Annotated in this window: 53 protein-coding genes and 1 pseudogene (2 of these 54 running past the window's edge); 28 read left to right on the top strand and 26 right to left on the bottom strand. The window is 64.5% G+C overall.

The genetic code is table 11. The annotated features are described in order from the left end of the window. On the bottom strand, positions 1–820 hold the 5' portion of the coding sequence (locus tag GONAM_RS01270; RefSeq protein WP_245548547.1) for a cytochrome c oxidase assembly protein. 56 nt of this gene lie to the left of the window's left edge; only the first 820 of its 876 coding nucleotides appear in the window; it begins with the start codon at positions 818–820; its stop codon lies beyond the left edge, outside the window. Further along, complete coding sequence (locus GONAM_RS01265; protein ID WP_006864960.1) at positions 748–1,302, bottom strand: DUF2243 domain-containing protein; 555 nt, start codon at positions 1,300–1,302, stop codon at positions 748–750. The genes GONAM_RS01270 and GONAM_RS01265 overlap by 73 nt, the downstream gene beginning before the upstream one ends. Before the next feature lie 158 nt (positions 1,303–1,460). Between GONAM_RS01265 and GONAM_RS01260 the strand changes: the two genes are divergently transcribed. Both GONAM_RS01260 and GONAM_RS01255 read left to right on the top strand, forming a co-directional pair. Further along, positions 1,461–1,736: a hypothetical protein gene (locus tag GONAM_RS01260; RefSeq protein WP_006864959.1), complete on the top strand. Its 276-nt coding sequence runs from the start codon at positions 1,461–1,463 to the stop codon at positions 1,734–1,736. 208 nt (positions 1,737–1,944) lie between these two features. Beyond that, positions 1,945–5,088 (top strand): ATP-binding protein, encoded by a 3,144-nt coding sequence (locus GONAM_RS01255; RefSeq protein WP_006864958.1) that lies wholly within the window; start codon positions 1,945–1,947, stop codon positions 5,086–5,088. 31 nt (positions 5,089–5,119) lie between these two features. Here the strand turns inward: GONAM_RS01255 and GONAM_RS01250 are convergent, their stop codons facing one another. Beyond that, positions 5,120–5,998: an alpha/beta hydrolase gene (locus tag GONAM_RS01250; protein WP_006864957.1), complete on the bottom strand. Its 879-nt coding sequence runs from the start codon at positions 5,996–5,998 to the stop codon at positions 5,120–5,122. A gap of 281 nt (positions 5,999–6,279) precedes the next feature. Between GONAM_RS01250 and arr the strand changes: the two genes are divergently transcribed. Beyond that, entirely contained in the window at positions 6,280–6,708 is a 429-nt protein-coding gene (gene arr / locus GONAM_RS01245) for an NAD(+)--rifampin ADP-ribosyltransferase (RefSeq protein WP_040535037.1), read from the top strand. A 22-nt stretch (positions 6,709–6,730) separates the two neighbouring features. Here the strand turns inward: arr and GONAM_RS01240 are convergent, their stop codons facing one another. Then, complete coding sequence (locus GONAM_RS01240) at positions 6,731–8,239, bottom strand: APC family permease (protein WP_006864955.1); 1,509 nt, start codon at positions 8,237–8,239, stop codon at positions 6,731–6,733. A gap of 210 nt (positions 8,240–8,449) precedes the next feature. On the opposite strand from GONAM_RS01240, the gene GONAM_RS01235 reads away from it, so the two are divergent. From GONAM_RS01235 to GONAM_RS01220, 4 genes are all read left to right on the top strand, one after another. Then, the gene (locus GONAM_RS01235) at positions 8,450–9,082 is read left to right on the top strand and encodes an LGFP repeat-containing protein (RefSeq protein WP_006864954.1); all 633 of its coding nucleotides are present in this window, start codon (positions 8,450–8,452) and stop codon (positions 9,080–9,082) included. Positions 9,083–9,103: 21 nt separating this feature from the next. Further along, complete coding sequence (locus GONAM_RS01230; RefSeq protein WP_006864953.1) at positions 9,104–9,712, top strand: AMIN-like domain-containing (lipo)protein; 609 nt, start codon at positions 9,104–9,106, stop codon at positions 9,710–9,712. 74 nt (positions 9,713–9,786) lie between these two features. Beyond that, entirely contained in the window at positions 9,787–10,242 is a 456-nt protein-coding gene (locus GONAM_RS01225; RefSeq protein ID WP_006864952.1) for a nitroreductase/quinone reductase family protein, read from the top strand. Between the two features lie 117 nt (positions 10,243–10,359). Further along, positions 10,360–10,560, top strand: coding sequence for a hypothetical protein (locus GONAM_RS01220; RefSeq protein ID WP_245548546.1), 201 nt, complete (start codon positions 10,360–10,362; stop codon positions 10,558–10,560). Positions 10,561–10,614: 54 nt separating this feature from the next. On the opposite strand, the gene GONAM_RS01215 is transcribed toward GONAM_RS01220, so the two are convergent. From GONAM_RS01215 to mdlC, 11 genes are all read right to left on the bottom strand, one after another. After that, complete coding sequence (locus GONAM_RS01215) at positions 10,615–11,943, bottom strand: oxygenase MpaB family protein (protein ID WP_006864950.1); 1,329 nt, start codon at positions 11,941–11,943, stop codon at positions 10,615–10,617. Between the two features lie 199 nt (positions 11,944–12,142). Further along, positions 12,143–12,721, bottom strand: coding sequence for an MBL fold metallo-hydrolase (locus GONAM_RS01210; RefSeq protein ID WP_006864949.1), 579 nt, complete (start codon positions 12,719–12,721; stop codon positions 12,143–12,145). Positions 12,722–12,745: 24 nt separating this feature from the next. Continuing rightward, complete coding sequence (locus GONAM_RS01205) at positions 12,746–13,681, bottom strand: ACP S-malonyltransferase (protein ID WP_006864948.1); 936 nt, start codon at positions 13,679–13,681, stop codon at positions 12,746–12,748. Then, positions 13,678–14,283, bottom strand: coding sequence for a malonate decarboxylase holo-ACP synthase (locus GONAM_RS22285; RefSeq protein WP_040534931.1), 606 nt, complete (start codon positions 14,281–14,283; stop codon positions 13,678–13,680). The genes GONAM_RS01205 and GONAM_RS22285 overlap by 4 nt, the downstream gene beginning before the upstream one ends. A 5-nt stretch (positions 14,284–14,288) precedes the next feature. Then, positions 14,289–16,019, bottom strand: coding sequence for a biotin-independent malonate decarboxylase subunit beta (gene mdcD / locus GONAM_RS01195; protein WP_051992429.1), 1,731 nt, complete (start codon positions 16,017–16,019; stop codon positions 14,289–14,291). After that, on the bottom strand, positions 16,016–16,336 hold the full coding sequence (gene mdcC, locus GONAM_RS01190) for a malonate decarboxylase acyl carrier protein (protein WP_006864945.1): 321 nt from the start codon (positions 16,334–16,336) through the stop codon (positions 16,016–16,018). Before mdcC ends, mdcD begins: the two co-directional genes overlap by 4 nt. Beyond that, positions 16,324–17,172 carry a triphosphoribosyl-dephospho-CoA synthase gene (locus GONAM_RS01185; RefSeq protein ID WP_006864944.1) on the bottom strand — a complete coding sequence of 283 codons (849 nt, stop codon included), beginning with the start codon at positions 17,170–17,172 and terminating at the stop codon, positions 16,324–16,326. The genes mdcC and GONAM_RS01185 overlap by 13 nt, the downstream gene beginning before the upstream one ends. A gap of 2 nt (positions 17,173–17,174) precedes the next feature. Next, entirely contained in the window at positions 17,175–18,824 is a 1,650-nt protein-coding gene (gene mdcA / locus GONAM_RS01180; protein WP_006864943.1) for a malonate decarboxylase subunit alpha, read from the bottom strand. Positions 18,825–18,834: 10 nt separating this feature from the next. Then, positions 18,835–19,680, bottom strand: a complete 846-nt coding sequence (locus GONAM_RS01175; RefSeq protein WP_006864942.1) for an alpha/beta fold hydrolase — start codon at positions 19,678–19,680, stop codon at positions 18,835–18,837. 1 nt (position 19,681) lies between these two features. Beyond that, positions 19,682–20,101, bottom strand: coding sequence for a tautomerase family protein (locus tag GONAM_RS01170; RefSeq protein WP_006864941.1), 420 nt, complete (start codon positions 20,099–20,101; stop codon positions 19,682–19,684). Positions 20,102–20,104: 3 nt separating this feature from the next. Further along, positions 20,105–21,721 carry a benzoylformate decarboxylase gene (gene mdlC / locus GONAM_RS01165; protein WP_006864940.1) on the bottom strand — a complete coding sequence of 539 codons (1,617 nt, stop codon included), beginning with the start codon at positions 21,719–21,721 and terminating at the stop codon, positions 20,105–20,107. A 178-nt stretch (positions 21,722–21,899) separates the two neighbouring features. On the opposite strand from mdlC, the gene GONAM_RS01160 reads away from it, so the two are divergent. From GONAM_RS01160 to arsB, 5 genes are all read left to right on the top strand, one after another. Continuing rightward, entirely contained in the window at positions 21,900–24,695 is a 2,796-nt protein-coding gene (locus GONAM_RS01160) for a helix-turn-helix transcriptional regulator (RefSeq protein ID WP_157159115.1), read from the top strand. A gap of 11 nt (positions 24,696–24,706) precedes the next feature. Then, positions 24,707–25,135, top strand: coding sequence for a cupin domain-containing protein (locus tag GONAM_RS01155; protein WP_006864938.1), 429 nt, complete (start codon positions 24,707–24,709; stop codon positions 25,133–25,135). A gap of 230 nt (positions 25,136–25,365) precedes the next feature. Next, positions 25,366–25,743, top strand: coding sequence for an SRPBCC family protein (locus GONAM_RS01150; protein WP_006864937.1), 378 nt, complete (start codon positions 25,366–25,368; stop codon positions 25,741–25,743). Between the two features lie 137 nt (positions 25,744–25,880). After that, complete coding sequence (locus GONAM_RS01145; RefSeq protein WP_083876362.1) at positions 25,881–26,168, top strand: ArsR/SmtB family transcription factor; 288 nt, start codon at positions 25,881–25,883, stop codon at positions 26,166–26,168. Further along, positions 26,165–27,271, top strand: coding sequence for an ACR3 family arsenite efflux transporter (arsB, locus tag GONAM_RS01140; protein ID WP_040534925.1), 1,107 nt, complete (start codon positions 26,165–26,167; stop codon positions 27,269–27,271). Before GONAM_RS01145 ends, arsB begins: the two co-directional genes overlap by 4 nt. 83 nt (positions 27,272–27,354) lie before the next feature. On the opposite strand, the gene GONAM_RS01135 is transcribed toward arsB, so the two are convergent. Beyond that, complete coding sequence (locus GONAM_RS01135) at positions 27,355–27,837, bottom strand: ArsI/CadI family heavy metal resistance metalloenzyme (RefSeq protein WP_006864934.1); 483 nt, start codon at positions 27,835–27,837, stop codon at positions 27,355–27,357. Between the two features lie 101 nt (positions 27,838–27,938). On the opposite strand from GONAM_RS01135, the gene GONAM_RS01130 reads away from it, so the two are divergent. After that, the gene (locus GONAM_RS01130) at positions 27,939–28,304 is read left to right on the top strand and encodes an Rv2640c family ArsR-like transcriptional regulator (RefSeq protein WP_006864933.1); all 366 of its coding nucleotides are present in this window, start codon (positions 27,939–27,941) and stop codon (positions 28,302–28,304) included. Positions 28,305–28,335: 31 nt separating this feature from the next. Here the strand turns inward: GONAM_RS01130 and GONAM_RS01125 are convergent, their stop codons facing one another. Next, positions 28,336–28,938, bottom strand: a complete 603-nt coding sequence (locus GONAM_RS01125; RefSeq protein ID WP_006864932.1) for a TetR/AcrR family transcriptional regulator — start codon at positions 28,936–28,938, stop codon at positions 28,336–28,338. Between the two features lie 107 nt (positions 28,939–29,045). Here GONAM_RS01125 and GONAM_RS01120 point away from each other — a divergent pair, with 107 nt between their 5' ends. Beyond that, the gene (locus GONAM_RS01120; RefSeq protein WP_006864931.1) at positions 29,046–29,759 is read left to right on the top strand and encodes an SDR family NAD(P)-dependent oxidoreductase; all 714 of its coding nucleotides are present in this window, start codon (positions 29,046–29,048) and stop codon (positions 29,757–29,759) included. Positions 29,760–30,520: 761 nt separating this feature from the next. Here GONAM_RS01120 and GONAM_RS22610 read toward each other — a convergent pair. The 3 genes from GONAM_RS22610 to GONAM_RS01105 all read right to left on the bottom strand — a co-directional run bounded on the left by GONAM_RS22610 (position 30,521) and on the right by GONAM_RS01105 (position 37,340). Then, entirely contained in the window at positions 30,521–34,105 is a 3,585-nt protein-coding gene (locus tag GONAM_RS22610) for a hypothetical protein (protein WP_157159114.1), read from the bottom strand. A 1,793-nt stretch (positions 34,106–35,898) separates the two neighbouring features. Then, on the bottom strand, positions 35,899–36,234 hold the full coding sequence (locus GONAM_RS01110; protein ID WP_006864928.1) for a helix-turn-helix domain-containing protein: 336 nt from the start codon (positions 36,232–36,234) through the stop codon (positions 35,899–35,901). After that, complete coding sequence (locus GONAM_RS01105; RefSeq protein ID WP_006864927.1) at positions 36,231–37,340, bottom strand: tyrosine-type recombinase/integrase; 1,110 nt, start codon at positions 37,338–37,340, stop codon at positions 36,231–36,233. Before GONAM_RS01105 ends, GONAM_RS01110 begins: the two co-directional genes overlap by 4 nt. Before the next feature lie 629 nt (positions 37,341–37,969). On the opposite strand from GONAM_RS01105, the pseudogene GONAM_RS01100 reads away from it, so the two are divergent. From GONAM_RS01100 to GONAM_RS01070, 7 genes and pseudogenes are all read left to right on the top strand, one after another. Continuing rightward, positions 37,970–38,698, top strand: a pseudogene (locus GONAM_RS01100) (alpha/beta fold hydrolase); the annotation flags it as partial. A 135-nt stretch (positions 38,699–38,833) separates the two neighbouring features. Further along, positions 38,834–39,727, top strand: coding sequence for an SGNH/GDSL hydrolase family protein (locus GONAM_RS01095; RefSeq protein WP_006864925.1), 894 nt, complete (start codon positions 38,834–38,836; stop codon positions 39,725–39,727). A 209-nt stretch (positions 39,728–39,936) separates the two neighbouring features. Then, on the top strand, positions 39,937–41,382 hold the full coding sequence (eat, locus tag GONAM_RS01090; protein WP_006864924.1) for an ethanolamine permease: 1,446 nt from the start codon (positions 39,937–39,939) through the stop codon (positions 41,380–41,382). Continuing rightward, on the top strand, positions 41,379–42,788 hold the full coding sequence (locus GONAM_RS01085) for an ethanolamine ammonia-lyase subunit EutB (protein ID WP_006864923.1): 1,410 nt from the start codon (positions 41,379–41,381) through the stop codon (positions 42,786–42,788). The genes eat and GONAM_RS01085 overlap by 4 nt, the downstream gene beginning before the upstream one ends. After that, a complete protein-coding gene (eutC, locus tag GONAM_RS01080; protein WP_006864922.1) occupies positions 42,785–43,558 on the top strand; it encodes an ethanolamine ammonia-lyase subunit EutC in 774 nt (257 codons plus the stop codon). The genes GONAM_RS01085 and eutC overlap by 4 nt, the downstream gene beginning before the upstream one ends. Positions 43,559–43,774: 216 nt before the next feature. After that, positions 43,775–44,350: a hypothetical protein gene (locus tag GONAM_RS01075; protein ID WP_006864921.1), complete on the top strand. Its 576-nt coding sequence runs from the start codon at positions 43,775–43,777 to the stop codon at positions 44,348–44,350. A gap of 232 nt (positions 44,351–44,582) precedes the next feature. Continuing rightward, positions 44,583–45,455 carry a formate/nitrite transporter family protein gene (locus tag GONAM_RS01070; RefSeq protein WP_006864920.1) on the top strand — a complete coding sequence of 291 codons (873 nt, stop codon included), beginning with the start codon at positions 44,583–44,585 and terminating at the stop codon, positions 45,453–45,455. On the opposite strand, the gene GONAM_RS01065 is transcribed toward GONAM_RS01070, so the two are convergent. From GONAM_RS01065 to GONAM_RS01055, 3 genes are all read right to left on the bottom strand, one after another. After that, positions 45,452–45,733 (bottom strand): MoaD/ThiS family protein, encoded by a 282-nt coding sequence (locus GONAM_RS01065; protein WP_006864919.1) that lies wholly within the window; start codon positions 45,731–45,733, stop codon positions 45,452–45,454. The genes GONAM_RS01070 and GONAM_RS01065 overlap by 4 nt on opposite strands. Next, positions 45,730–46,284, bottom strand: a complete 555-nt coding sequence (locus GONAM_RS22180; RefSeq protein WP_157159113.1) for a substrate-binding domain-containing protein — start codon at positions 46,282–46,284, stop codon at positions 45,730–45,732. The genes GONAM_RS01065 and GONAM_RS22180 overlap by 4 nt, the downstream gene beginning before the upstream one ends. 435 nt (positions 46,285–46,719) lie before the next feature. Further along, positions 46,720–47,355, bottom strand: coding sequence for a TetR/AcrR family transcriptional regulator (locus tag GONAM_RS01055; RefSeq protein ID WP_040534919.1), 636 nt, complete (start codon positions 47,353–47,355; stop codon positions 46,720–46,722). A gap of 172 nt (positions 47,356–47,527) precedes the next feature. Here GONAM_RS01055 and GONAM_RS01050 point away from each other — a divergent pair, with 172 nt between their 5' ends. From GONAM_RS01050 to GONAM_RS01040, 3 genes are read left to right on the top strand one after another with little or no spacing between them, the layout of a single operon-like run. Beyond that, positions 47,528–47,848 (top strand): 2Fe-2S iron-sulfur cluster-binding protein, encoded by a 321-nt coding sequence (locus GONAM_RS01050; protein ID WP_006864916.1) that lies wholly within the window; start codon positions 47,528–47,530, stop codon positions 47,846–47,848. A gap of 19 nt (positions 47,849–47,867) precedes the next feature. Continuing rightward, positions 47,868–49,256, top strand: a complete 1,389-nt coding sequence (locus GONAM_RS01045) for a cytochrome P450 (protein ID WP_006864915.1) — start codon at positions 47,868–47,870, stop codon at positions 49,254–49,256. Continuing rightward, complete coding sequence (locus GONAM_RS01040; RefSeq protein ID WP_006864914.1) at positions 49,253–50,491, top strand: NAD(P)/FAD-dependent oxidoreductase; 1,239 nt, start codon at positions 49,253–49,255, stop codon at positions 50,489–50,491. Before GONAM_RS01045 ends, GONAM_RS01040 begins: the two co-directional genes overlap by 4 nt. Before the next feature lie 40 nt (positions 50,492–50,531). Here the strand turns inward: GONAM_RS01040 and GONAM_RS01035 are convergent, their stop codons facing one another. Beyond that, a complete protein-coding gene (locus tag GONAM_RS01035; RefSeq protein ID WP_006864913.1) occupies positions 50,532–51,737 on the bottom strand; it encodes a thiolase family protein in 1,206 nt (401 codons plus the stop codon). Further along, positions 51,738–53,255, bottom strand: coding sequence for a carotenoid oxygenase family protein (locus GONAM_RS01030; RefSeq protein WP_006864912.1), 1,518 nt, complete (start codon positions 53,253–53,255; stop codon positions 51,738–51,740). It abuts the gene before it with no gap. A gap of 140 nt (positions 53,256–53,395) precedes the next feature. On the opposite strand from GONAM_RS01030, the gene GONAM_RS01025 reads away from it, so the two are divergent. From GONAM_RS01025 to GONAM_RS01010, 4 genes are all read left to right on the top strand, one after another. Continuing rightward, positions 53,396–54,649, top strand: coding sequence for an acetyl-CoA acetyltransferase (locus GONAM_RS01025; RefSeq protein ID WP_006864911.1), 1,254 nt, complete (start codon positions 53,396–53,398; stop codon positions 54,647–54,649). A gap of 10 nt (positions 54,650–54,659) precedes the next feature. Then, positions 54,660–55,607, top strand: a complete 948-nt coding sequence (locus GONAM_RS01020) for a winged helix-turn-helix transcriptional regulator (protein WP_006864910.1) — start codon at positions 54,660–54,662, stop codon at positions 55,605–55,607. A 206-nt stretch (positions 55,608–55,813) separates the two neighbouring features. Then, the gene (locus GONAM_RS01015; RefSeq protein ID WP_006864909.1) at positions 55,814–57,001 is read left to right on the top strand and encodes a cytochrome P450; all 1,188 of its coding nucleotides are present in this window, start codon (positions 55,814–55,816) and stop codon (positions 56,999–57,001) included. Then, on the top strand, positions 57,001–57,432 hold the full coding sequence (locus GONAM_RS01010; protein ID WP_006864908.1) for a nuclear transport factor 2 family protein: 432 nt from the start codon (positions 57,001–57,003) through the stop codon (positions 57,430–57,432). Before GONAM_RS01015 ends, GONAM_RS01010 begins: the two co-directional genes overlap by 1 nt. Positions 57,433–57,547: 115 nt before the next feature. Here the strand turns inward: GONAM_RS01010 and GONAM_RS01005 are convergent, their stop codons facing one another. After that, positions 57,548–57,671, bottom strand: the end of a protein-coding gene (locus tag GONAM_RS01005; RefSeq protein WP_006864907.1) for a hypothetical protein. Its footprint extends 668 nt past the window's final position; only the last 124 of its 792 coding nucleotides appear in the window; its start codon lies off the right edge, out of view — the gene reads right to left on this strand; it ends in the stop codon at positions 57,548–57,550.

Below are 57,671 nucleotides of genomic sequence, written 5' to 3'. Positions count from 1 at the left end.
GGTCCGGCCGCCAGGTGAGTAGGAGCGCCAAGGCCAGCAGGATCTCGGCGATGTCGCCCCAGTAGTACATGAGGGTGCCGCCGGTCCGGAGCTCATCCGGCGGAGCGTCGACGGCGACGAACAGGCCGGCGTAGATCAGTTGCGCGACGACGGCGTGCCCGAGAACCGCGACACCGAGAACCACGATCCGCATCCGCACCGATGGGCGGTCCGGCCCCGGGTCGGGGCCGGCGATCATCCAGGCGAACAGATAACCGGAGATGAAGAAGTGCGCGTGGATCGCTGCATGCACTGCGGCATGATCGTCGGCGATGGTGAACAGTGGCGTGAAGTAGAGCGCAACCAATCCGCCGATGACCGCGGTGAGCAGGAATGCGGGGTGTGTGAGGATGCGGGCCGGCCGGGATCTGAGCAGATGCACCAGCGGCCGGGTCGTCGATGGTGACGCGGTCCGTAGGAGCAGCGTCATGGGTGCGCCCAGGACGAGGCCCAGCGGAGCGAACATGCCGAGCAGGAGGTGGCCGATCATGTGGTCTGGAAATGATTCGGATATGCTGGGCCGCAACGCAAATCCCAGCAGGATCAGCCCGACGAGGAAGCTCGCGGTGCGCCAGTGGTTCCATCCGCGCGGCTCCCGGTGGCACCGGCGTGCGGCTACGAGGTAGATCGCTGCGGCGAGGACGAGGACCGTCATCGCCGCCAGGGCACCGGCGGACATCGCACCGGGTTCTGCCTGGTGGGCGACGTTCACGACGACGCCGAGGTGTGCTGCTTCGCCGGCGGCGTCGCGCGTGGTGCGGCAGATCGCTGTAGTGCCCATCCGGCCAGCACGAGGACCGCGCCCAGGATCAGAAAGCCGATGTCCCACAGAGTTTGGTCGTCCCCGGTGCGGACGTGGTGGATACCGAGGATGTGGTGATCGACGATCCCTTCGACGAGGTTGAACAGACCCCACCCGACCAGAACCCAACCCCACAGTGCGCGAGAGGTCCACAATCGTTGCCGGGATCGGGTGACACGCGAATACAGCAGCGCGAGCCCGACGAGCACGGCGAGCCAGGTGAAGGCGTGAAACAGTCCGTCCCAGAGGGTGTTGATCTCGAGGCCGTGCACGGTGTCGGCAGGGTAGTGGTCGAGTCCGATGCGGTCGCTGTCCGTGCTCGTCAGCATGTGATGCCACTGCAGGATCTGATGAAGAAGGATTCCGTCGATGAACCCGCCCAACCCGACGCCGAGAACCACCCCCGGCAGGGCGAGGGACTGCGCCGAGACTCGATCTGACCGTGTGCCGTTGCTGTTCACCGTTGGCCTCCCACAGAAGTTTGTGTGCGCGGAGTCGAATACCCCGGAGGTGAAGGACGTCAAACGCCTACGCACACGCCGCGACCCCTCGGCGATCTCCGACGGCTGTCCGAGGCGACGAGCGGCACGCGCTTCGCCTCGCTCACCGGGACTCGGACGTGGCCACGTCGGCGATCGAGGAATTCGGATTCAGCCGACTCGAGGCGATCTACCGCCAGTGCATCACCGATGCGCAGAACAGCGGCGAGATCGATTCTGCGGCAGACGCACACGCACTTGCGGCCTGCTTCGTGGCGGTCACCCGAGGTATGGAGGTCCTGGCGAACGGCGGAGTGGACCGGACGGAGCTGACGGCGATCGCGGTGACCTCGCTCGCTGCGCCGCCGGTGACCTGCGACGATGTCGAGGGCAGCGGTGCGTCCGCAGTTAGTTAGCCGAAATGTGTGTCGGTACTGCGAATTTCGTCGCACTGGCACCGTTGGGGGTGTACGGGTCGTAAGACCGGAGTCGTAGGCGAAGACACTGACTTCCGGGGTTCCACGCTCGTCGACAGGTGACTATCCTTTGTCCCGAGGCACCTCGGAAACCGAAGGTGGTGCTCGGATGACGACGAGCATGACATGCAGATCGTGCGGTACAACGTTGCGCACATACGCGAAGTTCTGCGACGAATGCGGAGTACCCACTGACTCGGGTGATGTCACCGAATACAAGCAGGTGACCGTCCTCTTCGCCGATGTCGTCAGATCCATGGACCTGGCGGCTGCTCTGGACGCCGAGCGCTGGCAACAGATCATCACGTCACTGGCGGAGCGATCGGCTGCGGTCGTCCGGCGGCGCGGTGGGCGCGTCGATTTCACCGGCGATGGTGTCATGGCGATCTTCGGAGCGCCGAAAGCGTTGGAGGATCACGCGTTTCGGGGGTGCCAGGCCGCGCTCGAGATACAGGAGTCGGCGCGTCGTCTCGCCGAGGATGTGCGACTGCGCGACGGCGTCGAGTTTGCACTCCGCGTCGGCGTGAACTCCGGGGAGGTGATCGCCGGGGCGGTTGGCGATGCGTCGTTGGGGTACAGCGCAATCGGGCGCCAGGTCGGCATGGCGCAGCGGATGGAATCCGTGGCACCGCCCGGCGGGGTGATGCTTTCACTGGCGACCGCACGGTTGGTTCAGGACGTGGCAGCGCTCGGTGAACCGGAATGGGTGCGGATCAAGGGTTCGACGAGGCCGGTGCAGGCGAGACGGTTGTTGACCCTCGCCCCGCGGATAGCACGTCGGAGGCCGACCGAGAGCGCTCTCATCGGGCGGCGTCGTGAGATGTCCGTCGTCGACCACATGATGGACGAGACAGTCTGTGGCCGGGGCGGCGTGGTCGTCGTGGTCGGCTCGCCCGGGATCGGTAAGAGCCGCTTGGCTCGCGAATCGGCAGCCCGCGCCCTTTCCCGCGGGTTCGAGGTCACTTGGGGTTTCGGTGATACTCACCGGAGGGACATCGCATTCGGCGTGCTGGCCGGTTTGTTGCGCTCCGCGCTGGGGCTCGACGACGGCGATGTGGGAGCGGCCAGAGCACAGGTCCGTGCGCGGTTTCCGGACGCATGCAACCAGGACCTCCTGTTGCTGGACGATCTGGTGGGCATCGCCGATCCCGGCCAGTCGCTGCCCGAAATCGAACCCGATGCGAAACGCCGGCGCCTGACGGCATTGCTCAAGGGTGAAACCCTGGCGCGGACGGAACCGTCGCTGACGATCATCGAAGACGCGCAGTGGATCGACAAACCCAGTGAGACAACCCTGACTGAGCTCCTCGATGCCGTCCCACGGACTCCCACGCTGGTGATCATCACCGCTCGGCCCGACTACCACGGCGCCCTCCGATGTGTGACCGATACACCGGTGGTCGAACTCGACCCTCTGGGCGACGGCGACGTCGTCCGGATCATCACCGACCTGACGGGAACCGATCAATCCGTCGCACAGTTGGTGGACAAGGTCGCCGAACAGGCGGGCGGCAACCCCTTCTACGCCGAGGAGATGGTGCGTGAGCTGGTGCAGCGAGGAGTTCTGCACGGCGAACGCGGTGCCTACGTCACCGCCGTGGATGTCGCCGATGTCGCGGTGCCGGCCACCATCCAGGCGACCATCGAGGCGCGGATAGACCTTCTGGGTGCGCAAGCAAAGCGGGCTGTCCTCGCAATGTCGGTCATCGGGGTCCGATTCGACGCCCGATTGCTTCCCGCTCTGGACCTGGACTCGTCGGTCGACGAACTCCTGCACGCCGAAGTCCTCGACGAGGTCCTGGTCGGTGAGCAGGTCGAGTACATGTTCCGGCACCCGCTGATCTGGGCTGTGGCCTACCGTTCGATGCTGCGATCCCAACGTGCCGTGTGGCATCGACGCGTGGCCTCGGCGATCGAGTCGACCGAACCGGGGTCCGTGGATCGGAATGCGGCCATCATCGCCGAACATCTCCGTGCCGCAGGCGAACTCCGAGCCGCCTACTCATGGCACATGCGCGCGGCGACACGCTCGATGAACCGGGACGTGAAGGTCGCGCGGTCCAGCTGGCAGAAGGCAGCCGAGATCGCCAAGGCGATTCCCGACGACGATCCGGATCGATTGGCGATGTGTATCGCACCGACCACGATGCTGTGCGCGACCGATTGGCAGGATTACGGAGTACGCCGGTCGGACGTCCGCTTCGCGGAGTTGAACCGATTGTGCGAACAAGCCGGAGACGCCGTGTCTCTCGCGATCGGTCGATCCGGCCTGACCGCCGACCTCATTTTTGCGGGACGCATCGCTGAAGGCGCGCGGTTGTCATCGGAACAGATTGCAGCACTCGAGGCCATCGGTGACCCGAACCTGACGATGGCCTTGACCCCGCCGCTGTTCGTCAACTGGCTCGAAGCCGGAAATGTCGACCAGGTCCGACGCTGTGCGCAGATGGTGATCGATCTGGCCGGTGGCGATCCGACGAAAGGGGCCGGATTTGGACTGGCGTCGCCATTGGCCACCGCGACCGCGTTCCGCGGAGTAGTCCGATGGATGCAAGGCCTGAAAGGCTGGCGGACCGACATCGAGGATGCCATCGAGCTGGCCAGGATCAACAGTCCTCAGTACTTCGCCCTCGTCCTCAACTGGACCGTCGGGTTGGCGATCCAATTCGGCGTCCTACGCGCCGACGACCGCGCGGTTCGTCTCGGGGAGGAGGCGTTGCAGACCGCGGAGCGGGTGGGGGACGACAACGCGTTGATGTTCGCCGAGTACGTGTTGGGGATCGTCTTGCTCAATCGCGACTCCGGCGCCGACCGTCGACGAGGCCTCGAGGTGATGGAGCAGGCTCGCGATGTGTGGGCGAAAAGGGGCAGCGTCTATCTCGTCCCGATCGCCGCCCTCATGACCGCCCGTGAGCGGGCGAGGTTCGGACGACGAGAGCGGGACCACGCGATCGAGACCATGCGGGCGGCACTGGATGAGCTCTGGGCCGCAGGACGGATCGGGCCGGCAATCCTCGGGACCGGATTTCTCGTCGCTGTGCTGCTGGATCGTGGTGGCGCGTCGGACATCAGCGAGTCCGAGAAGATACTCGGCCGCATGCACAGATATCCGGACACGGGCCGTTGGGGTCCGACCCAGGTCGTCTCACAGCAATCGCGTCCGCTGCTCGCACGTGCTCGCCGCGATCCCGCCTATTCGAGCATCGTGTCGCAGTATCGAGCTTTCGCCGAATCGGTCGGTTATGAGGGACATATCGACTTCGCCGCCAGATTGCAGCACGCGGCGATCTAGCCGCGCCCGATCGATCGCACACCAGGCGGCCCTAGCCGTTGCGTAGTTTGGCGAGTTCGGTGGTGGCCACGACGGTGAGACGGTCGAGGATCTGCTGGTAGGCGGGGGACTTGCGGTGAACCAGTGAGGTGTGCGTTTCACCGTCCACCAGATTCAACTCGGCTCTGCCACCGGCCGCGTGGACTGCGGCGGTGTAGTGCCGGGAGTTGTTGGGATGCACATCGTCGTCGGCGAGACCGTGGAAGAGGATGACGGGCAGATCAGGGTCGAGGTTCTGGATCGGGTCCACCGACGCGTATCGCTCGGGTACCTGATCTGGTGTGCCGCCGAGGATCTGCTTGATGACCCGGCCGTTGCCGTGGTTCACGGCGTAGCGCATGTCCAGTGGGCCGGAGATGGACACCACGCGGGACGGGACGAAAGCCGGCCGCGAGCCCACTTCGTCGTCGTCGAGTCGGTGCCGGGTGCCGCCCCAGACGGCCAGTTGCGCTCCGGCGCTGTGGCCGATCACCAGTTCGTCGTCGATGCTGAGTTCCGGATGTGCCTCGGCCATCGTGGGTACGTGGTCGAGTGCGCGGGCGACGTCGTGGAAGGTCGTCGGCCATCCGCCGCCGGTGCCGACCCGGCGATACTCGAGGTTGTAGACGGCGAGTCCGCGGACGGCCAGGTCACGCGCCATGTCGTCGAATTGTTCTGCGCCGGCGCGGCTTTCCCAGCCGCCGCCGTGGATGATGGTGACCAGTGGAACGGACCCGTCCTCGTGGTCGCCGGCCGGTAGATAGAGGTTGGCCCAGTTCTCGGCAGCGTCGGCCTCGGCGGGGTCGAGATACTCGATCCGTTCGATGCGGAGTCCATCAGAGGACTCGGGGACGGGCGGAGCCGTCGTCGGAGCCTGCGTTGTCGTGGTCACCGCGGACGACTGCGGGGCCGGCTTCCCGGCCCCGGCAGAGCACCCGGCGGTCCCGACGACCAGGACAGTCGCTGCGGCGGTTGCGATCAAGTGACTTACGCGCACGACGAATTGAACCACGGCAGCGGCGGTTTCGGGGTAGGGAAATCGTGACCGGGCACGACGAAAATGTGTCGTTCCACTTTCAGTCTATCGGCGGGTACGGGGCTTGCGGCAAGACCCGGGAGCGAGTGCACAATGGCTCGGCAACTGTGCTGCGGGGAGGTTTTTCAGTGGCGAACATGGCCGAGACACCCGAACGATTCGAGGTGCACGAATCCGGAGCGTTGTTTCATGGCACCAGAGCGGACCTACAGGTGGGCGAGTACCTGGTGCCGGGCCATCAGTCGAACTATCGGCCCGAGCACACCGCCAACTACATCTACATGACGAAGGTCCTGGACGGTGCGGTCCTGGCTGCCGAGATGGCCCGAGGCGACGGCCGTTGTCGGGTCTATATCGTCGAACCGCAAGGCCCGGTGGAAGACGATCCGAACGTGACGGACAAGAAGTTCCCGGGCAACCCGACGCATTCGTATCGCAGCGACCGACCCGTACAGGTCATCGGGGAGATGACCGACTGGGAGCCGCATTCCCCGGAGTATCTCCAACGGTTCCGCGAGGGACTCGAGGTCCTGAGGCGAGAAGGACGGGCCGTCCTCTACGACTAGGCACGAACCCGGGACGACCGGTTCAGATGTCGGCATCCTCGGCGGCCGGGTGCTCGCGCGGGCGCTCGTCCGTGCCGCCGAAGACGTCGTGGCCGGGTTCGGTGTCGAGGACCTCTCGCCGGAAGACCAACATGTAGGCGAAGTAGACGCTGCCGAGAAGAATCAGACCTCCGACGATGATGACCGGAACGGTCGCGTCACTGGGGGAGACGAGGATGACGATGGCACACACCGTCCACACCAGAGCGACGACGGCGACAGGCAGCTCGAATCGGCCGAGGTCGAAGGCTCCGGTCCGTCGATCGAGGCGCTTGCGCACGACCAGATACAGCGTGACGACGAGTCCGTAGGTGATCGCCGGGAACAAGGTTCCTGCAGTGATGAGTTCGATGAGCGCGTCACCTGGGATCACGATCATCGCGATGACCCCGATCGCCAGTGGTAGCACGGTTGCGGGAATCGGGGTCTGAGTACGGGGGCTGACCTGCTTCATGAGGCGGTGGGCCGGGAAGCGGCGGTCGCGCGACATCGCGAACACGATACGTGCGCATGAGGTCATCGAGACCAGCCCGCCACCGAAGAAGGCGATGGCGATGACCACCAGCAGGATTCGTTCGGTGGGGGCGCCGAGTTGGTCGCGCATGATCGTCGCCACCGGCGACCCCGAGGCGGTCACCTTCGCGATGTCGTCGATGGCCACCGTCAGACCGATGAGAAACATCATCCCCAGGATGCCGGCGGCGGCAACGGAACCCACGATCGCCCGGGGGACCGTGCGATGGGGATCCTTGGCCTCCTCCGCCATGTTGGCCGCCGATTCGAAGCCGACCAGGGTCGCCAGGCCGACGATCATCACCGCCATCAGGCCGCCACCGAAGGCGAAGTAGTTCGCCGAATCCACTGCGACGCCGCGTGATCCGAGATTGCTGACCGAGCCGTCGCCGGTCACGGCCACTGCCACGAGCAAGGCGATGACGAGCACGATCACAATGGTGACCTCGACCCCCACGGCCAAGGAGTTGATCAGTCCGACGAGTCGGGTGGACGCGATCGCCAGGGCCGCCTGCACGAGCAGGACGACCACCGTGATGACGCGGGCGGTCTGTTCGTCAGGTGCCATGTTGAAGAGCGGCATCAGACATTGGCTGGCCATTGCGAAGTCGATCGCCATCAGGCCGGTGACCAGATAGCAGAAGGTCAGCCACCCGAAGATCCACCCCACGCGGGGGTTGGCCAGTCGTGAGGCCCACTGATACGACGAACCGCTGAGCGGGATGCGTGCGGCGAACTGTGCGATGACCAGCGCCACGAGCAGCTGGCCGGCCAACGCGATCAGCCAGGTCCAGATCCCCACCGGCCCCGAGTTGTTCAGCAACATCCCGTAGGTGCCGAAGATGCCGACCGCCACCGAGATGAACGCGAAGGAGACAGCGAACACCTGGAAGGACCCGAGGGTGCGTTTCAGTTCTGGCTTGTACCCGAATTCGGCGGATACCTCGGTCGCATCGCTTCGGGATGTCTGATCGCTCATATGGCCTCCGCCGCTCAGGTCTGGACCAAAGCTAGAGAGCGTCGCCCGAAAACGTCGCGAAACGCTGAAACGTCACCTGGTCGAGCTAACGAGAAGACGATACTGAGCAGTGCTCCGACTATTCGTGTCGTCTCTGTTGATCGATTGATTCGGGACATGGATCGTGAGCTGACCTAACGACGTATCCGCTGCATCCGTATGATCACGCCCATGTCTGGTCTCTCGTCTCTGCTTCGACGCGCCTCCGATGACACCCGGACCGCCGCCGGCCGTCGCCGGTCGCGGTATGCCTCGGCGGGCCTGGCGATCGTCGCCGCCGCGATGTCTCTGGTTGTTCTCGCTCCGAACGCCCAGGCCGATCGGGTGATCAACGGGATCGTGGTCGGGGGGAAGATCGAGGAGGCCTACTCCAAGACCGGTGGTTCCTGGAAGTGGGGCGCACCGACCGGTCCCGAACGAGCCTCGGCCAAGCAGGGTCGTTACCAGAGCTTCGCCCGCAATGTCTCGTTCTACTGGCACCCCGCCGTCGACGGCGGTACGGCTCATCAGGTCGGCGGCGCGATCCGGACCCGCTGGCAGAAGATCGGCGCCGAGCGTGGCGCGCTGGGCTTCCCTACGACCAACGAGTACAAGTCGGGTAAGGGGCGGACCAGCGACTTCCAGGGCGGCACGATCACCTGGTCGGCGAACGGCGGCGCCCAGATCGTGTGGGGCGGGATCTTGCAGAAGTGGCGTGCGCAGGGCGCCGCGAAGGGGTACTACGGTGTCCCGCTCGGTGGCGAATACCGCGTCGGCAGCCGCTTCGCCCAGGACTTCCAGAACGGCACCATCTTCTGGCCCTGACCCCCGGTAGCGTGGGCGCTCATGATGCGTGTGCGCGCCGCGCTGGTCCCGTTCGTCGCTGCTCTCGTCGTCGCGGGGTGCTCTGCTGACGAGTCTGACGATGGCGGTGGTGCCGCATCTACGGTGACCGAGACGGTCACGTCGACGCCTACGTCCATGCCCGGTGCGACGCCGTCCGATGTCGCGACCGATGGCGGGAACCCCAGACCGAAGACCGCGCCCGCGGGTGAGGGTGCCCGACTCACCGTCACCGACATCCGGACCGGCAGGCACGACGAATTCGATCGAGTCGTCTACGAGCTCGGCGGAAACGGGCGGCCCGGCTGGCGCGTCGCCTACGTCGACGAGGCGCTCCAGGACGGAAGTGGCTTCCCCGTCGACGTCGCGGGTGAGGCGATCCTGGAGGTCCAGATCACCGGGTCGGCATACCCCGGCGACAGCGGCGCCGAGCCATATGACGGCCCCGATCCGGTTCGTGCGCAACCCGGTGGCTCGGTGGTGGAGGTGCGGGGCGCGCCCGTATTCGAAGGCGTCACACAGTCTTTCATCGGAGTGTCCGAACCCGGAGCGCCGTTCACTGTCGATGTGCTGACCGATCCGACACGACTGGTGATCGACGTGCAACGCTGACCGTGCCGCTGGTGGTGTACGCGCCACCGAAAACCTAGTACGGTGTACGGAGTAAGGCGCCGGAAGGAGCGACCATGCCCACGTCACCGCGAACCGCCACGCCTCCGCGCTGGCTCAAGCCGATGAACAAGGTGTTCCTGTTCCTCCAACGCCTTGGTGCGATGAAGGAGCTACCGGTCCTGATCGTGCCCGGCAGAAAGAGCGGGAAGCCGCGGCGGACGCCGCTGACCGTGATCACCCTCGACGGAGAGCGTTACCTCCTCGAGGGGTTCCCCGGAGCCGACTGGGCTCGCAACGTCCGCGCCGCCGACGGACTCGCACAGCTGTCGATCCGCGGCGATGTGACCGACGTCCGGCTCGTCGAACTGCCCGCCGATCAGGCGATCCCGGTGCTCCGCGCCTGGCCCGAGCTGTCGGGCAGCGACGGCCCGAAGATGATGAAGGACGCCGGCGTGGTCGCCGACGTCACCCCCGACGCATTCGCCGCCGTCGCGGGCCGCTGTGGAGTGTTCCGGATCGACACCCGCTGATCCGCCTGCTCGCGCTCGGGCTCCGGTCGCCGGCAGCGAGATCCGATGTTTACCGATACGAACGAATGGTTAAGTACCTTCCCGGTCAACGTATCGGAACACCAGGAGGCACGACGCATGGTCGCACTCATCGTGGGACTGTTCGCCCCAGTGGGGCTCACGGTGTTCACCATCGGCATGGAACGTTTCCAACGCCGCATGGAGCACCCCGGCACCAAGCGAGACGACTCGCTTGCTGCTGTTTCCGGGGCCGGCGCCACGCCGGCGCCCGCTTCCGAGCGCCCGAGCGGGGTGCCGACAGGTCTGAGGCTCGCCTGACCTTTCCAGACCGCTCGATCCGGCCGAACTGACGTCCCCGGCGCGGTCTGGTTGTCAGTGCGCGTACTCGCGGGAATCCGTTGTGTACTCGGGGATTCCGTAGTCGTCGAGGCGTCGTTTGACCAGCTCGGTGATGTACTGGTCGGCGAGATCCTGCAGGACCGGGAGCCTGCCTGCGATGCGGACCGCGGCAAACCGGCTGGTCAGCCACGGCGCGGTCGCCGCTGCTCGCGCGAGGTCGGTGACCGAGAGGTCGACGCCCATGTCGGCAGCCTTCTTGAAGTTGCCCTCGCAGAAGGTGGCGGTGAAAGCCAGTTTGCTGTAGCTCTTTTCGACGGCGTCCGCTGCACGGTCGAAAGTGCTCGCCGACGGGCGCAGGTAGGCGTCCATGGTGGAGCTGACGAGTTTGCGGCAGTCGTCGTCGTAGCCGTAGCGCAAGGTTGCGGCGCGCGCATTGAACAGATCGACGATCTCCTGTGCGGAACCGGGCAGCAGTTCTTCGGGTAGGCCGAGCAGAAATCCGCGGTAGCGGTGGAACTCGACCATCGCCCGCTCGTCGTAGGGCAGATCACGGTTCGCTCTGACGGCTTTGTCGGCCTTCTGGTACGGCCCGATCATGCCCGCCGGGAACTGATCGATCTGGGGGACCGGCAGACCATAGACCCTGGTATCCCAGGTTCGCTTCTTGCGGTTGTTGCGGCCGGTTCGCTGCAACGCGTTGAACCGGACCATCGAATGCATCAGCCGCACCATCACGGTGGCCTCGAAGCCCGCGCTGAAGCGTTCGAGACCCCCCGGCAGTGCCGTGACCGCGAAGTAGGCGGTGGTCTCGTTGACCCGGTGTGCGGCGCGGGTGCCCGACAAGGCGCCGGTGATAGTCATCGGCAGTGCCGCATAGCTGTTGGTGAAGGTCGCGAGGAATGCGCCTCGGGTCATGAAGGGCGACACGAGCGCGGCATACAGTCGGGAGTACGCAGCGCCGTCGTCGATGAGACCGAAGTCGATCCAGTCCGGCTTCTCCTGCATCACCGCGATGAGTTCGCCGATCTCCGGGGGAGCGTCGGGAACGTTCTCCGCGCCCTCGCGGCATACGCGTCGGACGAGGTTCACGAGTTCGGAGACCGGGTACCGCGCAGACAGGGCAGCGACCCGATCGGCGGGTACATCGGCCAAGAAGGTCGATGTGTGGACCAACTCCATCAGACGCGGGTCGTTCAGGTACTTGTTGCGATCGCCCAGTCGGCGCGGCAGTGCCGACTTCACGTCCGGGTCGGTGGTGAATCGTTCCGGGGTCGTGTCGAAGTCGAAGTCGCCGTACAGCTCGGGCAACTCGTCGGCCTGCCGCGCGACTCGCTCGGCCAGTTCTGGGTAGTAGTGCGCCATCCCGACCTCTCAGTCACCGCCGACGTCCGTGCTGTCTCTGTCATTGGAGCAGGTCTGGCGATCTCGTATGACCGATTTGGGACAACTCATCGAAAGCGTCTCAGTTGGTGACGGGGGGGCGACAGTTCAGCTGAGCAACCCAACGGCGCTGTTCCAGAGCGGGCCGAGGTTGATCCGGTGGTGTCGCTTGCGCATGGCGTCATAGAACTCTCGTGGCGCCGGTCTGCCGGCGAGCAGTTCCTGTGCGTCGGTCAGATACCGGCGGGTCTGGTCGATCGTGTCGGGGTGTCCGGCAGATCCCTGTTCTTGTGACCGGCGACCACCCACTGTGGCCGTAGCGCCTCGAAACGGGTTTCGCCAGAACGGGACTGGGGCCGATGAGGCCGGGGAACAGGATGTCCCAGAAGCTCGGGCGCGCCGCGTTCTGCTGGTCCATAAGGGCGATCGTTCCCGGTGTGGCATAGACCTGCACGCCTGGAAAACGTTTCAGCAGTTGAGCTGTACCGAACCAGTGATCACCGTGACCGTGGGTGATGTAGACGGCGACCAGGCGTCGGCCGGTGGCCTCGATCCGGTCGCCGAGCAGGGTGGTCTGCTGGATGGTCCAGCACGGGTCGACCAGAACCATCTCTCTGCAGCCGTGGATCAGCGTCGAGGACAGGGGAGACGACACGATCGGCCCACCATCGGGCAGTCGGAGTTCGGTGTGGCGTTCGACGCCGTCGGCAACGACGACCTCGTAGGTCAGCGCGCTTGCGGTGCTCGATGTGTCAACCATCGGATTCCCTTGGTGCGACGGCAGTCATCGCGGTTGTTCGCTCCGCAAGGTGCGGTGCGCCCGGTCAACGGTCGCGGACAGTCCGGCGTCCGCCAACGAGATGGCGAGGACCGACGGGACGGCCGAGGAGAACAGTTGGGTGAGTACGTGGCCGGGTTCGGTTTCGACGACGCAAGTGACGCCGAGTTCGCCCATCAGGCGGGTGGCGTCGTACCACTGGACCGGCCGGGAGACTGCCTGCGCCAGGTCGTCGAGGACGGCATCGGCCGACGTGGCAACCCGTCCGGTCGTGTTCGTGAGACATCTTGCCGTCAGGGTTCTACGGGGCACTGACGCGAGCTGTTCCGCCATGTGACGCGCGGTGTCTTCCTGTACCGGACAGTGCGATGCAACCGCGACGTCGAGCCGTCGGGAGTTGAGTGCGCCGGCACGCTGCGCCGCGGACGTCGCTGCCTGCAAAGCCGACGCGCTGCCGCTGAGGACGGTCTCGGTGGCGCTGTTGACGTTGGCGACCCACAGCGGAACGTGTTCGGTGGCGATCTGGGAGACCAACTCCACGGCTACCCGCGTCGGTAGCCCGGTCAGCGCCAGCATGCCCCAATCGCCTTGCGCGCAAGCCTGTTCCATCAAGCGCCCGCGTAGTCCGACGGCGGCCACCGCCTCGGCGAGTGTGAGCACACCCGCGGTCACGGCGGCGGCGAAGGCGCCCACCGAGTGGCCGGCCACGAACTGTGGGATCAGGCCCTGGTCCTCGGTGAGTGCCCGCGCGCCGGCCACTCCGGCGATGAGCAGTGCCAGCTGCACGCTGGAGGTGTCCTTCAATGCCGTATCGCTGTCGAGAGCCTCGGCGCGGCAGCCTGATTCGTGCAGGGTGGACGCGACCGCCGGACTGTCGGGGAGATCGCGGAGCATGTTCGGGTGCTGGGCACCCTGGCCTGGGAACAGAAGCGCCAAACTCATGACAGCCTCGATCGTGCGACGAGGCACGGTCCGCCCGGCGTACGGAGGAGCAGATCCGTACGGCTGTCCGCCAGTTCGGCGAGGGCCAGTGCGCCCGACGCGGTTTCGACCAGGCAATCCACCCGTGCCGGGAGTGCTCGGAGTTGGTGATGTAGCGATGTCAACAGGGGGAGTTCGTTTCGTAGGTCGTCGGCGCGTATCAGGAGATCGAGGTCGCTGTCGGGCGTTGCAGTGGGCTTGCCGGTGGCGAGTTCGAAGCCGACGCTGCCGGTAGGGCCCCATCCCAGGCCGGTGGCATCGAGGAGTGGGCGTGCCAGGCGTAGCGCGTGTATGGCCGCGACCGATCGGGTGGAGATGCTGCACGTCAATGACTCTGGTGTGACCAGCGTATGTACGTCGTCGGGTTGGGAGTACATTCCGTACCGTTGGGCTCGGTTGTCCCCACGCACCCCGACCGGGATGAGCCCGTGTGGCGCGGAGCCGCGCCGAACCACCACCCACGGTGTTCGCCGAAGCTCTTGTGCTGCCCAGCCGGGCGCGTCCGCGGGTAATGAGGTTCTGTCGGACAGTCGCAACAGGTCGTGCGGGCGAGGCGCAGGCATATCGGTCACCGGGGATTCCACTCGCGCGCCAGAGCGACGCGTACCGCACGCGAGGCGTGTCTGGTGGTCACGGCAGCGTCGGACTCGAGCCGGTTGGACAGATCGCCGGGGCCGCTGCGGGCGCGCTGGACGGCGTCGGAGAGCGCCGCGTCGACCCGTGCAACATCGTCCGGGGTGGGGTTGTCGGCGTCGGCGACAGTCAGCAGTCCGTCGCAGAAGCCGAGTGTTGCCCAGTCCGCGACGTCGTAACTCATCGGCGCGACGGTCTTCGCGAGCTCGTCGAGTTCGTCGACGGTCCGCAGGGTGATGCGAGCCGCGGCCTCCCTGTGCATCGCATGGATCTCCACACCCGGGTCATCCAGCGCGACAATTTGATTCGCCTGCAAACCGTGCGTGAGGAAACCTCCCGAGAGCGCCCTACCCACCACGAGCGCGACCACGGGGTGGCCGGCGGTACGGGCGCAGTGGTAGGCGTCGGTGGCCGCGGCCATCGCCTGGTGTAGGCCGCCCATCTCTTCGTAGCGCCCGTAGGCCTGGCTGGGCAGGTCGACGACCGCGATGATCGCCCGCTTGTTCTCGGAGTGCCGGTCGGTTTGGACGAGTTCTCGAACCGCGCGAGCCAGGGCGAGCGATTCGGTGAGGCCGACCTGCCCCTGACGCGCCCGATAGAACCGGTTGGCCGGGTCCGTGACCACCGCGAGATAGCGTGCGTCTGCCGTCGTCGCGGCCAGAACCGACGGGATGATCGGCTCCGGAAGCGCATCGGTCAGCGCGTGCAGCCACGTTCTGCCCCGGCTCACAGGGGAATGGGTGTCTTCGCGTGCGGTGGCCGGCGCGGCCACGGTTACCGGTTCATAGGTTGTGCCCCACAGTGTCCGGAGGTCGTACGGAGACGGCGCGTCGGCGGGGTCCAGCACGTCGAGCCGCGACGCCAGCACGTCGAGGCGCTCGCTTCGGTGCCCACCCTCCGGGAGGGCACCCGAACGCACTGCGTCGATCACCGCGTCGCGCAACAGGTGTACATCGTCGGGGACCAGGTCGTCGGCCAATCCGATGGCGCAGCGTTGCTCGCCGCCGTCGACCGCCCAAATTAAGGCGTGGTCCCGGGATTCGAATTCGTCGATGCCGGCCTCCTGTTCGATCACAGCCGGACCGTCGAGCCCGATTCGCGCCTGCGGAGTGACGATCAGCCGACTGCACAACCCGGCCGCGATACTCATGCCGCCGAACGAGCCGACTGTTCCGGCCACCAACCCGATCACCGGTGCGAGCGGCCGGAGATCCAGGACCGCCGAGCAGATTTCGGCCACGGCGTTGAGCCCCAGGTTGGCTTCCTGTAGCCGGACCCCACCGGTCTCGAACAGGATGACTGCGGCGGTCGGCCGGCCCGCCCGGGTGTCCGAGGCCGCCAACAGCAGCGCCTGGGAGATCTTGGCGCCGGATACCTCACCCGTTCCACCGCCCTGGAAGCCTTGTTCGATCGCCGCGACGACGGCGGCATGCCCGTCGATGGTGCCGGTGGCGATGACGGTGCCGTCGTCGGCCTGCGGTGTGATGCCCTGGCGCTCCAGCCACGGTGACTCGATCCGGTCGAAAGGTCCGGCCAGCACTCGTACCGAATCGGGATCGAGCAGCATGGTCGCCCGACTCAGCGCATCCAGTTCTATGAAGCTGCGTCGTGCCAAGAGCTCCTGCCAGCTCTGACCGGCCAACAGTTCGACGTCGGTGTCGGTCATGATGCTGCCGCCGTCGCCGATGCGGCTTCGCCGGCCTGGCGTAATCGCAGGTTCACCACTCCTGGCGTCGCACCGAAGTCGTTGATCTCCCAATATCCCGCAAGGGGAATGCGGGTGAAGAAGCGCTCCAGAACGTCCTGCCAGATGGTGTCGAATCCATCGACGCTGGTGCGGACACGGACGGTGGCGCAGTCGCCAGGCTCCCCTGTCGCCGGTTGCTCGAGGAGGATTTCGAGATCGCCCGACGCGACCACCCCGACGTGTATTGCCTCCGCCGGGATCTGCTGGGCCGGGAACCGGTAGTTCAGGGTCTGCATGACTCGGTGATCCTTTTCTCCAGCGCATCGAGAAACAGAGTGGCGGACAGCAGGTCTCCGCTCCCGCCTGGCGAAAGATGCTGCGTCAGACACACATCGTCGAGTGCGTTGAAGTGTCGGCGGCCCTGTGCTGTACCGACTCCACCAGCATTCAACACCGCCCGGGCGCCCGACTGCAGAGTCATCAACCCGCGGGGACCGCCCCGGTGCAGCACGCACGTGTCCTCCAGCGTCGCCACGAGCGCCAACAATGCCGACAGGCGTGCCGTCGCCTCGTCGGCTCCGGATCTGCGGGCGGCGCGCAATGTGGGGAGTGCGTGGCGGCGCACGTGCGGAAAGCCCTCCTGCGCTTCGCCTACGGCTCCGGACCCGTTGTAACGCCGGCGAACTCGAGACCCGTGGGACATCTTGTCGGTTGTCCTCGACGAGGCGTACGGGTCGGGGATGGCGGCCAACCGAGCCGCAATGGTCACGGCGTCGCCGCCCCGGGCCGCCCCGGCGCTGAGCAGCCCCAGCGCCCATAGCGTGCCACGGTGGGTGTTGACCTGTCCGGTGGCTGCAAGCATCGCATGTTCGCCCGCGCGGCCGATCTCGCCCAGCCTCGTCCGCAGCTCGGCGTCGGACAGAGGTTGTGCTGCCGCAGAGGCGCACGCGGCCAACGCCGTGTGCAGCGAGTCGGCTGAGGTGTGCAGCATCTCGAGGTCCATGTCGGTGTGCGCGCCGGGTCCCCGCCGGTCCACGAGGCCCGGCTTCGGGGTGAGGTCGGCTTCGGCGTGGATGGCTGCCACCGCGAGGTCGGCGATCTCGGTGTCGGCGAGTGGTGCTGTGGCGCGCATCGTCACCAGTCCCGGAACTGCGACGGCGGCTCGTACAGACCACCGGACCACGCGACCAGGTCCTCGATACTGCGCGCGGCCAGCAGGGAACGGTCGGCGAGGCGGGTCTCGACCTCGAGGTCTTCGGGAAAGGCGACCAGGCCGTCGGACCGCAACGCCTCCACTTGCTGGGGATGTGCGGTGCGTCCCACCGGCGTGACACCCGCTATCGCAGCCAGCGCGGCGCGGCGGTCGGCGAGCGAGTGCGCCTTGTAGAGGTACGCGACGCCTTCCTCGGTGACCACGTGGGACACGTCGTCGCCGTAGATCATCACCGGCGGCAATGGCATCCCGGCCTGCTCGCCCACGGTGACGGCGTCGAGGGTTTCCACGAAGGTGGGTACACCTCCCTGGCGGAATGTCTGCGCCATCTGGACCACGAGCTTTCGGCCACGACGCCCCGCGCCGTCGCCGTGTGCGAGGTCCAGCCACGCGGCGGAGGTGTGTCGTCGTCCGTGCGGGTCGTGGCCCATGTTGGGAGCTCCGCCGAACCCGGACAGCCGGCCGTCTGTGACAGTGGACGAGTTTGCTTCTGCATCGATCTGCAACGAGGAGCCGATGAACATGTCGATGGCGTACTGCCCGGCCAGTTGTGCCAGGACCCGGTTGGATCGCAGCGACCCGTCGGCCCCGGTGAAGAACACGTCGGGCCGCGCAGCGGCGTACCGGTTCATTCCGGCTTCGCCGCCGAAGCTGTGGATCGAGTCCACCCATCCCGATTCGATCGCCGGAATCAGCGTCGGGTGGGGATTGAGCACCCAGTGTCTGGCGATCGTGCCCTTTAGACCCAGCGTCTCGCCGTATGTCGGAAGTAGCAATTCGATGGCGGCGGTGTCGAATCCGACGCCGTGATTGAGAGAGATCACCTGGTGCCGTTCGTACACCCCGCGGATCGCGATCATGGCCTTCAGGATCTCGACGGGTCCGATGTGGCGCGGATCCCTGGTGAACAGTGGCTCCAGGTAGAACGGCCGATCGGCTTGCACCACGAAATCCACCCAGCCACTGGGTATGTCGACGCGGGGCAGGGACGCGGTGTCGACGATCTCGTTGACCTGCACGATCACCACCCCGTCGTGGAAGGCGGCGGCCTCGGCGATGGTCGGGGTGTCTTCGGTGTTCGCGCCGGTGTAGAGATTGCCGTGGCGGTCGGCGAGTTCGGCGCACAGCAGCACGACGTCGGGGGCGAGGTCGACGAACATCCGGGCGTACAACTCGACATAGGTGTGGATGGCGCCGATGTGCACGGTGCCGTCTTCGACCATCTGGGCGATCCGCACGCTCTGCGGGCCCGCGTAGGCCAGGTCGAGTTTCGTTGCGATGCCCCGGTCGAACAGGTCGAGATGCTCGGGCCGCGACACCGAGGAGATCACCATGTGCAGGTTGTTGATTCGTGAGGGGTCGCAGTCGGCCAGGGTACGAGAGAGGAAGTCGGCCTGCTTCTGGTTGTCGCCTTCCAGCGCCACCCGGTCGCCCGGGCGGATCAGGTCGTGGAACAGATCGCCGAGCTTGTCCGGGGTGATCTCCTTACCTGTGCAGTAGCGGCTACCGGCTTGGAGTCGTTCGGCTTTGGCTGTGCGTCGGGAGTCCCAGCGGGGGGTGGTCGTGGTCATGGCGGCTGTGTCACCGCACCGACGCGAGGGCTTGCTCGATCACGGCGGTCACCGCTTCCGGGTGGGAGATCAAGGTGAGGTGCGACCCGCCGTCGAAGATGGTCACCTGGGAGCGCGCCCGCCGTGCCATGGCCTTCTCCGAAGTGGGCGTGATGATCTGGTCACCGCTGCTGATGAAGTACCACGAGGGGATGGTCTCCCACGCCGCGAACTTCGACGGCGTGCCGAAGGCCGCGGTCGACGCCGCGCGCTGCGTCGCCCACAGTCGGGTGGCGTGGACTGCGGGTAGGTCGCCGGCGAAGTGCCGCACGAAGATGTCTTTCTTCAGGTAGAGGTCGGCAGCTCCCGGGGGTGCGCCCGGATACGGGAGTTTGTCGAACAGTTCTGCGTCTGGCTTCTTCTTCAGGACGGAATCCGCTCCGCTCAGCGAGCCGTTGGTCTCTCCGACGGCCGGAGCCGCGGCGTCTACGTAGACGAGTGCCCTCACGCCGGGGTTCCCCGCCGCTGCATTGGTGATGACCGAACCCCCATAGGAGTGTCCGACCAGGACGACCGGGGCGCGCACCGTCCTCAGGAAACTCGCGACGTACTCGGAATCGGTGGTGAGGTTCTCCAGGGGGTTGGCGATCGCGCGCGCCTCGTAGCCCCGCCGCTGCAGCGCCGACACGACTCCGTCCCAGCTCGAGGTGTCGGCCCACGCACCGTGCACGAGTACGACCGTCGGCCGCGCACCGACCGGGGGAGCGGCGGCCGAGATGGCCGACGATCCGCTGAACATCGCGGCCGCCACTGCGGCGATGACCGTCAGCGCGCCGATGCGCCGCACGCGATCGCAGAGCCGGGGCGGAGCCGGCATATCAGCTCACTTCCGATCCCTCGGCCGCGCCTTCCCGTAACCAGGCTTCTTCTTCGCCTGGATCGGGCAGCGCCCGACCACCCTCGATGGCCAGATGTGCTGGGCTGTTCTGTATCACGACCAGGACCCGTTTCGCAGGGATGCCGGTGACTCGGGAAGCCGCCGAGGCGACCTCCGCGACCAGCTGGCTGCTCTGTGCTTCCGGATGGCCCGTGCGGACCCATCCGTTGATCAGAAGCGGTTGCGCCGGTTGCCCATCGGTGAACACCGCGTCCTGCGGGAGTTCACAGAAGACGACGTTCACATACGTACTGGGCACGTGATTGATCATCGAGTGGATCCTGGTCACCTCTGCGGCGAGCTGGGCTTTGACTCCGGCGCTCAGCGTCGACTGCACCGTGGTGCACGTGTAGACGGGCATCGTTCAACCCAGGGCCGGCAGATGTGGCTTGGTCGGCACGACGAGAACGGTGGGCCCGTCGGCCTCGAGGGCTGCTTTGAACTCCTGGGTCAGATCCGCAGTGCTGTCCACCTCCGCCGTCCGGCAGCCGAAACCTGCGGCAAGCGAGACGATGTCGAGTCCCGGGAGGTCGAGGCCGGGTACGTTGGGTGTCTCCTCGAGCAGCGCAAAGGATTTCAGTACGCAGTATTCGCCGTTGCGTTGGACGACGAACACGATCGGGAGTTTGTGCTGTGCGGCGGTCCAGATCGCCTGGATCGAGTACTGGAACGAGCCGTCGCCGATCGAGGCCACGACGGTTCGCCGCACTCCGCGAGCCCGGTCGCCTAGCGCGACGCCGACCGCCGCGGGTACGCCCCAGCCGATTCCTCCGCTGCCGGTGGCGAAGAAGCTGGCCGTGTGCCGGGTCGGCCACCACTGGATGAGGTCGGCCAAAGTGGAGGTGGACTCCATGACGACCGCTGCGTCGTCGGGCTTGACCGAACGCAGGACCGCGTAGACGTCGTTGGGCATCATCGGCGCGTTCGACACGGGGAGGTCGGCGCCCAGGTTGCGGCTCAGTCCGGGTGGAGCCTTCCGGTCGGCCGGTACGTCCACGAGCTTGACCAGCTCGTCCAGGACGGTGTTCATGTCGCCGACCAGGCTGTCGCCGACGGGGGCGACCGCCGCGAGGTGGGGATCCTCGGTGATCTGCAACAGGTCGGTTCCGTCGGGCAGGTAGTCGCCCGCCACGTACGGGTAGTAGCTGAACACCTGGGCGCCGATGACGACGACGAGATCGAAACCCGCCACCGCCTCATTGACGCCGGCGATCGTCAGAGGCAGCGGTCCCGCGTAGAGCGGGTGGTCCTCAGGGAACGAACACCTCGGCGCCAACGGTCCGCCGTGTACCGGAGCACGCAGCTTCTCCGCGAAGGCGATGCCGGCGTTCCAGGCGCCGGCGCGGTCCACTTCCGGCCCCAGCACCAGCACCGGGCGCTCGGCGTGGCTGATCCGGGTGGCGAACTCGCGCAGGCGGTCGAAGTCGGGTTGCACCCGATGACTCACGGTTCTGACCACAGCCGGACCCGACGCCGGCTTGTTCCAGTCGTCGAGAGGGATGGACAGGAACACGGGACCGGCCGGAGGTTGGGTCGCGACCGCGTAGGCACGCATGAACGCCGCCGGCACGTCCTCGGCACGGACGGGTTCGAAGGCCCACTTGACCCAGGGCTGAGGCATGAGCGTGGCTTCGGGGTTGTTCAGATATGGGTCGCACAGCGACATCTCGCGGGTCTGCTGTCCGGCGGTGACGATCAACGGGGTGTTCGCGCGGTAGGCCGCGACGAGGCTGCCCATCGCGTTGCCGGTGCCGGCCGCGGTGTGCAGGTTGACCAGTGTCGGCTTCCCGGTGACCTGGGCGTAGCCGTCGGCCATGGCCAGCACGGATGCTTCTTGCAATCCGAGGATGTAGTCGAAGTCGTCCGGGAAGTTCTGCAGGAACGTCTGCTCGGTTGAACCCGGGTTGCCGAACACTGTGGTCAGCCCGAGGTTGCGGAGTAGGTCATAGGTGACCTCGTGGACGGTCTTGGCGTCGGTCATTGTCGGAACCCTTCTGATTGACCATGGCTGCCCCGACTGCACAAATCACACACCCCGGTGACGTCGCGCCGACCCCGTGGAAACCACGGGCGGACGAATCCCCGTGAAACCGACGGGTGGACTGTGGGTCTCACGGAACCTGTCGTCGCAGGCCAGAGCACGTGTCAAGATTTCCGGTATGGGCTGGAGAGCGGAGGGGAGAACGCTCATCGGCCGGGAAGGTGAACAGCAGCAGCTCGCCGAGTTGTGCGATCGCGCCCGAGCCGGCGAGAGCGGTGTCCTCGTCATTCACGGTGAAGCCGGTATCGGGAAGACGGTACTGCTCGCGGTGATGCTCGCCGGTGCCGAGAACGGGTGTCGCGCGGTGCGCATCGTCGGTGCGGAGTCGGAGATGGAACTCGCGTATGCCGGCATGCAGCAGCTGTGCGGCCCGCTACTCGGTCTCATCGACGGGCTGCCCGATCCGCAGAAGAATGCGCTGGCGATAGCTCTGGGTTTGCGCGAGGGGAGTGCGCCCGACCGTCTTCTGGTCGGTCTGGCGGTGCTGACGCTACTCGGGGACGCGGGGGCGGAGCGTCCGACGGTCTGCGTGATCGACGACGCCCAGTGGGTCGACCACGCATCCCTGCAGGCGCTGACGTTCGCCGCGCGCCGGCTCCTCGCCGACCGGGTGGTGATGGTTTTCGCCACCCGCACACCGGAGGCCCGTCCGGAGCTCAACGGTCTGCCCGACCTGAAATTGGACAGGCTCACCCACGCGGATGCCGACCGACTTCTCTCCGAGGTCATGCCCGGCCAGTTGGATCAGACAGTTCGCGAGAACATCCTGGCCGAAGCTGACGGAAATCCGTTGGCGCTGCTGGAACTTCGGCACGCCATGGTTCCCGCCGTGCTCGCGGGCGGCTACGGACTCGCGGCGGCGACGTCGGTCGCCAAGCGGATCGAGCGGGAGTACGAGCAACGTCTACACGAACTGCCCCAGGCAACGCGGACTCTGCTGCTCCTCGCGGCGGCGGAACCGACCGGCGACTCGGTGCGGCTGTGGGCCGCGGCTGCGCAGCTGCAGATCGACGCCGACGCCGGTGTGCCGGCGGAGCGCGCCGGTCTGATCACCGTCGAATCCCGCTTGCGGTTTCGCCACCCGTTGGTTCGTTCGGCCATCTATCGCAACGCAACTCCTTCGGAGCGTCGCCAGGCACACGCTGCACTGGCCGAGGCGGCGTCCGATCCTGCCGCGAACGAACATCGGGCCTGGCACCGCGCGCATTCCGTGAGCGCTCCGGATGAGGCCGTCGCTGCCGAACTCGTCCGGTCTGCCGAGCGAGCCCGTCGACGCGGCGGCGCCGCTGCGGCGGCAGCCTTTCTGGCGTACGCCGTCGAACTGACGCCCGATCCCAGATGCCGGGCCGAACGCGCGCTCGACGCGGCGTTGTCGAAACTCGACGCGGGTGATCCAGAGGCCGCGACCCAGCTCCTGGCAGCAGTCGCAGGTACCGAAGACGAACTGATTCAGGCACGTACCGACCTGGTGCGAGCAAAGATCGCGTTCGCCGCTCAACGGGGTCGAGACGCACCTCCGTTGTTGTTGGCTGCCGCGCAACGGCTGCAACCGCTGGATCCAGCGCTCGCACGCAGCACCTACCTCGACGCACTCATGGCTGCGATGATCGTCGGGCGTCTCTCCGTAGAGGACGGGGCATCTGCGACCGCGATAGCAACCGCCGCGCGACGGGCCCCACCGCCGGCCGGACCGCCCACGGCCGCCGACCTCTTCCTCGAGGGAATCATCCTCCGCCTCGCCGAGGGACACGCTGCGGCCGCGCCGGTGTTGCAACGGGCCATCAACCAGTATCTGACAGAAGACGCGGCCGGTCTCGCGGACCCACGATCGCACGACATCACGCTGCGCGTGTTACTCGATCTGCTCGATCAGGACACATATAACTCGATCAACAAGCGGCAACTCGAACAGCTCGACGCTGCAGGCGAACTGACGGTCTTACCCGCCGCCTTGACCACCTACGCGGGGGTATGTGTCACGGCAGGTGAGTTCGAGCAGGCGGCGAATCTGCTTGCGCAGTCAGAAGCAATCTCCACTGCCACCGGCGGGCCGCCGCACAGCTCCATCCAGACTTATCTCGCTGCATGTCGCGGGCAAGAGGACCTCGCCAGAGAACTTGCCCGGACCACGATCGAGGATGCCACGGCGCGTGGCGAAGGCAGCGAGATCGCCGTCGTCCTGTTTGCGTTGGCGATCTTGAACAACGGCCTCTGCCAGTACGATGAGGCACTGGCGGCATGCACGTCCGCCCTGGAGTACGACGATGTGGGGATGCGCGGCCACCTGGTGAACGAGATGGTCGAGGCCGCGGCCCGCTCCGGCGACACCAGTACTGCGTTGTCAGGCGCACAGCAGATGCTCGAATTCGCCGAAACAACCGGAACCGCAACCGCGCTCGGATACTGCGCGCGTGCCAAGGCGCTGACGGCCACCGACTCTGCCGCCGAGGACGAGTATCGCACTGCGATAGAACATTTGGAGCGTTCGCCACTCAAGGTCATGACTGCGCGTACCCACTTGATCTTCGGCGAATGGCTACGACGTGAGAATCGTCGGGGCGAGGCGCGGAAAGAATTGCGGACCGCGCATGACATGTTCGTCCAGATGGGAGCCGACGGTTACGCCGAGCGGACGCGCCGGGAACTCCAGGCCGCCGGCGGAATCTCGCGTGGAGACAGAAGTCGCACATCGACGACGACACTGACGACTCAAGAGAGCTACATCGCCAGACTTGCCGGAGACGGGTACAGCAACTCCGAGATCGCCAGTCATCTGTTCATCAGTCCGCGCACGGTGGAATGGCACCTCAGTCGGATCTTCGCCAAGCTCGGGTTGTCCTCGCGGCGTGAACTGAGGAAGGCCGGTGACCAGCGGCCGAAACAGGCGAGAGGCAAGCAGTTTTCGGAGTCTTGAGAGGAGCGCAGATGAGTCGCCTGAATCCTGCTGAGACGATCATCCGTCTCCCTGATGCCATCCGGTGGGAGTCACCGCCGGATACACCGGCGCAATCGGTGGAAAGGGCGACGCTCACAGGCGGGGAGGAAGAGTACGGACAGTACCTCGTCCTCATGAAGTGGTATCCGGGCTATATGAGCGCTCCTCACTTCTATCGCACGGACAGGCTGTGCGTGGTGGTCTCGGGGGTGTGGTGGTGCAACAGCGGTTCGGACTTCGATCCCGGGGCAGCCGTGCCGGCCCCGGCGGGGTCGTTCGTCAAGCGGGTCGCCGGCACCCCGCACTTCGACGGTGCTCTTGCTGATGCCGCCGAACCGGCCGTGATCGCCGTGACGGGTATCGGTCCGGTGGATCAGGTTTGGGTCGATCCGTCCCAGCCCTGGCTGCGCCGGGTCTGAGACGCTACGCAGCGAGTCGATCCGAACCACCACACTCGATGAATTCGCGCGACCGTGCCTGCAGTGCGCCCTCCCACGATGGTGATGGCGACGTCGGCGTGACCCAGAGCAGATGGTCGAGCCCGCGCGCGGCGATTGGCGCCCTCCCGGCCACGTTCTGCGACGATGGTTCGATGTTCCCCGCCTCGCTGAGCTCGGCACTGCGAGTTCGCACTTCGTTTCGACACGGTATGCCGACCGCCGAAGTGCGGATGGACCTGCCTCCCGAAGCGGTGTGGTCAACCATCACCGATGTGAGCTCCTGGCCGAGATGGGGGCCCACCGTCACCGGGGCACGTGTGTTCGGAGACGCCGAGTTGGCGTCCGGGGTACGAGGAACGATCACGACCATCGCGGGGGTGCCCCTGCCCTTCGAAATCACCGAGTTCGTAGACGGACGGTCGTGGGCCTGGAAAGTGGGAGGCGTGAACGCCACGCGACATGAGGTGATCCCGGTGGCGGGTGGTTGTGTTCTCAGCTTCGGCGCCCCGCTCTGGGCGGTGGCGTACCTACCTGTCCTGGCCATCGCGTTGCCGCGCATCGAACGCATCGCCTCGCCTCTGGAATAGAGGACCAACGCCACGCGCCGCTTGGGTTTGACCACTGATTCGATGATTGTCAATATCGACAAGTGTCGATACAGAACGCGGTGACAACCGCCTGGCCTGGGTTTGATAACGAGCGGTTCGCTGATGCGGCGACGGTGATGAAGGCTCTTGGGGACCCGGTGCGGCTGCGTCTGTTGTCGGAGGTGGCTGCGCATCCTGGTGGCGAAGCATGCGTGTGCGATATCTCGGGCCCGTTCGATCTGTCGCAGTCGACGATCTCGCATCATCTGAAGGTGTTGCGTGAGGCCGGTCTGGTGACCAGTGAGCGGCGGTCTACGTGGGTGTACTACAGAATCAATGCGTCTGTGTTGCAACAACTCTCCGGATTCCTGGAGGATCTCTCCGCAGTGCAGGGTGAGTCCCGTTCGTGTGAGGATTGGCAGTGAGTGGGGGAGAGGCGGCGGTAGCAGGAAGGTTGTCATTGCTTGACCGGTTCCTGCCTGTGTGGATCGGGGCGGCGATGGTGGCCGGTCTGCTGTTGGGCCGGTGGGTCACCGGACTCGGCGACGCGCTGGCTGCAGTGGAGGTCGATGGCATCTCACTGCCGATCGCTGCAGGCCTTCTGGTGATGATGTACCCGGTCCTGGCCAAAGTGCGCTACGACCGGCTCGACTCGGTCACCGGCGATCGTCGTCTGCTGGTGGGGTCGCTGATACTGAACTGGATTGTCGGTCCGGCGTTGATGTTTGCACTGGCGTGGCTGCTGCTGTCAGATCTCCCGGAATACCGCACTGGACTGATCATCGTCGGCCTGGCTCGTTGTATCGCAATGGTCATCATCTGGAACGACCTTGCCTGCGGTGACCGAGAAGCTGCCGCCGTCCTGGTGGCGTTGAACTCGGTGTTCCAGGTGGTGATGTTTGCCGTTCTCGGGTATTTCTACCTGTCGGTCTTGCCCGGTTGGCTCGGTCTGGAACAGACAACGATCGACGCCTCGCCGTGGCAGATCGCGAAATCGGTGCTCATCTTCCTCGGGATTCCGTTGCTCGCCGGGTATCTCACTCGTCGGCTCGGAGAACGAGCAAAAGGGCGTCAGTGGTACGAGGACTCGTTCTTGCCGCGACTCGGTCCGTGGGCTCTGTATGGTCTGCTGTTCACCATCGTCATCCTGTTCGCTCTGCAAGGGGAACAGATCACGTCCCAGCCGTGGGACGTCGCCCGGATTGCGTTGCCGCTGCTCGTCTACTTCGCGGTGATGTGGGGTGGCGGGTACGCGATGGGTGCGCTACTCGGGCTCGGCTACGAGCGGACCACGACGCTGGCGTTCACAGCTGCCGGCAACAACTTCGAACTGGCGATCGCGGTCGCAATCGCAACCTATGGGGCCACCTCAGGTCAGGCGTTGGCCGGGGTGATCGGACCGCTGATCGAGGTGCCCGTGCTGGTGGCCCTGGTGTATGTGAGCCTGGCGTTGCGCCGACGGTTTCCCAGCCACCTCGAGTCGCCGACGGAGAAAGTCCAATCGGCGGCAGCGAACGAAGGTGTCTGATCCGCGACGACATCACCGCCCGGATCCACGCCCTCGCCGACCGATCCGAGCGGTAGACGGGGACGCGAGATCGCAACGAGTGCTCAGCAACAGGCGGTGCGCGTATCGACGCCCTCGGCGGTGCTGCCGCCGCAACAGACTGTTCCCTCTACGTCCTCTGTGCTGGTCTGCTCGAGCAGTTTGGGGCTGTTACCGAAGGTCTCGGAGTCCGCGAGCACGGTGTAGACTTCCCACTTCTCGTTGGCAGGCCCGGTCACCCACACCTTGTCCTGCTTCGCGAAGCAGCAAGTGGAGTTGATCTCCTCCTGGGTGAACAGATCTTCGCCGGAGAGGCGGGCGATCTCGGCGTGGACCTTTTCACTTGACTCGACCTCGACACCGAGATGATTGATCGTGCCTCCCTGGCCGGGATTCTCCAGCAACACCAGCTTCAAGGGTGGTTCGGCGATCGCGAAGTTGGCATACCCCGGCTTGAGCTTCGCTGGGCTGGTGTTGAACAACTTCGAGTAGAACTCCACCGAGGCATCGAGATCATCGACGTTGAGTGCGAGCTGCATGCGGGACATGACAACCACCTTTCACCTGTTAGACATATATCGAACTGACGGAGTACTCGCAGGATGCCACCTTTTCGACATATGTCAAGAAACCTGCGTACGATGACTTCATGCCGAAGACGTTGCCAGTCGTCGATATCAGTGCCCCCATCTGCTGCGCTCCGGTATCGGCTGCGCCACTGAATGACGACGCCGCACTCGAGATTGCCTTGCGGCTCAAGGCACTTGCCGACCCAGTACGGATCAAGTTGCTCTCGATCCTGTTCGCCGACGAGTCAGGGGAGGGGATCTGCACCTGCGACCTCGCGCCGGCCGTCGGGCTGACCGAGGCGACGACCAGCCATCATCTGGGTCAACTCCGAAAGGCTGGGATGGTCGTTCCGGAACGGCGCGGGATGAATGTCTTCTACCGAGCGCAACCGGACGCTCTGCAGGCGCTCTGCAACGTGCTCGGCGCGTCGACGGGTTGCGGCTGACCGACGCGTTCACCCCGAAGCCGGCGGCGGGTCAGGGCAGCGCCGGCGCGGGCTGGGGGAGCGGAGTTGCACCCTCTCGACGGAGTCCGTCGAAGATGATCGCGAGGTAGCGCTTCCAGAGCTCGGGATCGGGATCGGACAGGTTGCTGACCACGTGTACGGGCGCGCACATCAAGAGGAAGATATCCGCAGCGGTCACGTCATCTCGGATGCTGCCGCCTTCTCTGGCGTTGTGGACGAGCGCCTCGATCGCACCGTGCAGTCGGATGCGCAGTTCGATGACCCGGGCGTCGCCATCGCTGACCGCCCAGAGGAAATCGACGTCATGCTGCTGCCGTTCGTCGGCTGCGAGAGTCAGGAATTCCAATAGGGCAGCGAGCGGGTCGTCGGCCTGCGCCAGTTGTTCCGCGCGGTCGATGAGGATGTCGAGGTGGCCGGCCACGATCGCCACCATGAGGTCTTCTTTGCTGGCGAAGTGTCGGAAGACGGTCCCTTTGCCCACGCCGGCCCGGCGAGCGATCTGGGCGACCGAAGCCGATAAGCCGTGCGCGGCGAACTCTTCCTCGGCCGCGGCAAGCAGCAACTGCCGATTACGTGCGGCATCCACGCGTAGTGGGCGGTCGGGTGACGGCATGGATTGATCCTAACAAGGTGACCACGCGGTCCGATTACGTGCTAACGTCGCCAGAGTAAGCGGACCGATGGGTCACCTTGTCGGCCGGACCGACCCGAGGGGATGAAATGAATCTTGCCAACGCCACAGCACTTGTCACCGGAACCAATCGCGGTCTCGGCCACGCCCTGGCAACCGAGTTGGTGCGCCGAGGTGCCAAGGTCTACGCAACGGCACGGCGGCCGGAACTCATCGACGTCGCCGGTGTACAGGTTCTTCGCCTGGACATCACCGATCAGGAATCGGTCGATGCCGCGGCCGCGGTCGCCGACGACGTCGATGTCGTGATCAACAATGCCGCGTTCACCGGTGGCGGGAATCTGGTCACCGGTGAGCTCGACGCCATCCGTGCTGTGATGGACTCCAATTACTATGGGACACTACGGGTTATCCGCGCTTTCGCCCCGATTCTCGCCCGCAACGGCGGCGGTGCCATCCTCAATGTCCTTTCTGCCGCGGCATGGAACACGGTCGACGGCAACACCGCCTATGCGGCGGCGAAGTCTGCGGAGTGGGGCCTGACCAACGGCGTCCGGGTGGAGTTGGCGGGACAGGGGACTCTGGTCAGTGCTCTGGTGCCCGGCTTGATCGCCACCCAGACGTTGCTCGATTACGCGGAGCAAGCCGGCATGGAGCTACCCGAATCGCTGCTCAACCAGCCGACCGAACTCGCGCGCATCGCTCTCGACGGCCTGGAGGCGGGCGATCTCGAGATTCTCGACGATCTGAGTAGGCAGTCCAAGGCTGGTCTCGCAGGTCCGCCGCAGGCCCTCGCGTTGTAACCGATTTCGACCGCCGGGCTCGAGTTTCGAGAACTGCCATACCGTCAGGTGCTGCGAGGCCACGAATTCGGTTGGGGCAAAGTCCGTGAGGCTGGCGTCGCATGCTGGGTGCATGCACCGAAACTGAAGGTTCTCCGTTTTGGAGCGCGACTCATATTCGACGGGCGGGCAGTGGTGAGGCGGGAGGAGCGAGTGATTTGCGTCTGATGCAAATGCAGCGGTTTACTGGTAACCCTGCATATTCGATCGCTGCGTATTCGACTCGGCGGACTGGCGACCGACGGCATCCTGAATCCGAGCAGCCTGAGGAGGCGATAGTGGTCAAGTACCACGTGCGGTTTGCTGGCTGGTGGAATGATCACGGAGTGAGGGCAAATTAATCTCGTGATATACAACGGATCAATCACGTCTTGCCTTACATTTTCCTGGTGCAGGCTTCGTGTGCGTCAACTAGCCAGCATTCGAGTCCAATCGTTGCATGTTCCGGCTAGGAGACTACGTTCGAACCCACCGACCCCGAGGTCAACCGGATCTTTACCTGAACTCCCGTTGTTCAGGTCTGCTAGTCGTCCGTTTCGAGGCAGTTGGGCTCCAGAAGAACCGATATCAGAGCCTGATCGAAGGGCGTTAAGAAGTCAAATAACCCGGGCTGCTGAGCAGCGACAGTATATCGCCCGTGGGTACTCGGCAACAGCGCCAGACTACGAACTACCAGCGTTTGCCCGTCTGTCTGTGCGGGCTTAGTTGACGCGCTTAACGTGCTACTCGATTCCCTGCCTTTTCCGTTCGGTCGCAGCTTCGAGGCGATGGGCTTCTGCCCTGTAGGATTCCGAGAGTTCCGTGAGGAGCTGACGGGTGCGTGGCCACTTTCGCGCCGATTTGGCGAAGTTGTCGAACTCGTTTGCCAGATCAAACTCCTGCGCACCACCGTCATATATTCCGCGCATTGTAACACCCCGTGAATTATAGATTCCTGTGCGCAGCCCACGCTCGACGTCGGAGCTGCGGAGTGTCTCGAGGAGATCTCTCACGGTCTCGTGGATTGGAGCCCCGTCGGACATACTGGGGGCGTTAGCCAGTAACTCGCCGATCACGATGTCGCCAATTAATGCGCGGTTCTTTGACTTAAGAAGAGATCTAGCAGACGTCACCCATTCGTGCAGTGAGTCGGGATCGACCGAACCAGAATCGGAGAGGCCGGGACACAAGCGGCATGTCCGTAATACCTCGTAGGCACGAAGCGCCTGGTCGGCACGATACTGATCAGCTCGGTCTTCCTCAGGCTGGCTGGGTTCGCTCGAATCTTCTCGATAGCAGAGAGTTACGAGCTCAACAAAAAACCCAGGATCCTCGATGATTGCCCGATGAAGGCTGGGTGCGTGCGCCTCTAGACCACTGATCGGGAATAGCATCCACTCCAGCCTAATAAGTCGGTTAGTCCCTATCTCATCACGATGCGCGTGGAGCATTTCAAAGACGCGCTCTATCTCATACGCACTGAACCGGCCTGCCGGTTCGTCAACACCGTCACTCTTGACGATCATTTCAAACGCGTCGGCAGCGTACCTCGCCATAATTACGTCTGTTCTGCATCGATCAAGGTAAAGGTGGATGAAGTCAATGACTGCCGCAGGTCGCTTTACCGACAGTAGTGAGTGTGCAACCTCCTTAAGCATTGAGAATTTCTGGCCGAGGCCCAGATATGAAAACCTCCTCCAGAACTCCTCCTGAACTTCATCAGACATGTCTGCAACCTTTTGCAAGGCCAGTCCAGGCTCGGTCAGGTTCAGGATTGCAGCCTTGACTGCGACATGGGGCGAAACGCGCAGCAGTTGATCGACAAGTTCTTCTCCGTCGGTTCTAATTCTTGAGGAGAGATATCCTGCCGAAATTGACTTCCGGATACTATCTTCTTCATTTAACCAGGAAATGAATACGGTGTCGAAGTTGTTATCGCATTCAGCTAGCGCGTTTCCGACGAGGTTTGGGAACTCGGCGCTACGTGCAAACTCTTCAACGGAATCGAGACCGCCCTCTTTCAGTACTTCGGATACAGCATGGACTCTACGCCTGTGAAGTTCGGTCTGATACAGTTCCCAGTTATCACGCCTGCGCAGATCGCCGAGTTGTATGAATCCTGGCGCAAATAACCATCTGTATCGCGCGCTCGGAGTGTCTGGTAGATAGAGATCACGTACAGTCCGGAGCTCATCTAGTAAAGCCTCCGGCATAGCCCAATCGCAGTCGGCGTACTCAGCATGATGTGCAATCTTTCGCCGAAGGCACTCGTAAACTTCAACTATCTCTTTTCTTGATTTCGAATCTTTGGCATCTGATAGTTTCGAGAGGATTGCCTGCCGTTGATTAGAAGGGAAATTCTCGATATGTTCGATGGCCTCGACAAACTCATCTGCCGTTGTGGCCGTTTCGGCAATGATCCTACACGCGGTTTCTTTGATTGCGAATACGTCATGCATGGTTCGTTCGTGGGTCTTCGCCCATTCCCGGAACTGCGGTTTTGAGCTCACGATAACCATGCTGCGAGCGTCAGATGCGAGGTCGATCATTAGTTTCCGGCCAACTGCTGGATGTCTGCTAGCGATAGTTTCGATGCATCGAGTCTGGTCCACGGTGTTTGCGTAGGTGTTCGGATGGAATGCGTTCAGAATGCCGAAAAGGCTGGCTTCCGGGCGATTTTGCAGCTTTCCTCCCGGGTCTATTTCGGCCAGCATGGCCAACAGGTCGACTACATCGTCGATGTAATCGGGGGACCAAGCAAGCATTTCGAGTGCCCACAGGAAATTCGAATGCGGTGAGTTTGGGCTAAGAATGTCGACGCCGTCATTGTTGTCCTGAAACATTGAGACGTGGAGTGGGGCGTCCGTCGATAGCCCCGAGCGCAAGGCCTCGATGAATTCTTCAGGAGCCGCTTCCGCGAGAAGGCTGATGATGTCTGATAGTGACTCCCAACGGACATAGTCCTTGTCAGCTGAAGCGTACTCGAAGATCTCTCTTACGACATTGCGAACAAATCGGCTCGAAGTCGACCCAGTGGAAGGAATTGGAATGTCGAGGCTCCCCAGGATGGCGAGGGAAGTTGCGATGCCACGTCGTAGATCGTGTGAGTGTTGTCGGCGTGCGCCTGCGAGTCCCGCCTTCCAGCGTTCGCCGCGGGGGAGGTGTGTTGCTGGATCAATCTCGGTTAGTACCTTGATGGTGATGCCGCGAAACGCCGCCAGATCAGTCGCCGTCAGACTCCCGCCAATCAGGGACCACGAGTCCTCGAGCGCTGTGACATGCCAGGTGGTCCCGACTTTGCTTGTGAAGGGTATGTCAGTAGTTGCTGAGAGTCGCTCGCAAGCCGACTGAACTTCGTTCATCTCCAGATTGAAGAACTCTGCCACTGTGGCTTCGTCTCCGGGGCTGCCTTCGTTCCATGCCGTGAGGAGCAGGAGACGCCGGGTAATGGCGTCAGGTTGTTGAGACCAGCTGGGCAAGAATAAGGAGGAATGGATACCAAGGGTTCGATGCAAAGCTAGCAGGCTACGCCGGCCCAGGGCTCCTAGTTTTCTTGCCTCGTCATGCTCAAGCCCAGCCTTTTCGAGCTGTGCTGCAACCAGTTGGCTGTCGAGTCGAGGAAGTACGATGTCGGCCGAGAGCATGTGTGGAGCGGAAACAATAAGATACTTGTGCCGGTCCAAATTTGAAAGTCTGTGTGTGAGAGTCGGATCAGAGATAACGAAGACTGTTGGCTGGGTCTGGCGAGCGACCTTATCGAGCGCCTCAGCGCTCCGAATCCAGATTGTACGTGCGGAGAGTCGCTGAGTTTCAATTGTTGGCGTTTCGGAGGTTAGTGTTGCCGCTATGAAGGCAAGTGCCTCCTCCGCCCGGATGTCGCCTCCCAAGTTAACAATCGGATTCGGTCCTCGCAGTAGCTCTAGGAGCTTCTTTGATTCGTTCTCTCGTCCCGCAAGTACTACTGCGCGTTCTAGCGGAACCGATGTCGTTGCCAGCCATAACTTTTCCCACCAGTACGTCAGGGAAACCGCACCGTCAATAGTTCGTCCAATTTGGTCGGCGAGCCACACCATCGTGCTCGGCGCCTGGTCCAACCATGTGTGTATCTGGTCGACGTTGTATCCCCGAACATCGCGCCAACGCCCCTCTTTGCGGTGCGTGGTCGCCCAGTCTCGGGATTTCGTCCACGGTTCAAGTATTGCTTCGATATAGGTAACTTGGGTGGTTGGCAATCCGTCTGGACCTGACGTGCGCTTGAGGTAGTCCTCTTCGGCCTTGCCATTTCCGCCGCCGACTGAGAGTTCCCATACTGAAGTTCCCTCAGGCACGAATGGAGTGACAGAATCGTTGCAGATTACTCCGTCGAAGCCGCCGGATGCAACGCCCGACCCACCCGGCATATCGATATGCGTAAGATTGGGTGACGTTTCAAGGATAAGTCTCCGAAGGAGTAGCGGTAACAGAGTATCGAATCCCGCCAATTTAGCGGCGTCCCGTAGATCGTCTCGACTAATGGGCGGCCAGATGAGTGGCACTGTTGGTTCCTTTACTCTGAATAGCAGATGCGGGTAAAGTTAAAAGCTAACGAACGGTTACTGGGGTCTTATTGCAAAATTACGAAGTATCTCGTCGCCCTACCTGCCGAGGATCGGTTGACGCATAGCGTTGCCATGGGCCTGCGGCCAAAGATGCGTGTCTCTGCGTGACTTGATCGCTATACCCGAGCATCTCGGCGACGACTGGCGCTGGAACTTGGGCGACAAGTTCACGTAGAGCCGTGTTGCGTGCGCCGAGAAGGTCGATACCGAGGGACCGGAGCCGATCCATCAGCGTGTTGGGATGGATATGTTCGCCCGGGCGGAAGCCAGGAAACAGCCAGGGGCTTCCTGCGCCGGTCGTGCGTAGGTTAGGTCTCCTCGAGATGTGCTCACGGAGTAGTGCAGAAAAGGGCTCTGGAACGGGAGACAGCGGATCGCCAAGCTGCAGTGCTAGCCCGTCGGGTGTGATGACTACCTTCTCCATAGGGAATTCAGCCACCTTGACGAGCGGCTGTGCGTACAGGGGTAGGAGAGTCCCGGCAACACGGTAGGGGAGTGACTCACTGTCACCCTGTAAGAGTTCCTGGATCCACGCCAGGCGCTCTTCTTGCGTGAGCAGGCGCACGGATCTTGCTTGCCGAAATCCGAGAGTGACGGAGCGATTGATTCGTGACTTGGCGGCCCAGATCAGGAACGTTCGGATTGCGTGGCGTGTGGTCGGGCCTGGCATAACCCATTGGTCGACATCCTGTTGGACACAAGTCGCGATCGTGCGGCCTTGCTCGGCATCAAGCCATTCGAGAAACCGAAGTGTCTCAGTGATTTCCTGCTTGGAAGTGTGCACAGGTCCTCGCGTCGGCTTGCCGGCGAGAGCTAGTTCGTTGATCCGGCGTAGATGATGCCAGGTTGCGAACTGTCGGACTGGACGCTTGATCTCGTCGTTCTCCACTGCGGCGAGCTTGTCTTCGAGCCACCGTGTGAAGTAGGCGATGTACTTATCGAGGGGTGGTAGAGCCTTGTGGTGTACGAGGATCGACCGTAGGTGTTCCACGTGTCTGCCAGTCGGCTCGTATGCGTCGAGGCCCTCATGGGTAAGGGCTGTGGCGCCAGACGCCACCGCCGATAGAAGGGGTTGCACCTTCGCTGATCGCTTCCATGTCAGCACGCTTTCGGGTCTGTCGGCAGAACAGAGTGCGTGGATCAGTGTGGCGACTTCGGAGGGTGTGTCGTCGCGAATCAGATCGTGTTCGAGATCTGCGCGGAGGGTACAGCGAGCACAGATTCCGCGGCGGTATGGACGGGCTTCCTGGCCGCACGAGCGGCAGTGGTAGTCCTGTCGGATGCGGGCGCAGTCTCGGCATACTGGCTGATCACCGATTTCCAGTCGTCCTGGCAGCATGCGCTCCATGCCGCAGCTTGGGCATGACCCGAACAGGCTCGTGGCATCGTAGAAGCACGAGTTGCACACCTTGCCATCCGGCCACGTAACCGCAGCTTTACGCATGTGTCGCTGGCAGCGGACGCATTCCAGTTGGCCGTCGGTTGCTTTGGGCCGGCCTCGGACTGTATTCCGTCGGCGGGGTTCAATCGTCGTCACTGATGATCCTCGCTCGGCGTGGGCGTACTGCCTTGTTGAGCTCGACGACGTTCTCGCGGCCAGCGCTGGCGGCCTTATTTCGGGCGTTGGCTGCGGTGACAGTCACGAGGTCCTCAGGGCCGCAGTCGAAGATGTCACACAGAGCTGCAATGAGCTTGAGGGAGACACGTTCGGGGCGCTGGTGCACTAGGCGGTAGACCTGCGGTCGCGAGAGCGTGATGCCACGCTCGTTGAGTCGGGGGATGAGGTCGGTGCTGTTGTGCATCTGGTGGTTGGCCATGAGTTCTGCGAGCCGCCAGGTGTAGTCGACGTCGCGCTTCATGATGCGCCACCTTTCTCGGTGGGGGAGAGTGCGGCATTGAGTGTTGCGTCGAGTGCGTTACGCAAGGTCCTCGTCCGGTAATCGCTGCTCACGCAGCTGTAGATTGCGGTGGTGGATGCGTGTTCATGACCCATTTGGTGCTGGACGAACATCGCATCCCAGCCATCCTCGAGCAGGTGGGTTGCGTATGACCGTCGAAACGAGTGGAGGTCGAGCCCTGGCGACAGGTCTAGATCGTCGCAGTATCTGCGGAAACGTCGAATCAGCGTGGTTTCTGAGACCAAGTTGCCGCGTTCACTGGGGAAGAGGTCAATGCCGTCGTCCATGTGGGCATGGCCGTTGGCGAGCCAGTCGGTGATGACCTCGGGGGTCCAGTCGAAGACAGTAAGTACGCCACGACGCTTTGGCGGCGACCCCTTCTTGGCCTTGCCGTATCGGACGTTGACCACCCCGAACTTGCCGAACTCCTTGGCATGAGGGTTTCGCGCGAAGTCGACGGTTTGCAGGTGCGCGAGTTCGTTGAAGCGAAGGCCGTAGGAGTAGGCGAGCTTGAACATCACGGAATCGCGGTAGGCCGGCAGCCACCCCTTGCGTCCCGATGCGGCGATCGTCGAGACCTGATCGTCGGCATGGTCGAAGAAGTCTTGAATCTCGCGCTTGGTGAATGCCCGCTTATCTGGCCTGGACTCGTTCTCTTGGACGTGCTGGGCAGTGTTCCAGTCGAAGAAGACCTGCGATGGATGGGTGCCGAATAGCTCCTCGCAGACGCGGTCCCAGCCGTAGTCGGGATTGCTGATGTATGAGCAGAACTGCCGCAGGCCGACCTGGTAGGCGCGGATGGAGGACTGGGAGAGACTGTGGATCGATCTGAGATCGCCGAAGAACTCGTCGACCATCGCAACTGTCCAGGACCACGGGTGCTCATTCGAGTGATCGATGAACCGTTCGACCTGCTTGATGCGGGCATCGATGGTCTCGAACCGGAGGTTGCGGCTGAGCTGCTGGTTGCGCCATCCCTGCAGCATCTCTGCGATGGTCTGTTCCTCGGGATGCAGCGGCCGGACAGCACTGACGAGATAGGCGCGTCCAACATCGTCAACCGCCATCGGCACCTCCAGGCCGTGTCTCATCTGATGCATCAATGATTCATCTGATGCATCATCAAGTCAAGACCCCAGGTCAACGGATCGTGGATCGGTTGGTTGCCACGCCACAGGCTTAGGCTCTCGTGGCGTCGTGGAACCTTCGATGCTCCGAATGTCGCTGTGTAGCAGTTGGGTTGGCGCTTGCGGGGGCAAGGTTGGAGGAGTGCGCGAGTTGATGCATCTGATGCAATATGCAGTACTTTAGTTGACATAATGTATCTTATCGGCACTTAACTAGGACGAGTTGAGCGGTCTCTTGCAGCCCCAGCATCTCGTGTTCGACGCCCAGCTGGGCAGCTGGCACAAATACCGGCGAGCTCTGTCGGCCTGTTCCGCAACTGGTTTCGATCGCCGGCACGCGGTGGCGTGGTTTGTCGGGTCGATCCTCGGTCGAGGTGCATAGCGACGCTCACCGAAGTCCTCTTTCGTTGTCGATCGCGTCGCATTCCTGGCGGCTAGCCCCCTTTCTCCTATAAGCAGCTCACCCTCAATAAAACGTCACAGTGACGAATAGCTGAACTTCAATGCCCCTTCAGAATCGCATTGTCTAAGCTGCTGTCGGACGTCCTGCCTGTGAGTGTCACGGCACCCCGTGGTCATCATGGCTGTGGAGGCCCATCGCCACCGCGCTGGCCCAACGGCACACGGTCTACCTCTGGGACATGCCTGGCTACGGAGAATCCTCGAAATTCGACGGCCAGGACGTGTCCCTCGCCGTCCAGGGCGATGCTCTGGCCGCACTGGTTGATTCATGGGGCCTCGATCGACCCATCGTCATCGCACACGACTACGGCGGCGCGGTGAGCCTGCGGGCGCACCTTCTTCACAACACCGTATTCCGAGCGCTGGCGTTGGTTGATGTGGTAGCCCTAAGTCCCTGGGGCTCACCATTTTTCCGACTCGTAGCCGACAATGCTGACGTATTCGCGCAACTACCCGCGGCCCTACACCAAGCATTGGTCCGTGAGTACGTCGCCGGCGCCGCGCACCGCCCGATTCGCGACCTCGACCACGACGCGCTCGTCCGCCCCTGGCTCGGCGACGACGGTCAGGCCGCGTTCTATCGACAGATAGAGCAGGCCGACGAGCGTTACACCCGCGACATCGAGCACCGCTACGACCAGCTCGCACTTCCGGTTCTCATAGTGTGGGGTGAACGGGATACCTGGATTCCTCTCGACCGGGCGCACATGCTCGCGGGCACCATCCCCGGCGCCGAACTCCGCATCGTCCCTGAAGCGGGCCACCTCATCCAGCTGGACGCCCCTGAACGCCTCACCGGCATACTGCTGGATTGGCTCGCCCGACTCCCTCACTAAGTTGAGTTGTTTCATCACGACGTCTCGATGTACGCAAAGAAAGTTCACGCGTGACCGTGGATTGGTTCGGACCCAGTCGTGCTAGTCTCATCAGCAACATCAGTAACATGAGCACCACGATCTGGAGTGCCCCGAATGCCCGTGCCGTACGGCCACAGCAAGCGCCGACGACTCGGCATCCGAACAATGCTGACCACGGCGGCCACCGCCGCCGCCCTTGTCGGCGGACTCGTCCATGCCGGCGCGGCCCAGGCAGCCGACGGGCATCCGTACGTCAATCTCGGTGACAGCTACAGCGCGGGCGCATCGGTATTTCCCCAGGCGACGAATGCGGCGATGTTCTGCTCCAACTCGCTCGTCAACTACTCCCACCTCGTCGCAGAGCGACGCGGGACCCCGGTTGTCGATGCCAGTTGCTCAGGCGCGACGACCGAGGATCTGACTCGGCCGCAACACTTGTGGCAGGGACCGCAGATCAAGGCGGTAGGACCGGCGACCCGCCTGATCACCTTGACGATCGGCGCGAACAACAACGGGTTCTTCAGTTTCGCGACGTCGGCCTGCCAGCAGGCCTGGCTGTCGGCGCCGTTGTCGGCCACCCCGTGCCGCGACAGGTACGGCACCTCATTTGTGGACAAGATCAAGTCCTCGACCTATCCCGACCTCGTGAAAGCGTTGCGCGGCATCAACCGCGCCGCGCCGCGGGCCCGCGTGGTCCTCGTCGGGTATCCGCAGATCTTCCCGGCCAAGGGCACTGCCCTCTGCTCGGCGTCGTTGCTCACGACGCCCGGAGATACCGCATACCTTCACCGTGCCTTTGTCGTCCTCAACGACGCCATGCGCCGCGCCGCCGCAACCACACGGGCCACCTTCGTCGACATGACCAAGGTCTCCGCCGGCCACGACGCATGCGCGGGCGCTCGGCGGTGGGTCGAGCCGACGTTGGGTGCGGTCAGCTTCCCGGCGATGCACGCCAATGAACTCGGTCAGAAGGCGATGGCCGACCAGGTCGTGGCCGCACTGCGCTGAGGGCCTCTCCGAGCACCTACTCGCCCAGTCTTGCCGATCGGGCGGCATGTCGGTCCCGACGTCTCACCGCTACGTTCCCTGCCCTTTCGGACAGCCCACCACCTGACCAACCTGGTTGCAACGTTGCTCGCCTTAATGTCAGGCGTCACGTTTACGGATCAGTATGGCCTGGGTAACTGGGTCCAGGTCCTGTCCCGAGGAGGCCGGTCATGGCTATCGACGAATCTCAGAGTCCGCACCACCACATCGGTGGCGTGGACAGTCACGCGGAGTCGGCGGACTATCTCGCCAAGCGGCAGCTCAAGGGCGGCACCGCCGGTTGGCTGCTGCTCGCCGGTCTAGGTGTGAGTTACGTGGTCTCCGGCGACTATTCGGGCTGGAACTTCGGTCTCGGACACGGCGGCTTCGGCGGTCTCGCGATCGCCGCGGTCGTGATCGCCGCTATGTACCTGTGTCTGGTACTGGGAATGGCCGAGCTGTCCTCGGCTTTGCCTGCGGCCGGCGGTGGTTACACCTTCGCCCGTCGCGCACTCGGCCCATGGGGTGGATTCGCCACGGGCACTGCGATTTTGATCGAGTATTCGATTGCCCCTGCGGCGATCGCGACATTCATCGGCGCCTACGTCGAGTCGTTGAACCTGTTCGGGATCACCGACGGCTGGTGGGTGTATCTGGTCGTCTACATGATCTTCATCGGGATCCACCTGTCCGGCGCAGGTGAGGCTTTGAAGGTGATGTTCGCGATCACCGCCATCGCGTTGGTCGGTCTGATCATCTTCGCCATCACCGCCATCGGACACTTCGACGTCGCCAACCTCACCGACATCGCACCCAACGACGCCGCCGGGTCGTCGTCCTTCCTGCCGTTCGGCTACATCGGTATCTGGGCGGCCATTCCGTTCGCGATCTGGTTCTTCCTGGCGATCGAAGGTGTACCGCTGGCGGCCGAAGAGACCGCCAATCCCGAACGCAATGTTCCGCGGGGCATCATCGCCGCGATCAGCGTCCTGCTCGTCACCTGCGTGACCGTGCTGTTCCTCACGACCGGCGCGGGTGGTGCCGGTCCGATGTCGGAGTCGGGGAACCCGTTGGTCGAGGCTCTGGGCGACTCGTCGATGGCCAAGGTGGTCAACTACATCGGACTCGCCGGTCTGGTGGCGAGCTTCTTCTCGATCATCTACGCCTACTCGCGCCAGTTGTTCGCACTCTCCCGAGCCGGCTACCTGCCGACGGTGTTGTCGGTGACCAACCGACGCAAGGCGCCCACGCTCGCACTGATCGTGCCCGGGGTCATCGGCTTCCTGCTGTCACTGACCGGCAAGGGCGACCTCCTGCTGAACATGGCCGTCTTCGGTGCCGCGTCGAGTTACGTGCTGATCATGGTCAGCCACATCGTTCTCCGTCGCCGCGAGCCGGACATGAAGCGCCCGTACCGCACCCCCGGCGGCGTCGTGACCACCGGCTTCGCCCTCGTCGTCGCGGTCATCGCGGTCATCGCCACGTTCCTCGTCGACGTGGTGGCGGCCTTGTGTTGCCTCGGGGTGTTCGCCCTGTTCATGCTCTACTTCGCCGTGTACAGCCGCCACAAGCTCGTCGCCAACTCTCCCGACGAGGAGTTCGCTGCCCTCGCCGAGGCGGAGGACGACCTGCGATGATCTACACCCAGTCGATCTCGGGTACCACCTACACCTTCGACGGGTTGGTCGAACTCATGGCCAAGGCCACTCCACGCCGCTCCGGCGACGAACTCGCCGGGTGTGCCGCCGAGTCCGATGCCGAACGGGCCGCTGCGGCATGGCAACTCGCCGATCTACCGTTGACAGCCTTCCTCGAGGAGCAAGTCGTCCCGTATGAGTCCGACGAGGTCACCCGACTGATCATCGACACCCACGACCGGGTGGCGTTCCAGTCGATCGCGCATCTTACCGTCGGCGGATTGCGCGACTGGTTCCTCGAAACCTCGACTCGCGCAGACAGTGCCGATCAGATCGCCGCTGTGGCACCAGGGCTGACCCCGGAAATGGTCGCCGCCGTGTCGAAGATCATGCGCAACCAGGACCTGATCCTGGTTGCCGCGGCCGCGACGGTCACCGCAGGCTTCCGCACCACGGTCGGTCTCCCAGGGCGCATCGCCACCCGACTGCAACCCAACCATCCGACCGACGATCCGCGCGGTATCGCGGCAGCGACTCTGGACGGATTGCTGATGGGCTGCGGAGACGCGGTGATCGGCATCAACCCGGCTACCGACTCACCTCACGCCACGTCGGAGTTGCTGTACCTGCTCGACGACATCCGGCAGCGCTTCGGGATCCCGATGCAATCCTGCGTCCTATCCCACGTCACCACCACCGTGGACCTCATCGAGAAAGGCGCACCGGTCGACCTCGTCTTCCAGTCGATCGCCGGAACCGAAGGCGCCAACCGAAGTTTCGGGATCGACATGGCGATCCTGCGGGAAGCCAACGAAGCCGGCCGATCCCTGAAGCGAGGCACCGTCGGGGACAACGTGATGTACCTCGAGACCGGGCAGGGCTCCGCGCTGTCGGCGAATGCGCATCTCGGCACCGGCGGCAAACCCGTAGATCAACAGACCCTGGAAACACGGGCATACGCGGTGGCGCGAGTTCTCGAACCACTCCTGATCAACACCGTTGTCGGGTTCATCGGACCCGAGTACCTCTACGACGGGAAACAGATCATCCGCGCCGGTCTCGAAGACCACTTCTGCGGCAAGATCCTCGGCCTCCCGATGGGGGTCGACGTCTGCTACACCAACCATGCCGAAGCAGACCAAGACGACATGGACACACTGCTGACCCTTCTGGGCGTCGCCGGCGCGGCGTTCGTCATCGCCGTCCCCGGCGCCGACGACGTCATGCTCGGCTACCAAAGTCTGTCCTTCCACGACGCGCTCTACGTGCGTCAGGCACTCGGCCTCCGACCCGCTCCCGAATTCGAGACCTGGCTGGCGGGGCTCGGGATGGCCGACACCGATGGGCGGATCCTGCCGGTCGACGTGGTTAACTCTCCCTTGCGTTCGCTGACGGTGGCCCGATGAACGCCGCCGATCAACCGGCCGAGGACCATTGGGCCGACCTACGACTGACCACCCAGGCGCGGATCGGCCTGGGCCGGGCCGGGAATTCACTCCCCTCGCGTCGAGTACTGGAGTTCAAGGCTGCTCATTCCGCTGCGCGCGACGCCGTGCACGAACCTCTCGACGTCGACGACCTGACCCGGCAGATCAGCGAACTCGACATGGAACCAGCACTGCATGTGCAGAGCCGGGCCGATTCCCGCGGCGAGTACCTGAGGCGACCGGATCTCGGACGGCAGCCCGCGGACCTGTCTCATCTGCCCGACACCGGCGCCGACCTCGCCATCGTGCTGGCCGACGGACTCTCACCGCGCGCACTCGCCGACCACGGACGGGGACTGCTCGACGCGCTCCTCGACACCCTCGGCGAGCGCTACTCGCTCGCTCCCCCGGTGATCGCGACCCAGGCCCGGGTCGCACTCGGCGACCACATCGGCGAAGCCCTCCGTGCCCAGACGATGATCATGATCATCGGCGAACGCCCCGGGCTCTCGGTCGCCGACAGTCTCGGCATCTACCTCACCCATCTCCCGCAAGCGGGACGCCATGACGCTGACCGCAACTGCATCTCCAACATCCACCCGCCCGACGGTCTCGACTACACGACCGCCGCCGCGATCACCGCGGCCCTGGTGGACGGCGCCCGCAAACTCGGGAGATCCGGAGTCGCGCTCAAGGACACCTCACGCGACCAACTCGCGGACAGTGACGCGCGCATTCTGGACGGCTAGATACCGTCTGGGCGACCCATGACAGTCGCCGTCGTCGACTGTCATGGGTCGCGGCGAAGACATCGTCGCCCTTTGCGGAGGTCATCGAGGCGGCGGCGTCCTCGGAAGATCGTCCTCCGGACCACCCGTCGGAGTGAGGGTGCAACCCCGCTGCAGAACGAAAAGCCATGTGCCGTAGTCTTTTCTCACGTGAATTCCGCTGCTGACGATGCTTTCATGACCGACCTCACTTCGCATGTTTGCGTGTGGTGCTCGTCCACCGAGGACATCGCCGAACTCCGTGGCGAACCGCGCTGCGGGCGTTGCCGCACTGCAGAACAGACCATCGCTGCGGCCCGCGAGTTCGTCGGCCTGTACGGTCTGCGGCCCCTGGGTGGATCGCTCGCCTCCGAGGACGAGGAGGAACACGAACACCGCGTGGCCGCGCGCGAGGCCCGGGTGCTGCTGAACCAGACCCGCTCGCAGACGCCTACGCGCAGCAAGTCCAAGCCGGGACAGCGCGTCGCGACCCGCACCGCGACCAACGCGCCGAAGGCGAGCAGCAAGACGCCGGCCCCCAAGACCCAGAACGACAAGTCCGGGGTCACCCGGCCGGACCGGGCCGAACTCATGAGCCGCGCCAAGAACCTGCTGGCGCAGCTCGCCGAGATCGAGGAACGCCTGACGGTCGCGCAGAAGGACTCCGGCTTGAGTGGCAAGGCCAAGGTGTCGGACCTGACCGCGAAGCGGGATTCGATCCTGCGAACGCTCGCCGCTCTGGAGAAGGCGAACCGGGCGCTGGAGCCGGCCTGACACTCTCCACGGCAGTGGCCCACGGGCCGGAAACCGCTGCGTCGCAACCCGTTCGGATGCCCCTTCGCGACAAATGGCCCGGGGTCGCCGGTGAAACACGCCGATTGCGCACTGGTCGGTTCCCCTGGGTGGTCGTCGACGACGCGTAGCATTTGGGTCGCACCTGCAGCAGCGCGGGACCGCCCAGGGGCGGCGCGTGCCGCCTGCCCCGCGTTCCGAGAGGAATCGCGCGATGACCGCGAACCAGCGCGACCACGAGGACGATCGACGCGCGGCCGGTCGCGCGGACGGCCCCCTCGAACAGCAGCTCGAGGAGAGTTTCGACGAAGTCGTGACCGAGGGCACCGAACGCCTGTACCGGGCGGTGCGCACAGTGCTCATCACCGGCTTCTTCGGCGGGCTGGAGGTCGGACTCGGTGTCATGGCGATGCTGGCCGTCGTCCACGAGACAGGCAGCCACCTCTTGGGCGGCCTCGCCTTCAGTATCGGACTCATCGCGATCTACCTCGCGCACAGCGAGCTGTTCACCGAGGACTTCCTGATGCCCATCGCCGCGGTGGTGGCGCGTAAGGGATCTGTCCTTCAGCTGATCAAGCTCTGGGTCGGTACGCTGCTGGCCAACCTCCTCGGCGGCTGGGTCATCATGTGGCTCATCACGCGATCGTTTCCGGAATGGAACGAGACGCTGTCAGAGTCGGCACATCACTTCGTCGACGCACCGTTGTCGTTGCAGAGCATCTGCCTGGCGGTCCTCGGTGGAGCCGTCATGACCCTGCTGACCCGGATGCAGCAGGGTACGTCGTCCGACCCGGCCAAGATCGCGGCGACTGTCGGAACAGCGTTTCTGCTCGCGGGTCTACAGCTGTTCCATTCCGTCCTCGACTCGCTGCTCATCTTCGGTGCGATCCAGGTCGGCGGCGGCGTCACCGTCGTCGGCTGGTTGTCGTGGTTCTGGTACACCGTGGCGTTCAACATCATCGGTGGAATCGTCTTGGTGACGGCCCTGCGTTTGCTCCGGACCAAGGAACTGGTCGAGCAGGAACGCCAAGCGCCCGGGCCCGACTCGGATCGCAATGACGTGCCCTCGGAGAAGAAGGAGAGCTAACCGGTCGACGGTGTGTCCGCGAGCTCGACCGCCCGACGCAGCGTCTCCCGGTCGACGACATCGCCGGCACTCATCGGCTCGGTCAGGACGCCCGATTCGGTCGCGATGTCGATCATGAACCCGACGCTGTCTTCGGAGAGCCCGCCGTCCTCGGTCCAGAACGGATACTTCTGGATGAGGTCGTAGAGCTCTCGAAGCGACTGTTCGGACGGAGGTTCGTCAACGTACTCGCCGACCGCCGCTCGGAACAGTGCGAAGTCGCTCTTCAGTGTCGTCATCGCCCGCAGTGTGGTGGCACAGTACCGCGCGGCCAGTTCTCGGTTCTGTGCGAGCCAGTCCGCCCGGCGGCCTGGGCCACCTTGATGAAACCCGGGGCGTTGTCGTAGAGAGTGGCGATCAACACCGGTCGGTTCACCGTTGATCGGGCGGCGTCGAACTGCGTGTCGTGAATGACGGTGGCGTCGAGCTGTCCGGTGGCCCAGGCTTTGGTTCGGGCGTTTGCGCTTTCGATGATTCGCGGATTCGGGATCTCGTGGACGTCACGGGGCTCACCGATGCCGCTCAACAGCGCATTCAGGACGATGGCCCCTGCGCCGCCCGGGCTGTCGACACCCACCCGAGTCGATGGTTCGAACAGTTGGCCGGCCGTGTCCACACCATCGGCGCCGGCCAGGACGAAGTCGTCCATGCTGACGTACGGGCAGAACACCTTCAGATCCTTGCCCTGCTCCCGCGCATCGAGAATCGCCGAGAACGATGTTGCGAGAACCTCGGCATCGCCGTCGGACAAGGTCTTCACCGCGTCGGTGTGAGTGCCGGTGATCGTCACGTTCCCGTCGACGCTGAGGTCCAGCCCGGAATCGCGTCCGTACTCCCCGACGCCGTAGACCAGCGGTATCTGCGACGCCGGCGGGGGCGAACCCAGCACGATCCGCAGCGACTCCCCTGTGCTCGCCTCGGTGGGCTGGGCGCAGGCGGTCCCGACGGCCGCCAGCCCGCTGACGGTGATGGCCGCGAGCACGCGCGTCGTTCGGCTCCGGCGAATCCTGGCTGACATCGGTACCTCTTCCGCAGTGTCCGATAGTTCCGCAGCAGTGCATCTGCGGACTCGCCCGTGCGGAGACACCCGATTCCCTCGGCATTGGGTTCTGGTGAACATACGTCAGCGCGACGCCGCGGGTGGGCAATCCGGAAGAAGTCGAATCGTCGTGCGACACAGAAGTTCAGGCGGATGATCCGCGATGAGCGCCATCGGCGGTCGGTGTCAGGCGAGCGGCGCCTTGAGTCCGTGCAGAATCGTGCCGATGAGCCGATCGAAGTAGTTCTCGCGTTCGGCGTCGGGCAACAGTCCCAACGGTCCCTTGATGCAGAGCTCGGCGAAACCGTGAACCGCTGCCCAGCAGACGATCTCGGAGTCCGGGCGGCGTTCGGTCGGGATCTCCCCCACAGCCACCATCTCGTCGAGGACGCTGTGGAGGATGGCGTATGGGCCGTCGCGGCGCGCCGACACGTCGGGGTTGACGCCCGGTCGGGAGAACTCGGCGTGAAAAGCGACCTGGAACAGATGCGGTTCGTCGATTGCGAACAGGGCATAGGCTCGCGCGGTCTCGCGGAATCGGGACCGCGCGACCACCTCGGGTGCCTGGTCGTCGGGAACCGTCGCGATCCGCTGACGCATCAGATCGGCGAGTGTTGCGAGGGCGCGGTCGGCAATCGACGTCATCAGCTCCTGACGATCGGCGAAATGCCGATAGGCGGCGTTGTGGGAAACGCCGGCGCGCCGCGCCACCTCGCGAATGGTCACCTTCTCGGGAGCACTGCTGCGAGCCAGCTCCCAGGCCTCGTCGATGAGGGCATTGCGAAGGTTGCCGTGGTGATAGGTGGTGCGCTCCGATGCCATGGCGGTCACTCTACCGAGGTTGCGCGAGTCCCCCGACCTGGGTGAACCCGCCACGACCTCCTTTCATGCCAATGGATGTTGACAGAGACAACATCGTGGTTCATTCTATGTTGACACTGCCAACACCTAGTGGTGACCGTCACAGCCCAGGGCGGTATTCGAGGAGGAACTCATGGCCACCGTCACCTTCATCACCTACGACGGAGAGAAGCAGGAAGTCCCGTTCGTCGAGGGTCAGAACCTGATGCAGGTCGCGACCGACAACGCGGTGTCGGGAATCGACGGCGACTGCGGCGGCGACGCTGCCTGCGGCACCTGCCACGTGATGATCGACCAACAGTGGGCCGCCGCGACCGGCAGTCGCAACGCCACCGAAGCGCAGATGCTCGAGATGAATCCCGACTGTCAGGAGAACTCGCGACTGTCGTGTCAGATCGCACTCTCCGCCGAACACGACGGTCTCGTCGTCAATCTTCCCGAATTCCAGTTCTGAACCGATCGGAGAACCACTGATGCAGATCCTCGACCGCGTCGTTGAGACGGTGCAGGCGAACATCCCGTTGGACCGTCAGGTTCAGGGCCTCCAGCTCTTCCACAAGACCCGCGCTCGGCTGCTCGGCGAGACGCGGCCGGAATCCTATGTGGAGAAGCCCATCCCGCCGGTGGACGAAGTCGGTCTGGACGAGATCGACATGAGCAACCCGTTCATGTACCGGCAGGGTCAGTGGATTCCCTACTTCGCCCGCCTTCGCGACGAGGCGCCGGTCCACTATCAGGCGAACAGTCGTTTCGGCCCGTTCTGGTCGGTGACCCGGTACGACGACATCCTCACCGTCGACAAGGAGCATGAAACCTTCTCGGCCGAACCCTTCATCGTGATCGGCACTCCCCCACCGGGTCTCGACGTCGAGATGTTCATCGCGATGGACCCGCCCCGACACGACGAGCAGCGCCGGGCGGTTCAGGGCGTCGTGGCACCGAAAAACCTCAAGGAGATGGAAGGGCTGATCCGGGAACGCGTGTGCGAGGTTCTCGACAACCTTCCCGTCGGCGAACCGTTCAACTGGGTCGATCGGGTCTCGGTCGAGATCACGGCGCGGACGCTCGCGACGATCCTCGACTTCCCGTACGACGAACGCCGTAAGCTGGTTCGCTGGTCCGACCTGGCGGCCGGCAGCGAGGAGGCGACCGGCGGCAGCAGCGATCCCGATGTCGTGTTCCAGGCCGCTCTGGAGATGGTCCGCGCGTTCGCGGAACTGTGGCATGACAAGGCGGCGCGTCTGGAGGCCGGGGAGGCACCGGGATTCGATCTCATCAGCATGCTGCAGTCCAATGAGAAGACCAAGGACCTGGTGAAGCGGCCGATGGAGTTCATCGGCAATCTGACGCTGCTGATCGTCGGCGGAAACGACACCACGCGCAACTCGATGTCGGGCGGTGTCTACGCACTGAACAAGTTCCCCGGCGAATTCGACAAGCTCAAGGCCGACCCGAGCCTCATCCCCAACATGGTCTCGGAGATCATCCGCTGGCAGACGCCGCTGGCCTACATGCGGCGGGTCGCCACGAAGGACACCATCCTCAACGGGCAGTTCATCCGCAAGGGCGACAAGCTGGTGATGTGGTACGCCTCGGGCAACCGGGACGAGAGCAAGTTCGAGCGTGCCGACGAGCTCATCATCGACCGCCCGAATGCGCGGAACCACATGGCCTTCGGCTACGGCGTGCACCGATGCATGGGCAACCGTCTCGCCGAACTGCAGCTCCGGATCCTCTGGGAGGAACTGCTGCAGCGCTTCGACGACATCAAGGTGCTCGAAGAGCCCGAGTACGTGCAGTCCAACTTCGTCCGTGGGTACAGCAAGCTGATGGTCGAACTCACGCCCAAGACACCGTCATGACCTCGGGACGTGCCGTCGTGATCGGCGCCAGCCATGCCGGTGCCCAACTGAGTGCCCAGCTGCGGTCGTCGGGTTGGGACGGCGACATCGTCCTGATCGGCGACGAGCCGTACCTGCCCTACCACCGGCCGCCGATGTCCAAGACGTACCTTGCGGACACCGTCGGGATCGATGACCTGCTGATCCGCGGAACCGAGTTCTACGACAAGCAGAACATCCGGGTTCGTCGTGCCCGGGTAGAACGCATCGATCGTGCCGAGCAGCGCGTTGTCCTGAGCGATGGTGAGTCGCTGTCGTATGACCGACTCGCCCTGTGTACCGGTGCCCGCCCTGTGCGCCTGGGGATTCCGGGAGCCGAACTCCGTGGCGTGTACTACCTGCGGACCGCCGAGGACGTCGAGGCGATCCGCGCCGACGTTCCGGGCAGCAGGCGCGCCGTGATCGTGGGCGGTGGCTACATCGGTCTCGAAACTGCGGCTTCGCTGCGCAAACTCGGTCTCGACGTCACCGTTGTCGAGGCCGCCGACCGTGTTCTGCAGCGGGTCACCGCACCGGAGGTCTCCGACTTCTTCCGTCGGATCCACGAAGCCGAGGGTGTCCACATCAGAACCGATGCCGCCGTCGTCGGCTTCGAGGGCGACGACGGAACCGGTCGCGTGGCCGCGGTGCGCCTCGCCGACGGCGAGATGGTCCCGGCGGACTTCGTGATCGTCGGGATCGGTGTCCGCCCGAATGTCGAGTTGGCGCACGAGGCCGGGCTCGCCGTCGACGACGGCATCGTCGTCGACGCGCAGGGGCGCACCAGCGATCCTCGGATCACCGCGGCCGGCGACTGCGTCACGTATCACGATGTGCGGTACGGGAAGACTCGGCTCGAGTCGGTACCCAGTGCCGGCGAGCAGGCCAAGGTCGCCGCGGCCACCATGTGCGGCAAAGAGACGACGATCTCGGCCCTTCCGTGGTTCTGGTCAGATCAGTACGATCTCAAGCTGCAGATCGCCGGACTCAACACCGGGTACGACACCGTCGTCCTCCGCGGAGACCCGACAACGGACCGCGAGTTCGCCTGCTTCTACCTGCGGGCGGGAGAACTCATCGCGGCCGACTGCGTCAATCGCCCGCAAGAGTTCATGTTCAGCAAACGCGTTCTGGCACAGAGTCTGCCGGTCGACCGCGATGCACTCGCCGACCTCGACGTACCGATCGCGTCGCAACTCGCTGCGGTCCGAAGTTAAACCACGGCATAGTTCTGGCACTGCTCGCCATTCCGTCAGCCTATCTGAGGCGCTGGACGATCGCTGCGGCGCCGAGTCCGAGGCCGCCGGGAATCGTGAGCAGAGCGAGTTCGCCGTCGGTGCGCTCCAGGTGATCGAGCGCGTTCACCAGCAGCACACCGCCGGTCGCGCCGAGCGGGTGTCCGGTGGAGCACGCGCCGCCGTTCGGGTTCACCCGGGCGGGGTCGAGATCGAGTTCGCGGGTGAGCAGCAGCGGGGACACGGCGAAGGACTCGTTGGCCTCGACGACATCGAGGTCCCTCGGGCGAAGACCGGTTTGTGCCAATGCTTTTCGCGCTGCGTCCACCGCGGCGGTCAGTCTGGGTGACCGGACCGCCGCCTGGGTGACGGCAAGGATGCGTGCGTGAGGATGCGATCCCAGGGTCTGCTCCGACTCCGCACCACCCAGCAGGGCCGCCGACGCACCGTCGGCAAGCTGCGGGGCCGTGGCCATGGTGTGCAGGCCGCCGGCCGGACGCGTCGAATCCGGCAGTCGGGAGGCGACCAGATCCCAGGACGGGTCGTCCTCGAAAAGCGTCGGCAAAGCGCCGAATCCGATCACGTCGGCGTCAGTACGGGCTCCTTCGTCGCCGGCGAGTGTCGCCCAGCGCGACATCACCGGGACGACCGACATGGATGTGGGGGCCTTGACGGCTCGGTGATGTGAGCGGACCGCGTAGGCATCGAGCTCGTCGCGGGTGATCCCGGCGTCGGCGGCGGTCAGATCTGCCGAGACGCCGATCGTCACGAAGCCGGTCCGGTCACGGAGGTCGCCGTCGAACGCGAACGCCGGCTTGTCGTGCAGCAACGGGACGCGCGACATCGACTCCACGCCGCCCGCCACGGCCACGTCGGCCATCCCGGATGCGACTCGTGCGGTTGCGGATCCGATGGCGTCGATGCCGGAGCAGCACAGACGCGAGACCACGCCGCCGGGCACCGTGTCGGGCCAGCCGGCCCACAGCGTCGCGGCGCGTGCGATGGCACTCCCCTGTTCTCCGGCTGCGGTGCTGGTGCCGATGACCATGTCGTCCACGACGTGCGGGTCGAGGCCGCGCGCGGCGAGCGCGCGCAACAGGCCGGCCAGCAGCTCGTGGGCAGGGACGTCGGCGAGTGTTCCGCCGGAGCGACGTACGCGGCCCTTCGGCGTGCGGACTGCGTCGTATACGTAGACGTCGCGAGCAAGCGACGAGCGAACCGTCTTCACTTAGAGGCCGACCGCCTCGGCGGCGGTGTCGGTCTCCCGCCACCGGCGTAGCTCACTGCCCGCTGCCCAGGTGGAATGGGTTCCGCTGGAGATGCGTTCGGGGAGTGCGAGTTTGCATACCGGGCCGTCGGAGACACGCGCCGCGTCGAAGATCACGCAGTAGGACGCGTCGTCGTTCATGTCGGTGGTGAGAGTGATCAGGTAGCCGTCGTCCTCACCTGTACTGCCGACGCGCGGAGCCATCGACGCTTCGCTGCCGAAGACCCCCTCGCCGAGGTGGAACGATTCCTCGGCGCCGGTCTCGGTGTCGTGGCGGACGAGCCCGTTGAACAGGAACCATCCGTCGACGCCGGATGCGGCGTAGACATAGCGGTGCTTGCTGCCGGCGTGGCGGCCGTTGATCATGCCGAACTCGGTGATCGTGTCGGTCAGTCGTTCTTCGGTCGTCTGACCGGTCCGGAGATCGAACCGCCAGCGGTGCAGGCGCGACTGGAAGTGATCGAGCGCCAGGTAACGGAAGGCGCGCTGCCATTTGTCGGTGATTCCGTCGGCTGTCGGCTCGGGCTCGCCCTGGTAGAACCCTTCCAACACAATCTCTTCGCCGACCTCATAGGCGTTCACGAAGTGGAGCACGTAGGTGGGATCGGCCTCGAACCACTTGATGTCGGAGGGCTGTCCGCGCCGTGGGATGACGGCGAACCGCGACGGGGTGTCCCGGTGGAACTTCGGGAAATGCACGTTGTGCTCCAGTAGTTCCGGGTCCCAGAACATGGGCAGGTCGTTGAGGATGGCGTAGTTCTCGGTGAACGCCATGTCGTGTGGCAGCCGGGGGCCGGGCAGCGGGATGTCGACGTAGTGGACGAGGTCGTTGTTCTCGTCGACCACGCCGTAGTGCATGTACGGCGCTTCCTTGCCGTAGTTGAAGAACAGCATCTCGCCGGTCCGGTCGTCGACCTTGGGATGGGCCGACACTCCAAGATGGTAGGGAAATGCGCCGTTCCAGGACTCCTTGCCCAACGTCCTCGCCGAGTACGGATCGAGTCGGTAGAGGTCGCCGCACATCCAGAAGCTGGACAGGGCGGTGCCCCGGTGCACCACGATGTCGGTACTCGACGCATCCTTCATCCGTCGCCGAGCGCCCCAGCCGTCTTCGCGTTCGGCCCAATCGGGCATCTCCGCGGTACCGGCCCACAGCGGACGCTGCGCCTCGTTCTCCGCCAGCATTCCGTCCGTGCGTACGAATCGGTTGCGGTAGAAAGCTTTCCCGTCGCGGAAGCCGACGACGTGGACCATGCCGTCGCCGTCGAAAGGGTGATAGTTCTTGACTGCCGGATGCAGCGGATTCTCGGTGTTGCGCAGGTACACGCCGTCGAGGTCGGCGGGGATCTCGCCGGCGACGACCGTCAGGTCATCGGCCTTCCACTCGGTGGTCTGAGGACGCCACGGGCCGGTGCGATACGGGTGGTCGTCGTCGGCGGGCAGCGTCGACAGCAGCTTGCCCAGAACCTCGATCTCCATCGACTCAACTTCCTTCGGGCCGGTCACTACAGTTACGAGAGTGACCGACCTGCGTGAACCTGTCAAGGGTTACCGTCAGCCGCCTGATGTGGTTACTCTCGCTGTTGTAGTTCTACTGCGTGAGGAAGGCGTGCGGCGAGATGACTGACAGGACGGTATGGATCACCGGCGGATACCAGTCCGATTTCGCCCGGAACCTCACCAAGGAGGGGCGTGGACTCCCCGAGCTCTTCGATGAGGTCGTGTCGGGAACGGTGTCGGCGTCGGGAATACCGGTCGGCGACATCGACGTGATTCATGTGGGCAATGCCTTCGGGCAGGTCTACACCGGTCAGGGGCACCTCGGCGCCATGCCTGCGTCGGTCGTCCCGGAGCTGTGGAGCATCCCGGCGAGCAGGCACGAGGGTGCCTGTGCGTCCGGGTCTCTGGCGATTCTCGCCGCGATGGCAGATCTGGAGTCCGGACGCTACGACTGTGCGCTCGTCGTCGGCGCCGAACTCGAGAAGAACGTCCCGGGCGACGACGGGGCGCGCAACATGGCCGGCGCGGCGTGGATCGGCGAAGAAGGTCAGGACGCGAACTTCATGTGGCCGTACATGTTCAGCCGCATCGCCGAGGAATACGACAAGCGCTACGGGCTGGATCCGCAGCATCTGTGGCAGATCGCAGAGTTGAACTCCCGCAACGCACGTCGGAATCCGCTTGCCCAGACTCGCGGCTGGGAACACGTACCGGAGTCGTTCACCGCCGACGACACCGCCAACCCGATCGTCGAGGGTCACCTCCGCAAGATCGACTGCGGCCCACTCACCGACGGCGGTGCCGGCGTCGTGCTGGTCTCCGATCGATACCGACGGGCGCACCCGGAACTCGAGACGACGGGCTTGTCGGCAATCCTGGGCTGGGGCCATCGCACCGTCGGGTTGCTCCTGGAGGACAAGCTGGCCCGCAGTGCAGACGACGAGCTGATGTTTCCCCACGTCCGCCAGGCGATCTCCGATGCCTTCGGTCGGGCAGGCATCGCAGGCGTCGACGACCTCGACGTCATCGAGACCCATGACTGTTTCACGACCAGTGAGTACATGGCCATTGACCACTTCGGACTCACCGCGCCGGGTGAGAGCTGGAAGGCGATCGAATCCGGCGAGCTCGAGATCGACGGCCGGGTCGCGATGAATCCCAGCGGTGGTCTGCTCGGCGGAGGGCACCCGGTGGGCGCCACCGGAATCCGCATGCTCCTCGATTGTCATCGTCAGATCGTCGCCGGCGCAGGTGATTACCAGGTCGACGACGCACGTCGTGCGGCCACGCTGAACATCGGCGGGAGCACCACGACGGTCGTGAGCTTCGTCGTCGGCTCCCCGGTGACGACACAGCCGCGTCGAGCTGACTAGGGTCTTCGAGGTGGAACCAGACCGCGACAGCTTCACCAGCCTGGAGCCCGGCGGCGACAATGCCATCGCGGTGACCCTCGGCATCCTCGGCGACGAGTGGAATCTGTGGATCCTGCGGCACGCTGTCGAAGGTGCCAAACGATACGGCGACTGGATGCGCGAAGGTGCGATCTCCAACTCCGTGTTGTCCGCGCGCCTGGGGGCGCTCACCGACAAGGGCCTGTTCGACCGCGTGCAGTACGCCCACCGCCCGGACCGCTACGAATACGTGCTGACTCGCCGCGGCGCCGACATCTGGACCGTCCTGCTGACGATGTGGGCGTGGGAGCAGACGTGGGCGCCACCGGCGACTCCCCCGCTACCGCGGATGCGGCACATAGGATGCGGCGAGTTCTTCTCCCCCGCAACGACGTGTGGCGAGTGCGGCGCAGGCGTCGAGGCCCACGACGTCGTTGCGGAACTCGGTCCGAGCGGTGCGTGGCCACGGAGCGTGCCCGCTTCGATCACCCGACGACGCTCGGCGGGAGCCAAACAGCCTTCCCAGGTCATCCCGCACACCATGGAGCTCATCGGTGACCGGTGGTCTGCGGCCATACTCGGCGCACTGTTCCTTGGTGCTCGACGGTTCGGCGAGTTCTCCGAACGGACCAGCGCTCCACCGACAATGGTCGCCGATCGGCTGGCGCGATTCGTCCGGCTGGGGGCCATCGACACCGAACCCAATCCCGACCGCCCGGACTGGGTCAGTTATCGCCTGACCCCCAAGGGGGTGGCCTTCTTCCCGGTTGTCGTCTTCATGATCACCTGGGGCCAACGCTGGTTCCGCGCCCCCGAAGGTCCCGCGCTGATCTTCACGCACCGCGGCACGGGACATGAGTTCCGTCCGCGCCTGGCATGTGATCGGTGCGGCGAAGAACTGACGGCGAGTGCCGTGTCGATCGAACCGGTCGCCGACTAGTGTCCGCCATGCCCGGGCCCGGTCCTGATCGACGCCGGCCGCAGTCTGCGCGATCTCACCGTGAGACCGCAGGACACCTTCGGTCCACGGATAAATGCTGGTCAACGCGGTCCATTGAGACGATCGCAGGCCAATGAGACGCGGCAATCGTTTCGCCTCTGCCGATACTGCTGAACGCGAGGGACGGTGACGTACACCCTTGTGGAGTGCATGATCTCGATGACCCCTATACCGAACTCCTGGCCCTAACCCGGACCGCACCGGTCAGCCGTATCGGTGACTCGACCTTCTATCTCGTCACGGGATGGGATGCCATCGCCGAGGCGGTCGCCCGACCCGAAGAATTCTCCTCCAATCTCACCGCGACGATGGTGTGGAAAGAGGACAGGAAGGTCGAGGAGTACCCGATAGCCGAGTTGGGTTCTCCCATCCACGTGTTGGCCACGGCCGACGACCCGATCCACCGCAACCACCGCGCGATGGTCATGCCGTCGTTGGTGGCCAAACGTGTCCGTGCACTCGAACCGTTCATCGCCGCCACTCACGAGCGTCTGTGGTTCGACGGGCTCCGTGACGACCACCTCGACTGGGTCACCGCGGTTGCCCAGCGCCTGCCGATGGCAGTCGTCGCCGAACTGCTCGGATTCCCCACGTACGACATCGACGACCTCGTCCGGTGGTCGTTCGCTGCGACCGTCCTCCTGGACGGCGTCGTGAGCCCTGCCCAGCTCGAGGCGGCCACCGAGGCCGTCGGCGAACTCAGCGTCTACTTGACGACAGCGTTCGACGGGGCGATGGACGACCCGGGCGAGAACGTGATGGGCGATCTGGCCCGGCTCGTCGACCAGGGCGACCTCGACCAGGGCACCGCCGTCATGATCGGCCTGCAACTGGTCGCGGCGGGCGCCGAGTCGACCGTGAGCCTGCTCGGGAGCGCCGTGTACCTGCTCGGCCGCCATCCGCGCGTCGTCGACGAACTTCGCCGCGACCGTGAGCTCGTCCCACTCTTTGTCGAGGAGTCATTGCGGTTGGAATCGCCATTCCGAGGGCACTATCGCCACGTCGTGACCGACACCGTCCTCGCCGATGTCGACCTCCCGGCCGGCTCACACCTGTACCTCATGTGGGGTGCGGCCAACCGCGACCCGGAGACCTTCGACCGCCCGGAACGGATCGACCTCGATCCGGTGAATCGACGCTCGCACATGGCGTTCGGCAAGGGAATCCACCTCTGTGTGGGCGCGGCGCTCGCCCGACTGGAGGGGCGCCTCGCGGTCGTACATCTCCTCGACCACACACCGGGCGGGTTCACCGTCGACACCGCGGATCCTCAGTGGGAGCGAAGTCTTCTCGTCCGACGCCTCCGCACGCTACCCGTCCGGGTGAGTGCGTGATGGCATCACCTGAGTCGGTCATCACGACCCTGCTGGCCACTTACGTCCAACGCCTGGATGCCGGTGACCTGGCCGGTGTCGCAGCGCTTTTCGACCGAGCGAAAGTGTTCGTCTCGGGAAACCAGATCGGCGCGGGTAGTCCGTTCGTGGAGAAACTGTTGAGCGACACCGTCATCCTCTACGAGGACGGGACGCCGCGCACCCGTCACGTTCTAGGGGAACCGTCCATCCAGATCGACGACCAAGGCCGCGCAGCTGCCAGTTGCGAATACACGGTCACACAGGATGGCCCGGACGGTGAGTATGTCGTCATGGTCGGCCGACACCACGACACGTTCGTCGTCGACGACGAGGGTGATTGGCACTTCGCGAGTCGCGACTACGGGGACATCACTCATGTCGGCGACACCTCGAGGCACCTTCGCTCCTGACGGATCACCGATCCCACGCGACGCCGGCGCAGACGGGGTGGCAGGAGAAGTGGCGTCCGCCGAGGTTACGCGCGCCGCGGCCGGTGATCAGCGCTCTGTGACGATCCGCCGGTGATCACAAGTCGAATCCGCCGCCGAAATCTCCGAAGCCGCCGCCGTCTCCGCCGAAACCGCCGTCTCCGCCGAAGCCGTCTCCGCCTGTATCGCCGCCGAAATCGTCGCCTCCGGCGCCGCCCTCG

Source organism: Gordonia namibiensis NBRC 108229 (genome assembly GCF_000298235.1).
GTDB classification, from domain to species: Bacteria; Actinomycetota; Actinomycetes; order Mycobacteriales; family Mycobacteriaceae; genus Gordonia; species Gordonia namibiensis.
This window is presented reverse-complemented; position numbering and strand designations above follow the sequence as displayed.

Coding starts and splice junctions, on each gene's coding strand:
- GONAM_RS01205 (WP_006864948.1), bottom strand. CDS start 13,681: ATGAGTTTGGCGCTTCTGTTCCCAGGCCAGGGTGCCCAGCACCCGAAC.
- GONAM_RS01145 (WP_083876362.1), top strand. CDS start 25,881: ATGAAGGCTCTTGGGGACCCGGTGCGGCTGCGTCTGTTGTCGGAGGTG.
- GONAM_RS01220 (WP_245548546.1), top strand. CDS start 10,360: ATGGTCGCACTCATCGTGGGACTGTTCGCCCCAGTGGGGCTCACGGTG.
- GONAM_RS01210 (WP_006864949.1), bottom strand. CDS start 12,721: ATGGTTGACACATCGAGCACCGCAAGCGCGCTGACCTACGAGGTCGTC.
- mdcC (WP_006864945.1), bottom strand. CDS start 16,336: ATGCAGACCCTGAACTACCGGTTCCCGGCCCAGCAGATCCCGGCGGAG.
- GONAM_RS01105 (WP_006864927.1), bottom strand. CDS start 37,340: ATGGCGGTTGACGATGTTGGACGCGCCTATCTCGTCAGTGCTGTCCGG.
- GONAM_RS01095 (WP_006864925.1), top strand. CDS start 38,834: ATGCCCGTGCCGTACGGCCACAGCAAGCGCCGACGACTCGGCATCCGA.
- GONAM_RS01160 (WP_157159115.1), top strand. CDS start 21,900: ATGGGCTGGAGAGCGGAGGGGAGAACGCTCATCGGCCGGGAAGGTGAA.
- GONAM_RS01130 (WP_006864933.1), top strand. CDS start 27,939: ATGCCGAAGACGTTGCCAGTCGTCGATATCAGTGCCCCCATCTGCTGC.
- mdlC (WP_006864940.1), bottom strand. CDS start 21,721: ATGACCGACGCCAAGACCGTCCACGAGGTCACCTATGACCTACTCCGC.
- mdcD (WP_051992429.1), bottom strand. CDS start 16,019: ATGACCGACACCGACGTCGAACTGTTGGCCGGTCAGAGCTGGCAGGAG.
- GONAM_RS01150 (WP_006864937.1), top strand. CDS start 25,366: ATGCCGACCGCCGAAGTGCGGATGGACCTGCCTCCCGAAGCGGTGTGG.
- GONAM_RS01235 (WP_006864954.1), top strand. CDS start 8,450: ATGTCTGGTCTCTCGTCTCTGCTTCGACGCGCCTCCGATGACACCCGG.
- GONAM_RS01010 (WP_006864908.1), top strand. CDS start 57,001: ATGGCATCACCTGAGTCGGTCATCACGACCCTGCTGGCCACTTACGTC.
- GONAM_RS01215 (WP_006864950.1), bottom strand. CDS start 11,943: ATGGCGCACTACTACCCAGAACTGGCCGAGCGAGTCGCGCGGCAGGCC.
- GONAM_RS01110 (WP_006864928.1), bottom strand. CDS start 36,234: ATGAAGCGCGACGTCGACTACACCTGGCGGCTCGCAGAACTCATGGCC.
- GONAM_RS01185 (WP_006864944.1), bottom strand. CDS start 17,172: ATGCGCGCCACAGCACCACTCGCCGACACCGAGATCGCCGACCTCGCG.
- GONAM_RS01075 (WP_006864921.1), top strand. CDS start 43,775: ATGACCGACCTCACTTCGCATGTTTGCGTGTGGTGCTCGTCCACCGAG.
- GONAM_RS22285 (WP_040534931.1), bottom strand. CDS start 14,283: ATGCCTGCGCCTCGCCCGCACGACCTGTTGCGACTGTCCGACAGAACC.
- GONAM_RS01125 (WP_006864932.1), bottom strand. CDS start 28,938: ATGCCGTCACCCGACCGCCCACTACGCGTGGATGCCGCACGTAATCGG.
- GONAM_RS01050 (WP_006864916.1), top strand. CDS start 47,528: ATGGCCACCGTCACCTTCATCACCTACGACGGAGAGAAGCAGGAAGTC.
- GONAM_RS01085 (WP_006864923.1), top strand. CDS start 41,379: ATGATCTACACCCAGTCGATCTCGGGTACCACCTACACCTTCGACGGG.
- GONAM_RS01025 (WP_006864911.1), top strand. CDS start 53,396: ATGACTGACAGGACGGTATGGATCACCGGCGGATACCAGTCCGATTTC.
- GONAM_RS01135 (WP_006864934.1), bottom strand. CDS start 27,837: ATGTCCCGCATGCAGCTCGCACTCAACGTCGATGATCTCGATGCCTCG.
- eutC (WP_006864922.1), top strand. CDS start 42,785: ATGAACGCCGCCGATCAACCGGCCGAGGACCATTGGGCCGACCTACGA.
- GONAM_RS01040 (WP_006864914.1), top strand. CDS start 49,253: ATGACCTCGGGACGTGCCGTCGTGATCGGCGCCAGCCATGCCGGTGCC.
- GONAM_RS01170 (WP_006864941.1), bottom strand. CDS start 20,101: ATGCCCGTCTACACGTGCACCACGGTGCAGTCGACGCTGAGCGCCGGA.
- GONAM_RS01120 (WP_006864931.1), top strand. CDS start 29,046: ATGAATCTTGCCAACGCCACAGCACTTGTCACCGGAACCAATCGCGGT.
- GONAM_RS01055 (WP_040534919.1), bottom strand. CDS start 47,355: ATGGCATCGGAGCGCACCACCTATCACCACGGCAACCTTCGCAATGCC.
- GONAM_RS01240 (WP_006864955.1), bottom strand. CDS start 8,239: ATGAGCGATCAGACATCCCGAAGCGATGCGACCGAGGTATCCGCCGAA.
- GONAM_RS01065 (WP_006864919.1), bottom strand. CDS start 45,733: ATGACGACACTGAAGAGCGACTTCGCACTGTTCCGAGCGGCGGTCGGC.
- GONAM_RS01230 (WP_006864953.1), top strand. CDS start 9,104: ATGATGCGTGTGCGCGCCGCGCTGGTCCCGTTCGTCGCTGCTCTCGTC.
- GONAM_RS01030 (WP_006864912.1), bottom strand. CDS start 53,255: ATGGAGATCGAGGTTCTGGGCAAGCTGCTGTCGACGCTGCCCGCCGAC.
- GONAM_RS01225 (WP_006864952.1), top strand. CDS start 9,787: ATGCCCACGTCACCGCGAACCGCCACGCCTCCGCGCTGGCTCAAGCCG.
- mdcA (WP_006864943.1), bottom strand. CDS start 18,824: ATGACCACGACCACCCCCCGCTGGGACTCCCGACGCACAGCCAAAGCC.
- eat (WP_006864924.1), top strand. CDS start 39,937: ATGGCTATCGACGAATCTCAGAGTCCGCACCACCACATCGGTGGCGTG.
- GONAM_RS01070 (WP_006864920.1), top strand. CDS start 44,583: ATGACCGCGAACCAGCGCGACCACGAGGACGATCGACGCGCGGCCGGT.
- GONAM_RS01175 (WP_006864942.1), bottom strand. CDS start 19,680: ATGCCGGCTCCGCCCCGGCTCTGCGATCGCGTGCGGCGCATCGGCGCG.
- GONAM_RS01155 (WP_006864938.1), top strand. CDS start 24,707: ATGAGTCGCCTGAATCCTGCTGAGACGATCATCCGTCTCCCTGATGCC.
- arr (WP_040535037.1), top strand. CDS start 6,280: ATGGCCGAGACACCCGAACGATTCGAGGTGCACGAATCCGGAGCGTTG.
- GONAM_RS01045 (WP_006864915.1), top strand. CDS start 47,868: ATGCAGATCCTCGACCGCGTCGTTGAGACGGTGCAGGCGAACATCCCG.